We start from the raw sequence: 57671 nt of genomic DNA on the forward strand, positions 1-57671 counted from the left end.
GGCATACCTGGCATTAATAAAACAAATTCTTCACCGCCATAGCGGGCTATAAAATCAGATTTACGAATTGACATTTGCAGCGCTTTGGCAATCACTTGTAACGTTTTATCACCCGCGCTGTGACCGTATTTATCGTTGATAGACTTAAAGTGATCAACATCAATCACCACTAAGGTGACATCGGATTCTTGTACTGCAAACAAATGAAATTCGTGATGAAAGCGTTCGTCAAATGCGGCTCGGTTTGGCAGTTTGGTAAGGCCATCAAGTAAACTTTTAAAACGTTGCTCATGCAGGCGTTTTTTATATTTAGATAATTTAGTTTCAAGGCTGCCAATGCGTTGATTGATCTCTTGAAAACTGTTTAGCAACATATCGCGATCTTGCTGCTCGAGGCGCTCTTTTTCAATTAAGTCTTCACTTAACGATTTTAATTCGTTATCAACTAAGGCTTTTAATGATGAAATTGAAGTGGCATTTTGGGTTTGTGCTGTCAGATTGTTAATTTTATCTTCAATGCGCTTATTTAATGCAGTAAATTCAGCCCCCATCGCTTCTGAATGTTTACTTGTAGAAACAATTGAGTGGTGTAATTCTTCGAGCGTTTGGTTCAATGACACTAAAAAGCTTTGTGCAGATTGACGCTCTTTACTGATATTGCTGGCAATGATGCGAATAATATCGATTGCAGAGGTCAATAAATCATCCACTGAATCGGTTTCAGAGATATTATTTTTGATGGTTTTTACTTGATCTGCAGCTTCATCTTCAAATACTAAATCATTAGCTAAATTGAGTAACTCTTTTGCTAAATTAGGTTGCACAGCAGTTTGCTGGCATTCAGGAATAGTCAGTTTTACTTGTAAGGCTTGATGATAAATCGTCACTAAACGATTTAGGAGTGGAATGAAATCCCGCGTCGATTGCACATTATTCAGTTCATGATCCAGTAAATGACGCAATGTTCTGCGTGCATCATCTGGTAACCCTTTGGTTTTCTGCAGTAACTTGCCAGCATCGAGCACACTGTTATGAAGTTCACGCTGATGTGTGGCCTGTTGTGCTTCTTGATTTTTTAGCAGTGTGAGAATTTCATCGATCTGTGGCGCGAATAATTCAAAATCCACCCCTTTAGCCAGCGCACTACGAAACTTAGCTAAGCGATTATCAAGTTCAATGTCCATCCCTTTACAGCTTAACGATAACTTAGCTGCAAAGTGTGTCAATGTGTCTACTTGATGCTTACGTGCATGTTCAACTACCATGCGAGTATCAATGGCTTGTTTAAGTTTTTTATTTAAAACTTCGAGCTGTTGTGACACTAATAGTTACCGCCATTGATTGAATCTTACATGGTTGTAAGTTTACAACAAAAATTGCACAAATGTAGTCAGTAAGTCAAAAACTTAGCATTTGTTGATGATTTTTATTCATCGAACCTATCTGCACGTGTATTTATCGCTTTTAATTCACATTTTCTATCATCATTGTTAGGCTCAGGCATAATAAAATCACTTGATATATGAATTAAGAGCCTCTATGAAAAAGTTTTTAGCATTATCGGTATTAGCCGCTTTATCTCACTCGGCATGGGCCGATGTTAATTATTCACTTGCTGTTACTCAACCTGAACATCATTTAGGCAACGTCAGCGTAGAATTTCCACAAACGGCACAAGCACATTTAGATGTAAAGTTGCCGGCTTGGCGAACAGGCCGTTACGAAATTTTGAACCTTGCAAACGGTGTGCGTTTTTTTGAAGCAACAGGCGATAATGGTAAAGCATTAGAATGGGAAAAAATTGATGCCAGTACATGGCGGGTACATTTAGATAAACCAACAGAAGTTAAAATTGATTATCAAGTGTATGCTAATGAGTTAGGTAAACGTGCGCGCCATATTGATGATAGCCACGCATTTATAGATGCATCAGGCTTTTTTATGTTTAGTGAATCATTTCGTCAAGAGCCAGTGACGGTTAAGCTAGATGTACCGAAAGCATGGCGCTCAGTATCGGGTATGGATAATGCAGGCTCAAAACATAGCTTTAAAGCCGCAGATTACGATGTATTAGTTGATTCGCCGATTGAAACGGGTATTAATGAACTCCATAAATTTGCCGTAGATGGCCGCGATTATGAATTAGTGATCTGGGGCAAGGGCAACTATGATGTTGAGCAAATGCTTGAAGATCTTAAGAAGCTGGTAGCAACAGGCAATATTATTTGGGATGCTTACCCGTATCAACGTTATGTATTTATGGTACATGCAACCTCAGGGGCAGGTGGTGCCACCGAGCATTTAAACTCAACGATTATTCAGCGTCCGCGTGACCGTTTTGGCTCGCGTGAAGACTATCTTGCTTTTATTAGCACCGCAGCACATGAATTTATCCATACTTGGAACGTAAAAGCATATAGACCTGAAGGTTTAGTTCCTTACGATTACACGCATATTAATTACGATAAACTATTATGGATAGCGGAAGGTTCAACCAGTTATTTTGAAGATCATTTAATGGTGCGCTCAGGGATTGCGACGACTGATGAATTTTTAAACGTGTTAACGAAAACCGTCAACCGTCATTTATCATCCCCTGGGCGTGAAGTACAAAGTGCCACCGAAACCAGTTTTGATAAATGGATAAATCAAGGTGGTGACCATGCGCGTAACTACAGTACTAATATTTACTCAGAAGGTTCATTGATTTCGATGGCCCTTGATATTGATTTACTTGAGAACAGCCAAGGTAAGCAAAGCTACCGTGATGTTCATCGTGCACTTTACAATCAATATAAAATGCCGCATGGCTTTACTGCAACTGACGTGAAAACTATTTTAAAACAGTTAACGGGCCGCGATTATAGCCAGTGGTGGGCAAATAATGTTGATGCACCAGCAGATATTGATTTTGACGCACTGTTTAAAAAAGTAGGCTTAGTGTTAGAGCGTCCAAAAGATGCAAAAGCCGTTGCCAGTGTTGATGCGATGGCAAAAAATACCGGTGAGTTATTAACTTTAACTCATGTGCGTCGCGATGGCGCTGCATGGCAAGCGGGTTTGACCAGCGATGACAAAATTGTGGCGATTAACAAAAAGCATATTGGTAAAGATTTAAAATCAAGCTTAGAAACATTTAAAGCAGGGGACAAAGTAACCATTGATTTTATTCGCCGAGATACATTGCAAAGCACCACGCTAACGCTAGCACAAAGCTTTGATAAAGATAAAAAGCTAGTTGCTGACAAACAGGCAACTGCACAGCAAATGGCATTATTTAAAGCATGGATGGGTGTAGAACACCCAAACCTCGTTAAAAAATAAATACTATTTAATGATGCTAGGTTATGAGTAAAAAGGAGCTGCGGCTCCTTTTTTGCATTTAGGAGTAGTGGGTAAAGCACGCTTAGTTTGGGCAATAAATGCCGCCGTTGCAAAGTGATTGTTTACCGCACTACGGAGTTGCTGACCTTTACGCGCTAAAAACGATTTCTTTTCGCGCGCATTACTACGCGATTTGATATCACTTACCTGCTCACAATCTTGGGAGAATGGATACGGTAGTAATGAATAGCCAGCGACTTGAGTTTCCCAAATATGTTGTAGATCACAATCAACAGGGCGAGCAAACGTTTTAGTGGCAGCTAATAATTGTTTCGCACCTTGATAACTGATTGCAGAAGCACAACATCCTGTCATCAACTTTTTATGGATCACTAATCGTTGCTCAAACTGCAACGGTATCTGATACGCGATTGTACGAGTACGGTTTTGATAAGCTGAGAGTTTTATTAGTTGCCAAGCAAGCGGTAATTGCTCAATATTTTTAATTGCACTATCGATACTTGAATCTAAGATAAAGTCATCTTCGAGCACAATTGCGTAATCAAGTTTTCTATCGACAATGGTTTGCCACGCTTTGCGATGGCTCAAGTAACAGCCAATCTGCCCAGCACTGAGCGGGTAGTGATATTTTTGTGTGTTGAGGCTAGGACTGTAATAAATTTCTTTTTGCGTTTGCGTAAGCATGGCGCCATCAATTGCATCTATACGCTCAAAACTTAGCCCATGTGCAGCTAATTGTCGCTGGCTGTTTGCCAATCGCTCGGTTGAGCGAGCGAGGTTGATCAAAAAAATAGCAGTCATAGTTAGGCCGTGCATTATTGATAGTATTTAAATCCTAACGATTGAAAATGACCAAATGATTGCATTGTTGTGTTGTTTTTATTGCCAATAGAGCTCGAAGAAGTATTTGTTTTCAGTATTTTGTTACACAATAGTGCGGCTATTTTGTCGCAGAAATATTGACCTTGCTAATGCTGCACGCGTAACCTGTTATAGAAACAATAAAAAGGATTAAAAAATGCGTTTAAAACCACTCATAGCATCACTTGCTATTGTAGTATCGGGCACAACATTTGCTGATGAAGGCATGTGGCAACCACACCAACTTCCTGATCTAGAATCAATTCTAAAAGCTAAAGGACTAGAAATTGACGCAAAATCGATTTCTAAATTAACCGAGTTCCCAATGAATGCTGTGATAAGCCTTGGTGGCTGTACCGCGTCATTTGTATCGCCAAAAGGGCTGGTGGTTACTAATCATCACTGTGCTTATGGTTCGATTCAATATAACTCAACACCAGAGAACAATATTTTAGAAAACGGTTTTTTAGCAACAACACCGGCTGAAGACTTACCAGCGGCACCCGGCTCTAGAGTGTATGTAACTGAAACAGTTACCGACGTGACCAAAAAAGTAATAAAAGGCACTGAAAAACTCAGCGCAAAAGCGCGCTACGACGCGCTAGAGAAAAACGAAAAAGCGTTAGTGTCAGCATGTGAAGCTGACGATAATTATCGCTGTAATGTGTATTCATTCCACGGTGGTCTAGAGTTTTACTTAATCAAATCACTAGAAATTAAAGATGTACGCTTAGCATACGCGCCTGCCATGGGCGTAGGTAAGTACGGTGGCGATATTGATAATTGGATGTGGCCGCGCCATACCGGCGACTTTTCATTTTATCGAGCATATGTAGGTAAAGACGGCAAACCGGCTGAATTTAGCGAAGATAATGTACCTTATGTGCCTGATTCATATCTAAGTGTCAGTGCTAAAGGCGTCCAAGATGGCGACTTTGTTATGGTAGCAGGCTATCCTGGGCGCACTAACCGTTACCGCATTGCTGCTGAAGTTGATTATGTATTTAATACCAGCTATCCAAAATCACGCGAGCATAATTCAAAATATGTCGCTTTGATTGAAGAAAATTCAGAAGATGGCAGCAAAGCCCGCATCGCCTACGAAAGTACTATAGCGGGCTACAACAACTATATTAAAAACTACGGTTCAATGATCGAAAGCTTTAATAAAGGCACGATGTATGAACGTAAAAAGCAATTTGAACAAGATCTAACCGCGTGGATAAACAGCGACCGTAAGCGTAAAAAACAATACGGTAAAGTGTTAAATGAATTGTCGGCGTTAGTCGCTCAATCGCAACAGCACAATGAGCGTGATCGTATGCTTGGCTATGTGCACCGCTCACAAATGATCAGTACCGCACGTAGCTTATATCGCTTAGCGTATGAGCAACAAAAACCTGATAGCGAACGTGAATCTGGCTATCAAGAACGTGATTTACCAAGACTTGAAGCCGGTTTAAAGCGCATGAGTCGCCGTTTTGATGCAAACGTTGATAAAGCCATTTTATTACATTTTTTAGAGCTGTATGCCGCGTTGCCAAAACAAGAGCATTTTGCAGAAGTTGATAAAGCCTTTAAGCTAGAAAACGGCTTTGATGCAGTAAAACACAGTGCATTGCTTTCGAAAATGTATGCTAATTCAACACTTAATGATGAAGAGGTGCGCATTGCATTATCTCAGCAATCATTTGCTGAACTTGAACAAAATCAAGACCCATTCATTCAATATGCGAAGGCGATCTTTGCCGTAATGAAAGCTGAAGAAGACAAAGACAAAGCACTTGCAGGTAAACTACAAGCGGCGCGTCCACAGCTAATGAGTGCCATCATAGCGTTTAATGAAGCACAAAATAAACCTGTGTATGCAGATGCGAATAGCACATTACGTGTAACGTATGGCACTGTTGGAGGCTATTCACCGCAAGACGGTTTGATAGCAACACCGTTTACAACACTTGAAGGGCTACTTGCAAAAAACACCAATGTTGATCCATTTAACGCGCCTGAAAAACTGCAACAGCAAATCAAGGCTAAAATATTTGGTGACTACACCGGTGGCATGAATACAGTACCGGTTAACTTTTTATCAAATGTAGACACGACTGGAGGTAACTCAGGTTCACCTACGCTAAACGGCAAAGCTGAACTGGTAGGCTTATTATTTGACGGCGTGTACGAAAGTATTATCGGCGATTGGGATTATAACCCAGCACTTAATCGTTCAATCCACGTTGATTCACGTTACATGCTGTGGGTGATGGATAAAGTAGATAACGCACAAAACCTATTAGACGAAATGAAAATCGTAAAATAAGTAATCAGTAAAATAGTAGGGCGCTTACCTTAACGGTAAGCGCCTTTTTTATTGTGTTTGTATGGTATGACGTTTATGGCTGCTAAGTGTTCTAGCAGACAACCAGCATTTAATTTTAGCTAAATAAAATTGTCGATTAAATAACCAAAGCAGGCAGTCATCATTAAGTTATTATACATTAAAGACGTTTTATACTTATAAACTGAATGATTCATATATCATATTTACTTTATTTATTATCACGGTAAAAGCTTGGTGTCATCCCTGTATTTTCTTTGAACATATGAGTAAACGCTGACGGTGACTCATAGCCAAGATAAAAGGAAATATTTGTTATGGACATTCCTTGTGATAGCTGGCTAATGGCGATTTGAATATTCAATCTTTGTCTCCATGTGGTGTAGCTTAGTCCAGTTTCTTTTTTAAATAGCCTTGATAGAGTCCGACTTGAAGCCCCAATTTTTTGTCCCCATTGCTCTAACTTATAGCTATTTGATGGCTCTTTTTCAATTAAGGATAACATGGTTAATAATCTTGAATCTTTTGGATATGGAAGCTGGAAAATTATGCTCGGAGCTAAAGATAACTTATTTAAGATCAGCCTTAATAAAAGACCATCTGCGCCAGACCAAAGGTAATCATTAGCAATATTATTTGCCTCTAGGATTAACGTTTTCAGAAAATTATTTACTCTTAAAACACAACATTTGTCAGGTAGTTCATTGAGTAAATTATTATCAAAATAAAAACTAGTTAGCTCCACTTTTGAAATGGCTGTGACCTCGTGAGCTACTCCCGGTAATACCCACACGCCTTGTTCTGGAGGAACAATATACCGATCGGTAGCAGTGGCAACGAGTAATACTCCTTTATTAGCATATACAAACTGTCCCCAACTATGACTATGCTTATCAACAACTGAATTAGCTGTTATCGAGCGACTAACAACTGTTATAGGCATACTCAATTGCTGTCTACTTTCTTTTGATGGTTTGATTTTTGAAAAGTTTGGCATTAAATCGATATATAAAGTCTTATTGTCGATATCCTACCACTGGATATTTTGTTTACAATTTATTTTTAATTAATCAGAGAAAGTATATTAATGTTAGCATTTGAATGGATATTATCATTTTTATTATTAGGAGCTTGTGTTGGTTTTGTTGCTGGATTATTAGGCGTAGGTGGCGGCGGAATACTTGTACCAATATTAACATCTATATTCTTGCTGCAAGACGTTCCTGTAGACAAGGTAGTGCACTTGGCTCTTGGAACATCAATGGCTTGTATCATCATCACATCATTTTCAAGCTTGCGAGCTCACAATAAAAAAGGTGCTGTAATTTGGAAAATAGTAAAAACGATGTCTTTTGGGATAATAGTAGGTACATTTATTTCAACTTTTATAGCTTCCTATTTAAATTCATTTTATTTAGCCATATTTTTTTCTTTGTTTATGGGGGTAATGGCTATAAATATGCTCAAACACAAGGAAGAACAAAAGTCTGTATGTAATTTTGAGGATGGAAATGTGTTCGTTTCATCTACCGGTATAGGAGCCATATCAGCGTTAGTTTCTATAGGTGGTGGCTCTTTAACGGTGCCATACCTTGTAAAGCATAATGTAGATATTAAAAAAGCAATAGGCACATCTGCGGCAATAGGTTTACCCATATCATTAGCTGGAACATTAGGTTATTTAGTTAATGGTTGGAATAATGACCTTGCTATTAACTATTCAGTAGGGTTTATTTATTTGCCTGCGGCAGTATTAATATCTATAACTAGTTTTTTTACGGCCCCTTATGGTGTAAAAGCGGCTCATTATTTACCTGTACAGGTACTAAGAAAAATTTTTGCATTCTTACTAATATTACTCAGCGTGAAGATGCTTTTATCTGTGATCTAAACGACCAGCGTAAAGTAAAAAATAAAAAAGGCCTGGCAAATATTTTTAGGCAGGCAGATTTAACTTCAATATAAGAATGTTATTTAAATCCATAAATGAGTAAACTACAGTGTTTTTGATTGACTTAACACGAGAAGATAAGTCAGCAGTAAATGTGAATAAATCTTAGATCTGGCTTACGATAGTTCTAAAAACGACTTAAATAGAAAGAGGATAGTTATGAAGTACCCCTTCTCAATCAGAATATTTCATTGGGTGAGTGCTGCTCTCATCTTAGGTTTACTTATATTGGGTATTTATATGACACCTTATGATGAAAGTAACATGCCTTTCGCAGATGGTCTTTATTTTTGGCACAAATCGTTTGGCGTATTGATGTTCTTAATTGTTATTTTTCGCTTTTATAATAGAAAAAAACATACCTTACCTGAACTGCCGAGTACACTACCAAAACATGAAAAATTCGCAGCCCATGTTGTGCATAAAGGTTTGTATTTATTGATGATAATCATACCGCTCATTGGATATATTCAATCGAGTTCTTATGAATACAGTGGTGGAGTGCCCTTTTTTATCATGTATTTGCCAGAAATTATCACAAAAGATGCGACAGTATTTGCAGTATCAAATTTTTTGCACCGTTGGTTGTCATATCTTTTTATTTTATTGCTTACATGTCATATCCTAGGTGCCTTGAAGCATCGCTTTTTTGATAAAGAAAATGACGTATTAAATAGAATTATTTAATTGAAAATAAAAAAGACCTGACACATATTTTTAGATAAATATTTTTGTTAAATAATGCTGTATTTTACGATGTGTTCGTCGTGCTTTTGTCTGTGCAGAAGTGTCTAAATTTGAGAGACAAGATGAAAAATAGGATAACTTTGCATCTTGCCTGTTATTTTTGTAACTAGTCTTCAATAATTATTGACCGCATTGCAGAGGATCTTCGCCGTATTCGTTATTGCCTCTCGTTTCCTTAGTTGTGCCTAAGTAAAAAACAGAGATAAGCACCCCAACGACAGGAATAAAGTGCAACATGCTGTGCCAAGCGCTTTTGTTGCAGTCGTGCCAACGCTTAATGCTGATGGCCAATACTACCCATGTAATAACTAAAGATATAATTAATAAAAGCGAAATAGCAAAAAAATATATATCGTGAATATTATACCTATACACATTATTTAAGTTTAGCCATGTGTCTGTTAACGAATACAGCATGGGCGTAGTAAGGGCTGAGATAATAAATATCATAAACCAATATTGCATTCTAGAAATTCGCCCTTTGAACGAAAATAAAATATTATTTAGGTTGACATTAAAGGTGCTCTTTATAAAGAAAATAAATAGGAACATTAATAGTGCAAACTTAGCAAATCCATCAAGCATCGGTAGTAAGGTGAAATGAAAAATAGCTTGTAATTCAAAAGACCTAGTTAAATATGTATCACGGAAGAAGGTCATATAACCTTCTTCCGTGATGTCAGAAAGAAAAATGACACAGCAGCAATTAACCAACCTCGTGCAAAAAATGGCTTAAAAAAACATACCACTAAAAAAACAATAACAATGAGCGTTATTTCGCTACAGAGCTTCATTAACAACAAAAAGTTGAAAGGAGTCTGAACATCAATCATATATTAAATACTCTTCTAAATTTAGGAGGTCAAATTAATATAAGCAGTGGTTAAATACCACAAGTTGAAACTATTTATAACTCTCCCTTTACTAAAAAACGTACAGAGTGATCCTTTTCAATTTGATTCTGTACAAAATGAATTAGCACTAAACTACGGTATTCAATGCCAACTTAGGGAACTAAAAAGGTCAAATCCAACTTCAAATATCACTATTACTGGCCGTCCATAATTGGCAAACAGTAAATTTCAGATGTTAAGGGTGTTAGTGTTTTAACGCGCTAAATTAGGTTTAATAGATACATAACAAACACTGGACAAGGCAGGAATGACTTAGAAAAAGCAAACACACCATTATAATGTAGCTAAGCCACTCAAAGGATAATTATTAAGCCATAGCATACGGATATATCGAGTAGGTCACGCCTTTATTTAACAAGTAACACTAAAATAGAAAAATATTATGCACTAGCCATATCTGGTATAATAAAACCCACATTACGCAAGGACTATATATTTTGAAAATTCTTAAGTACGCATTATTGTTTTTATTTACATCATTAATATTACTTATTATTTTTGGAGTAAGTAAATGCAAATATGAAGAAATATCAGAACGGGTAACAACTGGTAGTGGTTATGGTTTTTCAATTGATGACTCTTTTAGTTCGGCTATTGGTGGTTTGAAAAAAATCCCCGAAGAGTATCCTAATTCATTGTTACATGTTATGCATGCACAAGAAAGTTTATCTTCTACTGTTCCATGGGGAGCAATTGATGAATTACATCCAAGTGAAAGGTTATTTATTATTTATGATACCAACTCAAATTATTTAGACTTTTTAGATATTAGCTTTAAAAATAATAAAGTCTTTGAAATAGAACGAGGAAAATTTTGTGCGTTAAACCCTACATTTAAGCAATCTCACCGCTTAATTGCAGATTTACTAGGTATAGATTATTAATATAACATCGATATTTAATACAACAGTAATAGCAAACACAGCGTCACCCAAAGGGCGCTAAAAATTGACCTACACTCTTTCATTGCAGTTGGCAGATCAAATAGTTGAAAGTACTTTAATGCAAAGCGCTTTTTGTATTTGTATTGATTATATTTGCTATGCCTTATTTGTTAGGCATTTCATCTTCAGTTTGAAAAACTGATTCAGCAGTTTTTTCTGCATTGCTTAGCGTTTATTGTGAATACTTAAATCGAATTTAGAGGATTAAAACAACACTCTTTTTCTAGATCTGCGATTCATTCAAATCAGCCTTTATGGAAAGAATAATTTTCTCAACATCTTTGAATATATTTCATGTGCACTTTATAACCAATAAATGCTAGCTTAGTGGCAAATTAATTGAAGGAAATAATTATGAAACTTGAGTCTTTAGCGTTGCACCATGGTTATGAATCTGAAGCCACGACTAAATCGGCAGCAGTTCCGATTTATAACACCTCTTCTTACACGTTTGATAATACCCAGCATGGTGCTGATTTATTCGATTTAAAAGTGCCGGGTAATATTTATACCCGTATTATGAACCCGACCAATGCGGTGCTTGAACAGCGTATTGCGGCGATGGAAGGCGGCATTGGTGCGCTTGCTGTGGCCTCTGGTATGGCGGCCATCACTTACGCAATTCAATGTTTGTGTGAAGTGGGCACTAATATTGTCAGTACCAGCCAAGTGTATGGTGGTACTTATAACTTATTTGCCCATAGTCTACCGCGCCAAGGTATTGAAGCGCGGATGATTAAAGCCGATGATTTTGACGGCTTTGAAAACGCGATTGATGAAAACACCCGTGCGGTTTTTTGTGAGTCGATTGGTAACCCTGCGGGGAATATTGTTGATATCGCTCGATTAGCTAAAATAGCCCATAGCAAAGGCGTGCCGCTGATTGTTGATAACACGGTAGCAACGCCGTATTTATGCCGGCCATTTGAGTTGGGTGCCGATATTGTGGTGCATTCGCTTACTAAATATATTAACGGCCATGGTACCGCGATTGGCGGCATAATTGTTGATTCGGGTAAGTTTGACTGGAAAGCCAATGCCACTCGTTTTGCGATGATGAATGAGCCTGATCCGTCGTATCATAATGTGGTTTATACCGATGCTTTTGCTGAAGCGGCGTTTATTGGTCGCTGCCGTGTTGTTCCACTTAGAAATACCGGTGCGGCACTTGCGCCTAAAAACGCCTCTGACATTTTAATTGGTCTTGAAACTTTAGGGCTAAGAATGCAGCGCCACTGTGAAAACGCGCAACAGCTTGCTGAATACCTAGAGAACCATCCTAAGGTGCTTTGGGTTAATTACGCAGGGTTAGCGTCAAGTCCCTATAACGCAATGAGTAAAACAACCACTAGTGGCAAAGCGTCTGGTATTTTAAGCTTTGGGATAGCGGGTGGCCTTGAAGCTGGCACTCGCTTTATTGATGCACTGAATATGATTTTACGTTTGGTAAATATCGGTGATGCAAAGTCACTGGCTTGCCACCCAGCATCAACCACGCATCGACAATTAAATGATGAAGAATTGGCGAACGCAGGGGTTAGCCGCGATTTAATTCGTTTATCAGTGGGTATTGAAAACATCGACGATATCATTGCTGATGTAAGCCAAGCGCTCGATAAAGCTTAGTAATGTTAGCTACAGGGGTAAAGCGTGATCCACATTAATGTTTAAACATGCATTTTATGTTTTGCTTGTAAGGTAGGTTTTATTTATGACCTACCGCACAAATTTACGTTTATATTCGTATATTGATTTAAATAAAATGGAGTGCCAGTACATGAAACTATTAATTTTTTTAGGTTCAGTTCGAAAAAGTTCGCCACCTAAGCCGGCACGTCTCGGTGAAAGAGTTGCCAAAGCATGCCAACGCTGTTTGCTTGAGCAATACAGTGACCACGATATTGAACTGATAGATCCGCTAGACTACGATCTGGACCCTATATTTAAACCGCACTTTGCTTATTCACAAGCCGAGGTGCCTAAAAAACTCGATGACCTAGCGGAAAAAATTAAAGCCAGCGATGGTTTTATTATGGTCAGCCCTGAGTACAATCATTCAATGAGTCCAGCATTGGCTAATCTATTAAACCATTTTGGTAGCTCTTTATTTGCTTACAAACCCAGCGTTATTGTTACGTATTCTGCGGGGCAGTGGGGTGGCGTTCGTGCCGCTGTTGGGATGCGCAGTTTTTTAAGTGAACTTGGGTGTTTGCCGGTGTCGGCTATGATCCATGTGCCAAAAGCGCAAGATGTATTTATTGAAAGTGGTGAAACAAACAAAGAGGCAGAGCAAGCATCATGGCGCGAATATTTTTCGCGGTCGTTTAATCAGTTACTGTGGTGGGCTGAGGCAGCAAGTAAGCAACGTGAGCAGCTTGACCCTAAGCAATTAATTAAAGACTTTAAACGCGACCCGTCGCAACGCAATGCACCTTAATAATAAGCTATGGGGTATTAGCATCCTCTCTTGGAGTATCTAAAATAGCTTGTTTCTCTTGGTCTGATAAAATGATCCAGTCAAATATTTCGTCGCTAGTTCGGCCGCAGCCGCTGCAATAGCCTTTGAGACGGTGGCATTTCCCAATGCAGTCGGTTTTTAATAGCGATGAACTTTTTTGGGGTGTTGAATTCATAAATCCTTAGCCAAGTAGGTCAACATTTGCTGACCTGTTTTATGGTTTTAATGCTATTTATTTGCTACCGATTTACCTACTTCAAATGAGGTAGACCAAGGCGTTGAGCGAGATAAAGTTTTTCCGGTATGAATTGAAATAGCTGGGTTTTTTTCATCAAGTACAAAGGTAGTGCGTAATGAATCAGCAGATTCTTTTTGTTGTTCGTGCCAGTTATTTTGCGCTAAACAAGCTCGGGTGAAATCAACAGCCTTTTGATGAATGGCCACCGCTTGCGTTTGTTCTTGGTAATTATCTTGGCAACGATAAGTCACTGTATCGGCATCCAAAGCACTGATTTGGCATGCTTCACCAACGAGATTGTATTTAGCTGTCCAGGTTTCTGCGTACTTTGTATTCACGCGGGTACGCTTTAACACCTCAAAACGTGAGTCGTAGGCTGCTAATAAACCATTGATTTTTTCACAAGGCGTGAGGTTATCAATACTTGCTTTTTGCTCTGTTGTTAAGCTGCTACAACCTGATAAAATAAGGCCTGTTAATAATACCGATAAATACTTTTTCATAGTGGACTATCCTTTTGTGATAGCTAATCCTTCGAAGTTGCTTAAAGGATACCTAAGGGCTTGAAAAAATGCCATTAAAGACGTGAAAATAAAATCATTGCATGACTTATATCAAACGTTTTTAGCGTAATATTTCAAAATTATTTGCATCAAAACTAAGTATTACTTTAAGCAAACGCGGCCACTTATAGATTTTGAACAGGTACATTTTTTATTGTTACGCTACCTGAACCATCAGCAAGTAAAGTAAAACTGCCTGCTTTGTTAACATAAATGCCACCAGAGCCATCGGTTACTGTGACTTTACCGACAATGTTTTGCACATCGATATTACCCGACCCATCATGAATAATTACATCACCTTGAGTGTTTGCCAGTTCAATACTGCCCGAGCCGTCATGGATGTTTACACTGTCAGTAATATTGCTCGCAGTGATTGCACCTGAGCCATCTTCAATGGTTAATTGACCCGAAATATTATTGATTATAATTGCGCCAGAACCATCATGAATGCTAGTTTCAGCTGCATTTTCAATCGAGATCTCGCCTGATCCATCGGTAATATCAAGCAAGAATGTTGCTGGTAGCGACACCGTTAGATCTATGCGCGTATGATCTTCACTGTGGTTATCACAATTATTCGCAGTTAATTTTGCTGAGTTGCCACTTTTATCTAAAGTAAGGCAGTAGTTGTCATGCGCTTCATATTGATAAATTTCAGCCTTTACCGTCACAGTGTCGGTATTACTGCCTACGATATGTAAAAAGCCCGAACCGGCTTCAACGTTTAATGCTGATAGTGATTGAGCATCAAGGGTAAGCTTTTTTGTGTCTTGTAGTGTCATCTCGTTATTCCAAGCCAAAGTTTGAGTTGATAGCAGTACAGTGCCAATCAGAGTCAATCGTGTGAATGCGTTAATCATTATTATTCCCTTTCATTTTTGTGGTGTTTTTAGTTTAGTCGTATAGAGCGACTAAAAAGGTTTAAAGGGGATTTGATAATTTTTATTTTAATGCGAAAGTTTGATGCGCTTTGCTTAACTACGGTATATGAATTTACGCCCGAGAAAGTACGAAGTCTTAGGCAACAAAATAATCTTTCCCAACCTGTATTCGCTTGCTATTTTAATGTTAGTGATAACGAGTGAGGAAATGGAACAAGGTGAAAGTAAACCAAGAGGCGCAGCGTTAAAAATGCTCTCACTGCCAGAAAATAAAGCTCTTGCAGCAATAGCGTGATTTAGACTTTAAAAGCTGACTTGGATGCAGTCTAGCCTTTCATATTCCGCAGCTGCATTTTCTGTTTTAACTATTTTATTTTAAAAGACTTTTTGCTTGGTATTCAGCGCGGCGCCTCTTAGCCTTTTTGTAAACAACTTACTTAAAGGTCTTTAAACAAAGCGCTGAGCAAACTCAGCGCTTAATAAACAAGAGCAGATAAACTTACTTATGTCTTCCTTGCAAACATGCAACGACGTCTTGTAGCTCTAGACCTTGGCGCTGTAGCAATACGATTAAGTGATATATCAAATCAGCGGATTCATTGGTTAGCTCTTCGTTATCATGTTTCATTGCAGCTAAAGCGACCTCAACGCCTTCTTCCCCCACTTTTTGACAACTGCGGCTTAAATCTTTAGCAAACAAAGAGGCGGTGTAGCTTTTTTCAGGGTCGTCGTTTTTACGCGATACAATCACTTGCTCAAGCTGCGCTAAGAAGCTTAGGCTTGGTTTTGCAGCATCACCAAAACAACTTTGTGTGCCTAAGTGACAAGTTGGCCCAAGTGGGTTAGCCAGCACTAAAATAGAGTCATAGTCGCAATCAGTATGGACAGACACTACTTCTAAGTAATTCTCAGAGGTTTCGCCTTTGGTCCATAAACGGTTTTTTGAACGCGAGTAAAACGTCACCTTTTGCTTTTCAAAGGTGACTTCCAGCGATTCTTGATTCATAAAGCCTTGCATTAAAATAACACCAGTACGGGCATCTTGCACGATGGCAGGGATCAATTCGCTTTTAGCAAAATCAACTTGGGTAAGGTTTTGTTTGGTTAGTTGCATAGTCGCGCCGCCACTTGGTTATCTATTAAATATTGTTTTAATTCGCCGATGTTGATCACATTTTTGTGAAATACGCTAGCTGCCAGTGCGCCATCAACGTGGCTTTGTTTAAATACATCGACAAAATCTTGCATGGTGCCAGCACCGCCTGAGGCGATAAGTGGAATATCACACAAAGCACGTATTTTAGACAGCTGCTGGTTATCGTAACCATTGCGCACGCCATCTTGGTTCATGCAGTTGAGTACGATTTCGCCTGCGCCTAAGTCTTGCACGCGTTTTACCCATTCTTGCGTTTTATAACGGGTGCGGCTTGACGCATTAGGATCGCCAGTAAGCTGATACACTAAATACTCGCCAGTTACTTCATCGTAAAAGCTATCAATGCCGACAACGACACATTGTTTACCAAACTCATCATGTAGTTCTTTGATAAGCTCAGGACGGGCAATAGCAGGGCTGTTTATACTGATTTTATCAGCGCCGCGTTCTAATACGCGTGCTGCATCAGCCACTGATTTAATACCACCTGCAACACAAAATGGAATATCAATATGACGTGCTATGCTCTCTACCCAGTTTACATCGAGAAGGCGTTTTTCAACACTGGCGCTAATTTCATAAAATACCAGTTCGTCAGCACCGGCTTCGCTATACGCTTTAGCCATTGTTAATATGTCGCCAACCACTTCGTGGCCTTTAAATTTAACGCCTTTGACTACTTGGCCGTCTTTAACGTCTAAACACGGGATTATGCGTTTTGATAACATGCCAACGCCTCCTCTACATTAAATGCGCCATCAAGCAGTGACTTACCTAATATAACACCGCCTACGCCAAGCTCTTTGAGCTTTTTAATGTCATCAAGCGAGCTTACACCCCCAGAGGCTTGTACTTTAATATTGCTATTGTGTTTTATTAAGTCTTCATATAATGCAAATGAAGGACCAGTCATGGTGCCGTCTTTACTGATGTCCGTGCATAGAAAATCAATTACACCCAGTGCTACATAAAAATCGACTAATTCAAATAAGCCGAATTCTGATTCACTTAACCAACCGTGGGTGGCAGGTGCCCAGCCATTGTCGGTTTTATTAACGTCGAGGGCGATAACAAAGTGCTTGGCACCGAATTTTTCAATCCAGCTTTTTACTTCATCACGTTTTTCAACCGCCATAGAGCCAATTACTACTTGGTTAGCACCGGCTTTAAGCCAGTCGCTTACGTCTTGTTCAGTACGAATACCGCCACCAACTTGATACGGTACGTTAAGTACTTTGGTGGCTGCTTGAATGTGTTGCCATTGTTTTTTATTAGGATCGCGTGCGCCTTCTAAATCAACAAGGTGTAATTTACCTGCGCCGCTTTGTGCATACTCTTGTAAGCGCGCACCAAGCTCAAACGGGTAAAACTGTGCAGTATCGTATTTACCTTGATATAAGCGCACAATTTGATTTTGTAATACATCTAATGCTGGAATAATCACTTGAATTCTCTTTATTAATTTGTGTTGATACGCTTTATTTATAGCTGCCAGTCTAAAAAGTTCTGCAATAACTGAGTGCCGACTTTAGCGCTACGTTCAGGGTGAAATTGCATACCCGCGTAGTTATCGTTGGCAACAATCGCTGAGAAGGTTTGCCCGTATTCGCCACTAACCAATGTTGCATCATTCACGGTATGAGCAAAACTATGCACAAAATATACTTGCTTGTTTGCATCAAGGCCTTTGGTTAAAGCATGTTCACGATTAACGGTGAGGTTATTCCAACCCATGTGCGGAGACGTTAAACTACCCACATCAAGTGCTTTAACGTGCCCAGGTATTTTGCCAAGGCATTGCACATTACCTTCTTCAGTGCTTTCGCACAGTAACTGCATGCCTAAACAAATCCCCATCAGAGGGCGTTGGTATTCATTGATTGCCTGTTGCCAACCGCCTTCTACCAAGCGCTTCATAGCAACAGATGCATGGCCAACACCTGGTAAAATGGCGCGTTCAAAGTTTTTAAGTTGCTCTGGCGAGGTGATCACTTCTGGCGTTTGCCCTAAGCGCTCAAAAGCAAAGCGTACAGAGTTTATGTTGGCACAACCGGTGTTAATTATGGCAATCATAAACACCCCTTAGAGCTTGCTGTTTGTTGGCTGGCGTCAGCGGCAATGGCCATACGTAAAGCGCGAGAAAACGCTTTAAATAAACCTTCAACTTGGTGATGACAGTTACCGTCGCTAACCGACAATATTAAGCTGATCGCTGCATTGTCGCTTAAGCTTTTGAAAAAGTGTTCAACCATTTGTACGTCTAAATCACCGGCTTTTTCACGGCTAAAGTTAGCGTTTAATATAAACGAAGCACGACCTGACAAGTCAATTTGTGCCTCTGCTTTGCATTCATCCATCGGTAGGGCAAAACCATAGCGAGCAATTTGTGATTTAGTACCAAGGGCTTGTTTAAGCGCTAAACCAAGGGCAATGCCGATATCTTCAACAAGGTGGTGCTCGTCAATGTGCAAGTCGCCGCTGGCTTGAATATCAAGGCCAATATTGGCGTGGGTGCGAATTTGATCAAGCATGTGATCAAAAAAGCCAAGGCCGGTGCTGATCTCGCCATTTTTACTTTGATCTAAATTGAGTTTTACATCAATTTGCGTTTCTTTAGTGTTGCGAGTCACGCGGCCTTGTCGATCAGCGGTGGTAAGTTTAGTGACAATTGCATTCCAATCACCGTCATACAAAATACCTTCACAACACAAGTTTTGTGCAAGGCCAATATCTGTTTGGCGATCGCCAATCACAAATGAGCGTGCTAAATCGACTTTACCTGAGCGCATTAACTCGGTAAGCAACCCTGTTTTTGGCTTACGACAATCACAATTTTGCTCATTAAAGTGTGGGCAAATTAATACGTCGTCAAATTTAATGCCTTGGCTTGATAAAATAGCCATCATCTTATCTTGGGCAATATCAAAATCAGCCGTTGGAAAGCTGTCAGTGCCTAAGCCATCTTGGTTTGACACCATCACTAAACGATAGCCTGCGCTTTGTAATTGCAAAAGAGCAGGGATCACGTTTGGTAAAAACGCTAGCTTTTCAAGACTGTCTACTTGCTTGTCGGTGATTGGCTCTTCAATAATAGTGCCATCACGGTCGATAAATAAATACGGGTTGCTCATGATACTTCCTGCTCTTTAAAAGTGGCTGATTGGCTTAGGCCATCTAACCATATTTTTACTTGTTCTAGTTCTTGCTCACTGCCGATTGAAATACGTAGCCAATCGTTTTCGCCGTATAAAGTAAAAGCACGCATAACTAAGCCTTGCTCAAGTGCGATATTAAAGCTGTTTTTATCGGCGAGCTTTAGAGTGACAAAGTTTCCTTCGCCACTGAGCACTTGTAATACGGCAGGGGAGGCTTCGAGCCACTGCTTTAGCTTTGCCCTTAGTGCATTTAAAATACTTACTTGGCGACGCATTGAAGTAATGGCATCTGGGCTGAGTGCATTTGCAGCAATGCTTGCCACTACCGTTGATACTGGATACGGTGCAATCACTTTACGGATTGGCGCTAGTACTGACGATTGGGCAAGAGTAAAGCCTGTACGCAGGCCTGCTAACGCAAATGCTTTAGAGAGCGTTCTAAGTACTACTATGTTGGCAAATTCGTTGATGAGTTTGCTTGCACTTTGCTCTGGGCAAAATTCAATATAAGCTTCATCCACAACGACCAGAGCTTTATCGGCAAGTGCTGTTGCAATAGCCTTTATTTTTTTAAGCGGTGTTAAGCTGCCTGTTGGGTTATTTGGATTACAAATAAACACTAATTTGCTATTACCAACAGCGTTGATTATTTGATCAACAGTACCATCGAGTAATAATGCTTGGCTTAAGCCATTTATTGCTACGTTGTGAGTGTCGGCGGTGACTTTGTACATGCCGTACGTAGGTAAAAATAAAGCAACCGAATCTTGCTCTGGTTGGCAATAGGTGCGTACCAGTAGCTCAATACCTTCATCCGCACCACGGGTCATAAGTACTTGTTCAGCATTGAGTCCTGCGTAATCAGCATAGCGGTTAATAACATTCATAGGCTGCGGATCAGGGTAGCGATTTAAATCATTAATGCTGATATCGATACTTTTAACATACGGGCTTTCATTTGCATTAAGCCACGTTGTGCCGGTTAGTTTCTCACTTTTTGCCGAGCTATATGCTGCTAATGCATCAATATTGGCCGGTAATAAAGGATTATTGCTCATTGTTCATCGCCTCTAAACGCACCTTAACGGCATTTGCGTGGGCATCAAGTCCTTCTGCATCAGCCAATGGTAAAATTGCTTTTGATAAGTTTTTTAAACCATTTTGAGTAATGGTTTGTACGGTATAAGTGCGAAAAAAATCAAGTAAGTTTAAGCTTGAATAAGTGGCACTGTAGCCATAAGTTGGTAATACGTGATTAGTACCAGAGGCATAATCACCAGCAGATTCTGGCGTGTAGTCACCCACAAATACAGATCCTGCATTTTTAACTTTGTTTAAATACGGGTTGGCATCAGCCAGTTGCAGTATTAAGTGTTCAGGGCCGTATTGTGCTGATACAGCAAATGCTTGCTCGATTGAATCAACCAAAATAAGCGATGAATTAGCCAATGCTTTTGCGGCAATATCTTGACGCGATAGTTTGGCTAATTGGCGTTCAATGGCTTGCTCGGTGCGGGCAATCATACGTTCACTGTTACACAGTAAAATTACTTGCGAATCAGCGCCGTGCTCAGCTTGAGATAATAAATCAGCGGCAATAAATTCAGGGTTTGCGCGCTCATCGGCAATCACTAACACCTCAGATGGGCCCGCAGGCATATCGATCGCCATGCCTGGTATGGTCTGAGCTACTAGTTGTTTAGCCATAGTCACAAAGCTGTTACCCGGGCCAAAAATTTTATTCACCTTGGGCACTGAGTCTGTACCATAAGCCATTGCGGCGATTGCACCTGCGCCGCCACTTTCTACGATTGTTTTGATACCGCATAGTTTAGCCGCATATAAAATTGCTGGGTTTATCGGTAAATCACCTTGCACCGGTGTTGCTAACACTACGGTTGTCGCACCACTTAGCTGCGCCAGTACACCTTGCATGATCACTGATGAAGGCAATGGCGCACTGCCACCTGGCACATATATTCCAACGGCTTCAATGGCTTGGTATTTTAGTTCACATAACACACCGGGCTGAGTCGACAATTTAATATCTTTGGGTAGCTGTGCTTGGTGAAAACGTTTTACATTAGCGTAGGCTGTGTCTATCGCGTATTTAAGCTCAGCGCTTAACTGCTGCTCAGCGGCATTGATCTCACTTTGCGGCACTAATAAGCGCGGATTTTCGCGGTTATCATATTGCTTAGCCATGTCGAGTAAGGCTGTGTCGCCTTGCTCTTTTACGTTTGCCATAATTGCTTGGCAAATAGCTTCTACTTCCACACTTGCACTAACAGCAGGGCGCATTAGCGCCGCTGCTTGTGCATCTTTGGAAACCTCATTCCAGCGCAACATTGACTTACTCCATCATTTTTTCAATTGGCATAACGAGGATAGAGTTGGCGCCTAGCGCTTTTAATTGCTCCATTGTTTCCCAAAATAATGTTTCACTGCTCACCATGTGCAGGGCTACGTATTCATCAGAGCCAGCAAGCGCTAATACCGTTGGTTGGCCAGAGCCTGGTAAAATATCGCAAATTTCATCCAGTTTATCTTTTGGCGCGTGCAGCATGATGTATTTGCTTTCTTTGGCTTGTCTCACGCCGCGTAAGCGTGGCATAAGTTTGTTGATAAGTGCTAGTTTGTCAGCATCTTGTAAGTCTTTATTTTGGATAAGGCAGGCGTTTGATTCTAAAATAGTATCGCCTTGCATAAGGCCGTTGGCTTCAAGTGTGGCACCGGTAGATACTAAATCACAAATTGCATCAGCAAGTCCTGCACGTGGTGCGACTTCTACAGAGCCAGTCAGCATTACTGTGCTGGCATTTATGCCTTCACGCTTTAAGTATTGAGTTAAGATTTCAGGGTAGGTAGTAGCAATGCGTTTGCCTTCAAACCAGCTTTTATCTTGCTTGCCAAGTTCTGACGGCCATGCAAGTGCAAGGCGACAGTAGCCAAAATCAAGTTTAGACAGTTTAGTTACTTCACTTGGTACGCCTTGGCGCTGGCGCTCAGCTTGTACTTCAACGAGTACGTTTTCGCCTACTATGCCTAAATCACACACGCCGTCCATTACCAGACCTGGGATATCGTCATCGCGCACACGTAGTACGTCAATCGGCATATTGGTCGAGTGGGCAATCAAACGTTGCTCACGCAAGTTAAGTTTAACACCTAGCTGTTTTAGTAAGTCTTGGCAATCTTTAGAAAGGCGGCCACCTTTTTGGATGGCGATACGTAGACGGTTGCTATTACTCATTATTCATTTTTCCTTTAATTTAAAAACTAAAAACCCCGAGGGAACCTCAGGGCGAAAAATGAATCATTGTATGTTGACTCGCCAGAGGTTCCTTTTAGGAATAACCTCTCAGCGAAAGACCTGACAGGTTATTCCGGTGAATGGTGGTGATGATGTACTGTTGTCAGGTTTAAGCGCATTATAATATATCCTAAATAACTTTCGTTTTATCATTGCTTCATGTAAACAAAAGTGTTTAATCTGTTTAAGTAAATTTCACATATAGAAAAACACATTTGTGGGGAAGCTGGCAAGTTTTTTTTGCATAAATTAAAGAATAAGCTATAACGGCCGATGATAAGAGTAACCAAAGGAGGAACGTATGGATATTATGATCCCTTATTTAGGGCAGATCACTCGTTTGCAACTTGAGTCGAAAGGCGCTTTTCATATTGCGGGGCTAAAAGATTCGAACGCGCAGCGAATTGAACGTGAAAAGCGGCAAAAACGTCAGTTAGAGCGCAAAGAACTACTGCCTAAAGAAAAGCTTGAAACAGCTAAGAAAGAGCGCAAAACAGACGAGGAAGACGAAACCCATTTAGACACATGGGCGTAATATTTCTAGGATCTTATGCATAGAAAATGCATAACTAGTTCTAGCACCGTAAGCATTAGCTTGCGGCGCCAGAAGTAAGTTTAAATGTTAGTTTTGTTGTTTGGCACTAATGCTACTGTGAATTAACGGCGAAATAGTGAGCCCTTGCACAATAATCGAAAATATCACCACAACGTAGGTAACAATAACAAGCAGGTTGTGTAAATCAGAGCCGCCCACAAATACTTGATCACGAGGAATTGCCGCAGCCATTGCTAAAGCAAGGCCACCGCGTAGGCCGCCCCAGGTTAAAATTTTAACTGAGTGTTTGTCGTATTTTCTAAATTTCTTAAATACCACAAATGGTGCGCCAACACTGATAAAGCGAGCAAGTAATACAACAGGCACCATTAGTAGTCCTAAACCAATTTCAGCTAGGCTGATGGGCATAGTGACAATTAGCATCCCGATAATCAAAAATAACAATGCATTCAAAAAGCTGTCGGTGGCGTGCCAAAAGTCTTTTACGTAGCGAGTGTCTTCAGGCCCGGTGCGCTCTGTCGCTTTAGTACGGGTTATATTACCTAACAATATACCGCTAGTTACCATCGCCAGTGCGCCAGATATTTCCCATATATTGGCAGCGGCGAATCCTGCTGTCGGTATAGTTAAGGTTAGTAACAAGCGAATATTTACATCACGACTGTTGATGATCAGATAATGACCCACTAACGCAATCACTAAACCAAATGCAATCCCTCCCAGTGCGTCGACAAAGAATAGCTCTGCAATGCCTGCTGCACTGGCTTCAGTGTCGAGAAAAGCCACGGCAAAAATAGTGGTAAAAATAACTAAACCAATACCATCATTAAATAATGATTCACCTTCAACTTGCACAGAAATGCCTTCAGGGGCACGCATTTGTTTAATAATTGCAAGCACTGCAATTGGATCGGTTGGACTTATTAATGCACCAAACAATAAACAATAGATAAAAGGCACCGCAAAGCCTAACGCGGCAAATAAGTAAAAGCTTAAAAAGCCAATGATAAAGGTTGAAGCTAAGGTTGAAAATAACACCAGTACGGTAATTTCGAAACGTTGTTTTTTGAGTGCCGCAAGGTTAATTTCCAATGCGCCTGCAAACAGTAAAAAACCGAGCATGCCTTTGAGTAATAATTGATTAAAATCGATACTTGAGACTATCTGTGTAATCTCCAGTGCGGTTGAATCGCCCAATAATTTTACCGCGAGTATTAATAACAGTGAAATCACTACTGAGCCAGTTGTTATGGCAATAGTGGTTTGCATTTTGAGGATATACTGGTTAGCAAATGCGATAAAAATCGCTAATGCAGATAAAAAACAAATGAGGTACCAAGCATTCATTGTTTGACCTTAAATAATATATTGGAATGAGCAAAAAGGAATGTACTTTCGCGCGGGGTATGTTACTCCTGAGACTTTGAAATGTCACCGCGATAATACTGTTAATTACACTTTTAATAGGCGTTTATGCTACTCACGCAATGACAGCGAAATTAATTGATGGTTTTGTTTGAAATTTTATGGGTATGGACAGCTTCTAAACGTCAACAGCTTCTTTTTCTAGTCGTCAACATTTGCAGTTTGCTATCTATATCGGTAGTCCTATTGCCAATTAATTATAGAGCCGAGTAGCAATGACATTTAATACATTACCAATAATAAAAACAAATGACATGTAACCATATGTTAATTTAATGTAATTATTTATTTACAGTTTTCCGGGGTTTTGTTCGTGATTAATTAACAATATTGGTTTAAGTTGTTGTTTTAAAATGTTTCTGTTTTGGTTTTTTTGTTATTTGATGTTAATTTTTTGTTTCATTTTCAATTTCACTGAAAGCAGTATAGGCTGAACTTGAATCGGGAACGGGTAGTGCCGGTTTAATACAAAAATATTAAATAAATAACAACTTAAATGGAGCGTAAACGTGAATTTATCTAAAATCACATTAGCAACACTTGCTGCTCTTGCGGTAACGCAAGCATCAAGTGCAGTAGCTGCAAATAAACAATATCTCAATGAGCAAGCAGCCCTAACTACAGCTTTGCAAAATAGTGCGTCATCGGTACTTATGGCAAGCCCAATGCAGTTAGTTGGTTTGGATGCAGGTAATGAGTTAGTCGTATTAAAAGAAGTAAAAAGTAACAATGGTGATACGACACGCCGTTATCAACAACAGTATCAAGGATTACCAGTCATTGGTGATACTGTGAGTTTAACGTTTGATAATAACGGCCAATTAAAACGCGCTCATGGTGCTGCTGTATATGATATTAGTAGTGATATAAGCTCAGTGATGCCAAAACTCAGTAAAAAAATGGCTATTACACAGGGGTTAAAAAACTCCCCCGCAGCGGCTAAATCAGTAAGCCTTAAAAAACACAATGAACAATCGCGTTTAGCGATTTGGCTTGATGCGCAACATGTCGCACATTTAGTGTATGAAGTATCGTATGTTACTTATGGTGCTAATCCTTCTCGACCTTATCAGATCATTGATGCGAATTCTGGTGAGGTTTTGCATAGCTTTGATAACCTTCAACATGCCAATGCGACAGGCCCTGGTGGAAATTTAAAAACAGGAAAGTACATTTACGGGACTGATTTTAGTAGTTTAGATGTGTCGCAGTCAGGCAACACTTGCACCATGAATAACGCAAATGTTAAAACCATTAATTTAAATGGTGGCACCAGTGGCTCTTCAGCGTATTCCTTTACTTGCCCCGAAAACACCTTTAAGGAAATAAATGGCGCTTATTCGCCATTAAATGACGCGCACTACTTTGGTAATGTTATTTTTAATATGTATAACGACTGGATTGGTTCTCCTCCGCTGTCTTTTCAATTGCAAATGCGTGTTCATTACGGCAGTAATTATGAAAATGCTTTTTGGGACGGATCAGCAATGACTTTTGGTGATGGTCAAAATACCTTTTATCCATTAGTTAGTTTAGATGTTTCTGCTCATGAAGTTAGCCATGGTTTTACTGAGCAAAATTCAGGGCTGGTATACAGTGGGAAATCGGGCGGCTTGAATGAAGCGTTTTCTGATATGGCTGGTGAAGCTGCCGAGTTTTATATGCTAGGCACTAATGATTGGTTAGTTGGCCAAGAAATTTTCAAAGGCAATGGTGCATTGCGTTACATGAATAACCCGACCCAAGATGGTAGTTCAATTGATAACCAATCGAGTTATTATTCTGGGATGGATGTACATTACAGCTCAGGTGTATTTAATAAAGCATTCTATAACTTAGCAACTAAAGCTGGTTGGGATACTAGAAAAGCTTTTGAGGTTATGGCGCGTGCAAACCAATTATATTGGACCGCTAGTACTAATTGGGACTTGGCTGGTAATGGTGTAATGGATGCGGCATGTGATTTAGATTACAGCCCAGATGATGTACAAAGCGCACTTGCGGCAGTGGGTGTAACGTCAAATTTAAGCCCTGGTAGTAGTTGTGGAGGAGTAGAGCCACCAATTGACGAGCCACTTAGCAATGGCGTGCCACGCACTGGGATCAGTGGTACAGAAAAACAGCAACTGTTCTTTACCTTAGAAGTACCAGCTAATGCCACTAATTTGCAGTTTAACACGGTAGGTGGCAGTGGTGATGCGGACTTGTATGTAAAATTTGCGCAAAGACCAACACTAAATAGTTTTGACTGTAACAGCACGACTTCAACCAGCACTGAAAGCTGTGCTATCAGCAATGTTCAAGCAGGTACTTACTATGTAATGGTTGAAGCCTGGAACCAAATATCGGGCGTTTCACTCACGGGGAGTTTTGATGGCGGTGATACGGGTACTACACCGATAAACCGTACTGAAACCAATGTAAGTGTTAGCTCAGGTGGTTGGACTCGTTTTAGTCAAGAACTAAGCGCAGGTTATTCAACATTGAATGTTGCTATAGCGGGTGGTTCTGGTGATGCAGACTTGTATGTTAATTTTGGCTCGCCATCATCAACATCGTCTTATCAATGTCGACCATATAAAAATGGTAACAACGAAAGTTGCGAAATTACTGCTCCACAAGCGGGCACTTGGTATATTGATTTACAAGGCTACAGCGCGGCAAGTGGCGTAACGTTAACAATAACGGCTAACTAATCCCTCACCTAAGGGAGCATTCGCTCCCTTTTTTACCCTTATATTTTCAGAGTCTGAATTTGGGTAAACACAGAAAAAAAGGAAACTGTTATGAATATCTTTGCACCAAGCGTCCTGCTTGGCACTGTGTCATTATTGGTAAGTCAGCTGGTAATAGCACAAGAGCCTGACAGTATTTGGGTAAGTATTGACCCTGTAGCAGCTAAACATTACAAATTAAACCAAACAGCTCATAAACACAGTACAGAGCTCCTCGCTCCACAAGCATCCAGCTTATCTTCTGTTAATTTTATGCGTATTAAACAGGCTGAAGTGGCTAATTTAAGTGAATTTATGCACGACAATTACCATCGTTGCGGTGGCTTTGTAGCACATGAATCATTGCTTGAGGCGCAGCTTTATACTGAGCAATTAGCTAAAGTACAGAATCAGTCAATCAACAGTTTGGCTATTAACTACACAATAGATAATGCGCAAACGGTACAGACACTGATCAATAACATTAGCCCTAATGATCTAACCAATACCGTTAATTCGTTGAGTGCTTTTAATAATCGCTATTACTCAGTACAAAGTGGAGTTGATGCATCTCAATGGTTAAAAGATTATTGGCAACAGTTAGCGAGCAACCGCGCTGATATTAGTGTTGATTACTTTAGCCATAGTTGGTCGCAATCATCTGTAATTGTGACTATTCAAGGCAGCGAAAAAGCGGATGAAATAGTAATTGTTGGCGGTCATTTAGATTCAATTAATCAATCAAATCCTAGTAATGGCAGAGCGCCCGGTGCGGATGATAATGCCTCCGGTATTGCGGTCTTGTCGGAAGTGCTTCGGGCAATCGTAGATAATAACTATCAACCACAAAGAACAATCCAAATTATGGGTTTTGCAGCTGAAGAAGTAGGGCTGCGAGGTTCAAAAGCGATTGCAACGGCGTATAAATCACAGGGCAAAAATGTGGTAGGTATGGTGCAATTTGATATGACCGGTAATCATGGCAGTAGCGATGATATTGTGATGATGACAGATTATACTAACAGCGGGCAAAATCAGTTTTTGGGACAATTGATCGATACTTATTTACCCACCCTAAGTTATGGTTTTGATCAGTGTGGTTATGGCTGTTCAGATCATGCTTCGTGGTATCAGCAGGGCTTTGCCGCCTCAATGCCATTTGAGTCGCGCATGGCTGATATTAACCCGCTAATCCATACTGCAAACGACAGTAATTTTGATGCTGATCATGCGAGTAAATTTGCCAAGCTTGCGGTGAGCTACTTAGCTGAAATGGCTAAAAATGCCGGCTATGAAGTACCACCCACTGACAATGAACTGGAAAATGGTGTCACAGTGTCTGGAATTAATGCGCTTGCTAAAGAACAAGTTTTTTATACCTTAGCAGTCCCTGCAGGAAGTAGTAATTTAAACTTTACTACAGCAGGTGGCAGTGGCGATGCTGATCTATACGTTAAGTTTGGCGCAGCGCCTACTTTACAAGACTTTGACTGTAACAGTACTAATTCAAACAGTAATGAAGCATGCGCTATTAGTAATATACAATCAGGTACATATCATGTCATGGTTGAAGCATGGAGCGCTATTACTGGTGTTTCCTTAACGGGTAGTTATGATGGTGACAATAATGTACCGACACCGGTTAATCGTACCGAGACGAATGTCAGTGTGGCAACAGGAGGTTGGACTCGCTTTAGTCAAAATATCAGTGCGGGTTACGCGTCGTTAAATATTTCTATTTTAGGTGGTAGCGGGGATGCTGATCTGTATGTGAATTTTGGTTCGCCGTCATCAACGTCAACATATCAATGTCGACCTTATAAAAATGGTAATAATGAAAGCTGTACTATTAGCAATCCCCAAGCTGGTGCTTGGTATATTGATTTACAAGGTTACACTGCGGCAAGTGGTATTACTTTAACGATCAACGCACAATAATAACAATAGCAAAGGAGCATTGCTCCTTTGCTATTTGCTTTGCGTATTCACTTGCCCTTGGGGCTATGCTTACGTAAAATCCCGCTATTATTTTTAGCAAAGCGATCGTTATTATCAAACAGCTTTTTAGTGCAGCAGGCCCGTTAGCGCAATCTCTAGATGGTTATACGCCTCGCCAACCGCAGATCGATATGGCGGTTGCGGTGAGTGATGCATTGAAAAACCGCTCGCAATTAGTGGTTGAAGCGGGCACTGGTACAGGTAAAACCTACGCTTATTTAGCCCCCGCGCTAAAGTCTAAAGGTAAAACAATAATTTCAACCGGCACGAAAGCGCTGCAAGAACAATTATATCACCGTGATTTACCTCAATTAGTCAAAGCGCTTAGTGCGAGTAAAAAAACCGCGCTGCTAAAAGGGCGCAGTAACTATCTATGTACTTATCGGCTTAATCAGCATGTTGCCCATGTCCCGACCGATGATTCTGATGTGATGCATCAATTGGCCATGGTGGCTAAATTTGCCAGTGAAACGCACACCGGTGATCTGGCTGATTGTATTGGTATCGAAGAAGATGCCAAAGTATTACCTTATGTAAGCTCCACTGCGGATAACTGCTTAGGTAAAGAGTGTCCTGATTTTCAAGATTGCTATATTCGCAAAGCCCGCTTAAAAGCGATGGATGCCGATATAGTAGTGGTTAACCATCATTTGTTTTTTGCAGACATGGCGGTAAAAGATACCGGCTTTGCTGAACTCATTCCCACAGCTGATGCCTATATATTTGATGAAGCACACCAATTAAGTGAAATTGCCAGTGATTACTTTGGTGAGAGTATCAGCACTAAAAAGCTGGTGGACTTAATTAATGATTTACGAGCAATTTATCGCTCTGACATTCCGGATATGTTGCAACTTGGTAAAACCTTAAATAAGCTTGAAACCAGTGTTGCAGACTTGCGCTTACAATTTGGCTTAGATGGTAGCCGAGGTGATTGGCGACAAATGCTGGCAAGTAAAGAAATTTGCGCCGCGTTACATAGGGTGATCAGCGATTTAGACTTTTTGTATCAAGTACTCAAACATTGTTTAGACCGTAGCGATAAAATAGAACACCCATTTGAGCGTACCTTAGCTTTTAAAGGGCAATTAGAGCGGGTGTTTGATATAAGCCAAACAGGTAACAGTTATTGGTATGAAACAACACGCCGCTATTTAACCGTACATATAACTCCGCTTAACGTATCAGTTAAATTTGCGCAAATGATGGCAGACACGGGGGCTGGCTTTGTATTCACCTCAGCGACTCTATCTGTCGATAATGCACTTGATCATTTTAACGCAAGCCTAGGCCTTAAGCCTGCCAAAAGTATGATGGTTGATAGTCCGTTTGATTATTATCAGCAAGCCTTATTATGTTTACCCCGTTATTTGCCTGAAACACATGCAGCGAATATGCCTCATGCGATTGTTAAGCTTACCCTCGATTTAATTAAAGCAGCAAAAGGGCGATGCTTTGTATTGTTTACCAGCTATCGGATGATGCATTTAGTCGCCGAAGGGCTAAGTACGCAGATTGATTATCCTATTTATATGCAAGGGCAAATGTCTAAACGTATTATTTTAGAAAAATTTACCCGCCATGGTAATGCCGTATTATTAGGTACTGCGTCGTTTTGGGAAGGAGTTGATGTCAGAGGTAGCACACTCAGTTGTGTTATTATTGATAAGTTACCCTTTGCAGCACCCGATGATCCACTGCTCCAAGCTAAAATGCAAGATGCGCAATTACAAGGACATGATCCTTTTGCTTATATTCAATTGCCACAAGCGGTGATTGCACTAAAACAAGGCGTTGGACGACTGATCCGCGATAGTAAGGATAAAGGGGTGTTGGTGATTTGCGATAACCGTTTAGTGACACGCCAATACGGCCAAGTCTTTTTAAAAAGCTTGCCGCCGATGCGCCGCACACGTAGCCTTCAAGTGGCCAGTGAATTTTTAGAACACATTAACTAGAGAAATAATTACCATGAATAACGCAATCAGTACTAGTGATATTAATCTATTAGCATTTGACGCTTCTACCGAAGCATTGTCTTTAGTGCTCAATTATAATGGTCAGTTATTTCACCATTTTGAAGTATGCCCGCAACAGCATAGTCAAAAAATCTTACCGTTGGTTGATCAGTTGTTAGCTAAGGCAAATTGCCGTTTAACTGATTTAGATGTTATTGGTTTTGGCCAAGGCCCAGGTAGTTTCACTGGCGTGCGTATAAGTGTCGCCATTGCGCAAGGCTTAGCTTATGCATGTAAACTGCCACTAGTTGGTGTGTCAACGCTGCAAATGATGGCGCAGCAAGCTTATCAACAAACCGGTGAAAAAAGTGTATTTAGTGCTATTGATGCGCGTATGGGAGAAATATATTTTGCCCATCATAGACTCAGTGATAATGGTGTGATGACCTTACAAGGTGACGAACAAGTATTAAAACCCGCATTATTATCTCTTGCAGACGAACCAGGGATTGCAGTGGGCACTGGCTGGCAAACATACCCTGAGGCACTGGCAGATAACCCACAAATTGCTATCAATAACGACATCATATTACCTGATGCCGGTTTTATGTTGGCTACAATTAGCGATGATTTCAGTGCGCAACGTACGGTCAGTGCTGCGCAAGCTCAACCTAAATATGTACGTGATACAGTAACCTGGAAAAAATTACCTGGACGCGAATAAACTGATTAATAAAGCAACTTGCAAGGTTATTAAATTTGGCACATAATTTAATAACCTAAGTAACGAGACGCAACTTTGAATCTACCTATTGGCTCAGGGTTTTACTCGGGAGACATACCCGGTAAAATTACCTCAAGACAGATCAACACTAATAAACCTCAGGGTTTATTGGAGCAATCTGCTGCTGATAATAAACAGTCTGCGGAGTTTGTTAAATCAAGCCAAGCAGGTATTGCGCTGGCTGATAAGTTACAAAGTGATACTGCCCAACCTAGTTACCGACAAACGATTTATGACCAACCGACAGCCAAAGTAAGTCGTGCTATTTCAACCTACACCGAGTTTGCTAATTTAGAACGCCGAGCTGAAGTACAAAACTTAATTGGTGTGGACATTTACGCTTAACAATTAGACAGTAATTTAACTCTGTGTTGATGTGCTTGTATTTGGCAAAAGTTTACCTCCAGCTGTGATTAAAAAAGCCCAGATACATTATGACTGGGCTTTTTATAATTAACCTTTAATGTTGCAGTTAGCCTCTCCCCTCAGGAAAAGCAACATGCCAATTAAACATTACTGCTGTTCAATAAAGCCGATCAGTTTATCGGCAATATCAGTATTGTTTTGTGAGCCGATAAATTTATCAGCACCTTTACCATAGGCAAATACTTGTACATCAATAGCAGTGTGACCGCCGGTAGTCCAACCGGTGAAACTGGCTCTACTGATAATATCTTTAATGGCAAGATTAAGTGGTTTATCACCTAATTTTTTTGCTTGTTCAAGCTTGATCTGGTTTTCGGGAGTGTATTCTATATTCGTGTTAGCAGTCCAAATGGCTTTTAAATCATCAGACTCTGACATTAATTTAGTTAATTTAACGGCTGTGGCTTTCACGCCTTTTACTACCTCGGTTTCCCATTTATATTGACCATGCGCACCTAATGTTAAACCACCTGTTGAGTGATCTGCGGTGATCACCAATAAGGTATCCGGGTTTTTATCAACGTATGCTTTTGCTTGCTCGATTGATTTAGCAAAATCATCCATTTCCGCCATTGCACAGGCAATATCATTGGCATGGCCACACCAATCAATTTGGCTGCCTTCGATCATCACGAAAAAGCCATTTTTCTTATTTTCATCAAGTAACTCAAGCGCTTTATTGGTCATTTGTGCTAAGCGTGTTGGGTTATTATCTAACGCAAAGTCAAGCCCAACTGGAGCAAATAATCCCAGCGCAGGAATTTGCTTAATATCTTTTAACGCACTAAAGTCATCACTGTATTGATAGCCCGCTTGCTTAAATTCTGCAACTAAATTACGGTCTTCACGGATGTAATATTTAGTACCGCCACCGAGCATTAAATCAACGGGAAGTTTTCCGGCAATTTTATTATCAATGTAATCATTGGCAATTTCATCGTAGTTACGACGAGATTCATTATGTGCAGCGAAGCTTGCAGGCGTGGCATGATTGATTTGTGAGGTTGCAACTAATGCGGTGATCATGCCTTTTTGTTTGGCAATTTCGAGCATGGTTTTTACCGGTTTTTTATCGGTATCAACTGCAATTGCACCATTATAGCTTTTATGGCCGGAGCTCAAAGCTGTTGCGCCAGCAGCACTGTCAGTTACATAGGTATGGTCGTCAGGGTAAGTATGTGCCATACCTTTAAGAATTGTATCAAACACCGTACCTTCAATTTCTTTGGTCGACGGATCATCTTTAAAGTAGCGATATGCTGTAGTATAAGCGGGGCCCATGCCATCACCAATCATATAAATTATGTTTTTTGGTGCTTGCTCTGCGTATGCACTTGCTGAGCATAATAATGCCAAGAGGCTTATTTGTTTCTTCATCTTTGTACCCTGTTTATTATGTAGTGCCATTGTATACGCAATGTAGTATAAATAAATGTCTTTTACGTTAAACAAACTAAAAACAAAGGGGAATTACGCAGTGCATCCATTTTCAGTTCAAAGTGGCGCATTAACACTTCATGGCCTAACATTTGGGCAAGGAAAAGAGGTTGTCATTGCATTACATGGTTGGCTTGATAATTGTCATAGTTTTTTACCCATGTTAGAACATAACACCTTAACTGCAACTTGGTATTGTGTGGACTTTCCAGGACATGGTTTATCAGATTGGCGTGGTAGTGATGCACACTATTATTTCATTGATTACATTGATGATATTTATAATTTGATCGAAAAACTTGGGGTTAATAAAGTACACTTGGTTGGTCATTCTATGGGCGCAATGGCCGCAGGGCTTTTTGCTAGCTGCTTTCCTGATAAAGTAAATACAGTTACTATGATTGAAGGACTGGGAGTTGTCACAACACCCAGTGAAAAAGTGGTTGAGCAGCTTAGAAATGCAATTTTGAATCGACGTCGTGTAAATAAAAAAGCACCCCGACAGTACGAGTCAAAACAAATAATACACCAAGCACGGGCGACACAAAGTGACTTACCTTTGGATTTAATAGCACTTTTGATGGACAGAAATATACGAGAAACTGAACATGGATGGCTGCTAAGAACTGATCCAAAGCTTAAAAATCACTCAGGTTTTAGATTTGATGAGCAACAATGCATAGCGGTAATAAGCGAAATAAATGTGCCGTGCCAATTAATTGTAGGCAGTAAAGGATATCAATTTATTAGTGATAATTTAAATAAATATGCTAATTATTACAAAAGCTTAACAGTAAATGAAGTTGAAGGTGGCCACCACTGCCATATGCAAAGCCCTGAGCAATGTTTACAGCAGGTTCATGCATTTATGCTGCAAACTGGTGCATGTTAATTGTATATTTGCACAAAATGTGGGAATATTTGCGAATTAGAGTGATTGCTCAATTGTGAAATTACCTTACTTAGTTTAAGGTTTAATAAAAATAAATTATAAATAGAACAGGAGCTAAGAGTGGAAAAAATTTGGCTGAAGCGCTACCCAGAGGGTATGCCTGAAACAATCGATCCTGAGCACTACAACTCGTTGTTAGAAGTGTTTGAAAAAAGCTTCACTGACTACAAAGATTTGCCTGCTTTTACCAATATGGGTAAAACATTAAGTTATGATGAAATAGACCAAGCAACAAAACGTGTTGCCGCTTATATTCAAAATGATTTGGGATTAAAAAAAGGCGATAAAGTGGCTGTAATGATGCCAAATTTATTGCAAACACCTGTTTCAATACTCGGTATTTTACGTGCCGGTTGTGTGGTAGTTAATGTTAACCCGCTTTACACTGTACGTGAGCTTGAACATCAATTAAATGATTCAGAAACATCAGCAATTTTTATACTGGCTAACTTTGCAGACACGCTCGAAAAAGCATTGCCGCATACTAAAGTAAAGCACATCGTTGTTACCCAAGTGGGTGATATGATGGGGGGATTGAAAAAGCATCTGGTTAACTTTGTTGTTAAGCATATTAAAAAAATGGTGCCAAGCTATTCACTGCCTAGCCCTATAAAGTTTGAAGCCTTACTTGCAGCGAACGAAAGCGATTACATTAAACCTGAAGTGTGTTTATCTGATATTGCTTTTTTGCAATATACCGGTGGCACAACGGGTGTCTCTAAAGGTGCAATGCTGACCCATGGCAATATGGTGGGTAACTTAGAGCAGGTTTCTGGTTGCTTAGATCAAGTGTTAGAACGTGGCAAAGAAATTGTTGTCACTGCTTTACCGCTTTATCATATCTTTGCACTAACAGCGAACTGCTTAACGTTTATGAAGTATGGCGGATTAAATTTATTGATCACCAATCCGCGTGATATGAAAGGCTTTGTGAAAGAATTAGGCCAACATAAATTCACCGCGATCACGGGCGTAAATACATTATTTAATGGTTTGTTGAATACACCGGGTTTTGCCGAGCTTGATTTTTCAAGTTTGAAAATGTCTCTTGGTGGCGGTATGGCTGTACAGCGTCCTGTTGCTGAGAAATGGCAAAAGGTCACCAGCAGCAAATTAATGGAAGGGTATGGTTTAACTGAGTGTTCGCCATTAGTTACTGTTAGTCCTTATGATCTAGATTCATACAATGGCTCGATTGGTTTACCTGCACCTAATACTGAAATCAAGTTGATGTTAGATAATGGTGAAGAAGCAGCCAAAGGTGAGCCGGGCGAATTATGGGTTAAAGGTCCACAAGTGATGGTTGGTTATTATAATCGTCCTGATGCAACGGCTGAGTGTTTGCAAGATGGTTGGTTTGCCACTGGGGATATAGCCACTTATGACGATGAAGGATTCTTTTATATTGTTGACCGTAAAAAAGATATGATCATCGTATCTGGCTTTAATGTGTTCCCAAATGAGATCGAAGAAGTGATTGCAATGCATGAAGGTGTTTTAGAAGCAGCAGCAATTGGTATCCCTCATGATGTTAGCGGCGAACAAGTTAAAGTTTTTATTGTTAAAAAAGACCCATCTTTGACTGAAAAAGATATAATAAAACACTGTCGTGATAATTTAACTAATTACAAGGTCCCAAAACTGGTTGAGTTTAGGGATGAATTGCCAAAAACAAACGTTGGCAAAATACTCAGACGAGCCTTGAAAGATTAGCAAGCTAAAAAAGCCGACATTTGTCGGCTTTTTTATTGTAGGAGATTAAGTGCAATATCAATTGATCCAAACCCAAAATCAATTAAATGAGTTTGTAGAGCAGATCCGTAACAAACCCATCTTAGCAATTGATACAGAATTTATGCGTCGTCGTACTTTGTATCCTGAAGTTGCCCTTATTCAAGTTTATGACGGCGAACATTTAGCATTAATCGATCCGCTAGCCGAGCTATCATTGTTTGATTTTTGGCAGATTTTACGTGATCCTGCGGTGTTAAAAGTCTTGCATTCACCGTCGGAAGATATTGAAGTATTTCAAAAATACGCCGGCTTCGTACCTGCTCCCTTATTTGATAGCCAGTTTGCCTTGCAATTATTAGGCAATGGCAACTGCATGGGCTTTGCTCATATGGTAAAAAATTTACTCGATATTGAAATCGACAAAAGCGAATCACGGACCAATTGGCTACAGCGTCCGCTAACAATTAAACAACTCGATTACGCTGCAGCTGATGTATTTCATTTATTACCGTGCTTTAAAATTATTATTGAACAAATCAACGACGCTGGTTTCTTTGATATTGTGATCAATGAAAGTGAGTTGATTGCACAAAAACGGGCTTATCAAACACCGGATGAACATCTGTATCGAGACATTAAAAATGCTTGGCAATTAAAATCTGCGGATCTTGCTGTATTAAGAGAGCTTTCGGCTTGGCGTCGTAACAAAGCGATACGCAAAAATTTAGCGCTTAACTTTGTATTAAAAGAGCATTGCTTGGTTGAATTGGCAAAACGCAAACCAACGAGTTTAACTGCAATGCGTAATGTGCCAGAAGTCGATAGCATCGAAGTTAACCGCTCGGGCGTTGAAATCTTAAAGTGTATTGAAAAAGCTAAAGTGATCCCTGTTGCAGATTTTCCTGAGCCACTAAGACGACTTATTGACTTTCCAAGTTATAAAAAAGTAGCCAAAGAAATTAAACAAAAAATCACTGCAGTTGCTAAAAAACAGGCCATTCCAGAAGATGTATTTGCATCTAAAAAGCAAATCAACCAGTTGATCAGTTGGAATTGGAAGTTAACCAGCGCTGAGCGTGAACAGACTCCAAAGCCCGATTTACTTAACTCATGGCGTTATGAATACTTAAAAGACACACTGAAAGAGTGGGATGTATAATTATTAAGAGTTCATTGGGACTAAGATAGTTAATGTACTATTGTTAGTCCCTACTGTTTGTGTCAGAGGGCGGAGAAAGTTACTTTATTCGCCCATTTTAGCGAGGATCTTATCTAAATTAACTTTAGATTTAGCCACGCTTTGCATTGGTGTTAACCCATTCGGGTATTCTTCTTGCTCTACGACTAGCCACTGAGTGGCGCCATCAACAATCAGTGTCTTTATTATTTTTTGCCATGGATAATCATTTTCACCTAATATAGGACTTAAGCCATCGTTAGGATGGGTGCGAACTTTTAAGTGGGTTGCCAGGGTTCGTCCTGGGTATTTTTTAATGAAATATTCAGGATCTTTTCCTGCATAATGTACCCAACCTATATCAAGCTGCAGTGGCAGGGTATTTGGCGTATTACTGGCAATAGCGTCCCAGTATGTCGCGTTTTGGAATTGATTAAACTCCTTATTATGGTTGTGAAAACCGATGTGCATAGCATAGCGCTGAGCGATTTCATTAACCTGAGTGAGTTGTTCGGTCAGAGAGGTGATTCCTTGTGGCTGCCAAGCTCTTTCATCCCAAGGTACAAATAAAATCGAGACACCAAGGGTTTTATAAAACAATAATGTGTCTGTTAAGGTGTCATCCGTTAAGGAGTCAAAGCCGATATGTGCGCTACTGACGACTAAATTTAGCTTAGCGAGTTTGTCCTGCAGTGCACTTGGATTGTTTTTATAAGGCCCAAAGTCACCTGCAAATTCCACACCTTGAAAGCCCATATCAGCAATAGATGAAAGGGTGCCATCAAAATCCGCTTTTAAGGCATCTTTAACAGACCAAAGCTGAACACTAACAGGGAGTAGTTGTTTGCTTGTTTTTGCATAGATAGACAGCGAGTTTAAAACACAAAAAATAAACAGAATTGAAATAACATAATTAAATAATGATTTGATTTTGAACATAAAAAACACCTAGGAGGAAAAGCAGGGAATTGCTCCCTGCTTAGGGCTGGGCTAGCTAAAAAATAACTTAGCGTTAACTGGCAACTGAATCTTGATAAGCATACTCGGTCAAACCCAGTTCAGCTAAAACGCTATCTAAATGGGCTTTTGCTTCGTCAGTAGGTCCTGGGTAATCGCCTGCAATAGGCACATTGCCTAAATAGCCAATATCTTTACAACCTTGCGGTGTACAAAAGTAGGCACCAAGTACAAGGTTTTTAAAGCGTAAAAAAGCATTACCAATGCGTTGAAACTGCGCAGGGGTTTCATCATCAAAATAAGCAATATCATTTAAGATGGCTGTTTGTTGCTCTTTTTTCAATGCGACAAATGGTGCTTTATAACGCAGCACAGCCTCATCATCGATCCATGCTAAGCCGTGTAAAATAGTAACGCGGTCTTTTTGTTGACCGTTATAAGGTGAGCTTACCCACTCATCAATCACACTCGGTACATTTACCTCAGTTGCACTTGGGTTGTTACCTTCGCTAGGCACGATATAATCGGCTAACACCGCAACTAAATTTAATTGTGCTTGAGTTAATGTCAATGGCCAAGGTGATTGTGGTGGCATAACCAAATTGGGATCAGTGCCATAACCTTTAGCTGTTATAGGTTGTAAATCTAAGTCAGGCCAATGTCCTTTATCACTAATTTTCTCTTCTAACGCTTTACTACACCCTGCTGAAAGTGATACGGCGGAACCTGCGGCTAATAAACCAAGCCACTTTAACGATTCACGACGTGTCATGCCGGAAATATATTTGTATGAGTCAACACGATCTTCATTATGCATGTTACAGCGCTCCTTGTTCTATTTGTTTGGCTATCCAGGTTGAATTACGCATTGCCAATGTCATGATGGTTAATGTGCAATTTTTATGTGGATTAGAGGCAAATACCCCTGCATCCATCACAAATAAGTTGTCGCAATCCCATGTTTGGCCCCATTGATTGGTCACTGAATCCTTTGCTGAGCTACCCATGCGAGTGGTGCCTACTTCATGAATGATCTCGCCACCTTTTGAAATTGCTTTTTCAGCAGCAGGTAATTTGCCCACAGTAGCTCCTAGATTTTCAAGGATCTGTTTCGCTGTTTTTAAGCCGTGCTCAATTTGTTTTAGCTCACGATCTGACCATTTGAAATGAAATTTCGAAACCGGAATGCCCCATTTATCTTTAACATTTTCATCAATTTCCATGTAGGTATCATCGTTGGGGAGCATTTCTCCGCGCAGCGCAAAGCCAACATAAGATCCATAGGCATCACGAACTTGTTGTTTTAGCTCAATACCATAACCACGTTTATCGCCAGAGACTCCAGAGCCAGGTTGATTAAAACCGCTACTGATCTCAAAGTGATAACCACGAGGAAAATCAAGCTCACCTTTGGCATGTGCTTTGTGTCCCCACCAAGGAATAAATAAATGGTTCCCAGTGTGGCCATCTTCGTTATAACGTGGGCGACCTTTTAATGCTGGAACTTGCGCACCAAGCCAAGCACCGGTTGAATCCATTAAGTTACGACCTACTTGGCCACTTGAGTTAGCTAAACCTTTGGGATGCTTGGCGTGTTTTGAATTTAGCAAAATTCGTGCGGATTCGCAGGCACTAGCAGCAAGGATCACGATATCTGCTGTTAGTGTTTTTTCAGCTACGGTTTGCTTATCTATATAAGTTATACCCGTTACTTTACCGTCATCATTAACAGCCACTGATTTAACCATTGCATCAGTAATTATTTCTAAATTCCCAGTTGCTTTTGCCATAGGTAATAATGAGGTTGTAGTTTGAAACGCCGCACCGATTGAGCAACCATGGCCGCAAGGTGTTGCATAAAAGCACGCCATACGATCATCTTTTGGCCGAGTTAATACTGCTCTGTGCATAGGCACGGCAGCGATACCCAGTTTTTTCGCACTGGCAGCAATCAGTAACTCAGGAATTCGCGGCGTTGGTGGTGGCTGTAATACCCCAGGTGCAGATGGCGGCATATCATCAAGGCCGGTATTGGTGCCGCAAATACCCACTAGTTCTTCCGTGATGTCGTACCATGGTGCGATATCATCATAAGTGAAAGGCCAATCTGCGCCGTTGCCATCTTGGCTTTTACCTTTAAAATCATGTTCACTAAAGCGTAATGAGTAACGTCCCCAGTGATTAGTTCTTCCACCTAACATGCGTGCACGCCACCAGTAAAAATCAGTGCCTTTGGCGTTAGTATAAGGCTCATCAGGAACTTGCCAGCCACCATCGACGGTTGCATCGTAAAAGCCAAAGTTTTTGTCTTTATTTCCTGCGCCCATTAAAGGAGCTTCACTGTTACGGCGAAACATTGGGCTTTCTTTTTTTGGATCGTAATCACGTCCCGCTTCCAGTAATAATACTTTATGGCCTAGTTTAGTTAAGGTATAAGCGGCCATTGCGCCACCTGCGCCGGAGCCAACAACCAGTACTTTATGATCAAATGTAGACATGCTTATAGTTCCTTAATTTTTATATTTTTAAACCACACTTTGTCACCATGATCCTGTAAACCTATGCGGCCTTCCTTTGCTGTTGCGAAGTTAGACCAAGTTGCAAATTTACTGTTTTTAACCAAGGTATTCCAAGTACTACTGCCCACAACAATACTGGCTGTGCTGACATCATTTTGCCAAACTTGTAAATGGTCATTAAGCATTCTAATACGCACCGTGTTCCACTCAGTTGCAGGTTTGTGAGCTGAAGTAGGTGGCGTAAATAAATCATAAATAGAGCCAGATAAATGAGAGTCTATTTTCGTATCTGAATGACGTTCGTTATCTATAATTTGGATTTCAGGGGCGTGCGAGTAAATATATTTACCCAACTCATCGGCTAGAACAAAAATGCCACTATTGCCAACTTCACTAATTTTCCAATCTAGTTTTAAGTCAAAATTGCGATAGACTTTTTTAGTAAGTATGTCGCCGCCGCCTTTAGTGAGTAACATTGCGCCATTGTCTATGGTCCATTTTGGGCTGAGTGTCTCACTTTTAAAATTGCGCCAGTGCGACATATCTTTGCCATCGAACAGTAATTGCCAGCCAGCTGATTGTTCTTCTTTAGAAAGTTGGTTATCGGGTGTCTTAGCAAAAGCACTGCTACTAAAAGCCAGTGCAATTGACAACACAGAGATTGATTTAAGCATATAATACCCCTTATTTTTGTGTGTTACTTGTTGCTATTAAACGTATTTTTCAACGTTTTTATTTTTTGTTATAAACAGATGAAGACCAATAAATACAATGATCAGGACAATCGGAAAAACCAGTAGATTTTGTAATACAGCTTGTCCTGCGAGCACTTCAACTTGTTCTACACTGACACTCGTTGTTTGTGCTTGTGTTCGCGCATTATCAATCCAATGGCCTATGACGGGGTTCCAGATGCTCATTGCAAACATGCCAGCTCCACCAATTAACGACATGCCAAGTGCACCTGTTTTTGGGGCATACTCAGCGACACAACCGATCATGGTTGGCCAAAAATAAGTAACGCCAACGGCAAATAGTGCTGCGGCAAGGTAGATGGTATTACCTTGCGCTTGGCTCATTAAAAATATCCCTAGTGTTGAAAAAATGGCTGAGCCCAGTAGGACACCCGATGGACTAAAGCGGTGCACAATCGGGCCCGCAAAAAACCGACCTAATGCCATCAATCCGGTGATCAAAGCTAAAATAACCATAGGCGAAGCGCCTGACGAGCCAAGGATTTGCTCAATCCATTGCTGAGTGCCAAATTCGGTGACTGCTGTCAGTGTCATGCAAATAATGAGAAACAAATACAGTGGTGAGAGTAAGTGTTTTAAGTTGCTGGTGGTTGAATTTTGCTGTGTATCAAACTGTGGAAATTGAGCTTTAAGCATCATCGCACCATAAATAATGGTGGGCACAAGGATCAGAGAAACTTGCCATTGCCAGCTGAAGCTAGCGGATGTCATTGCATTTGAAGCTAATGCACCAATTACAATCCCGCCAGGAAACCAAACATGAAAGCGGTTTAACATAGTGGTGGTGTTTTTAGGATACATTTGGGCGATCAGTGGATTACAACCGGCTTCAACCGATCCATTGGCAAAGCCAATTAAAAAGGTCGAGATCAATAATCCCCAAAAACCATCTGCAGTGATAGTTAAAATAAGTCCGCCTAGGTGGCAAATAAACGCTAATGCAACCAACTTTTTAGCACCAATCGCGTTATAAATGATGCCCCCGAGCATGGTTGCAACCGGAAACCCTAAAAATGCCATGGCATTTACCCAGCCTAGTTGTGTACCAGTGAGGCCGAACTGCTCGCCTAGTTGTCCTAAAACGCCAGCCCTTATTGCGAAAGTCATTGATGTGACAATTAATGCAATACAGCAAAGCCGAAAAATAATACGATTATTGTTGTTATTCATTGTGTGTGACCCTGTTTATTAAATACCTAATATCCGCTTATTTCGCTGATCATTTGTGTCCATTGCGCTAAAGTCATCAAATGCTTTAGCCGTAGGGCGGATCAAATGCTCTTTTATAAATTGTGCGCCTTCTTTCGCCCCATCTTCAGGATGTTTAATGCAACACTCCCACTCTAGAACTGCCCAGCCATCAAAACCATATTGCGTTAATTTGCTGAAGATACTTTTGAAATCAATTTGGCCATCACCTAAGGAGCGAAACCGACCAGGGCGCTCTTGCCAATCTTGATAGCCACCATAAATACCGCTGCGACCATTTGGATTAAACTCTGCATCTTTGACGTGAAATGCTTTAATACGATGGTGATAAATATCAATAAATGCTAAGTAATCAAGTTGTTGTAAAATAAAATGGCTGGGATCATAAAGAATATTTACCCGTGGATGATTATTTGTCGCAGCTAAAAAGCGCTCAAACGTTACGCCATCATGTAAATCTTCCCCTGGGTGAAGTTCATAGCAAACATCCACATCCATTTCATCAAAGTAGTCGAGGATTGGCAGCCAGCGTTTCGCAAGTTCTAGGAATCCTTGCTCTACAAGTCCTTTTGGACGCTGCGGCCAAGGGTAAAAAGTATGCCAAAGTAGCGCTCCTGAAAAAGTCACATGGCTTTTTAAGCCCAAATTTTTACTGGCTTTAGCTGCCATCATTAACTGATTGATGGCCCATTTAGTTCTGGCTATAGGATCACCGCGTAGTGCTTGAGGGGCAAAATTGTCAAACATGTCATCATATGCCGGATGAACTGCTACGAGCTGACCTTGTAAATGAGTTGATAACTCTGAAATTGTAAGCCCCGCCTGCGCAGCAATACTAGTCACTTCATCGCAATAATCTTGGCTTTGGGCTGCTTTTTCTAAATCGAAAATACGAGAATTTGCAGTCGGTAGCTGAATAGCTTTATAGCCTAAATTTGCTGCCCACTGACAAATAGTGGTAAAGCTGTTGAAAGGAGCTTCATCGCTAATGAATTGTGCTAAGAAGATCGCTGGACCTTTAATTTGTTTCATTTTTTATCCAATTTTAAATGGTTGCCACTTAGTGTCTTTGCTCGACGCTGCTACAGCATTTTCTATAAATGCCATTCCGCGAATTGCTTCTTTAATACCAGGCACGTCGAAGTCACTGTTAGATGCTGAGTATCCGGCTTTTTTTGCGTGAATTTGTTTTGCAAAATTGACATAGATATTGGCAAATGCTTCAAGGTATCCTTCTGGATGACCTGCAGGTGTTCGCAGTGAATTTTGTGCCGCAGTACTTTTTAGGCCAACACCTGCACGTAATAGGGTGGTTGGCGCGTTATGGCTTTTGAGCCACAAACTATTTGGTTCCATTTGTGACCACTCAAGACTTGCTTGGTCGCCATAAATACGCAAATTAAGATTGTTTTCTTCTCCTAATGCAACTTGGCTGGCAAGAAGTACTCCCTTCGAGTCGTTGTTAAAACGCAGTAAAACGGTGCCATCGTCATCGAGTGCTCTGCCTGCAACAACATGATTTAAGTCAGCGCATAGTGCCGTTATTTCTAGGCCGCTCACGTATTCAGCTAGATTTGCAGCATGCACTCCTATATCAGCTATACAACAACTAATACCGGCCTTATCAGCATCTAAACGCCATTTGGCTTGTTTGGCATTTTCATCTTCGCTGGTGGCAAGCCAACCTTGGCTGTACTCAACAATAATTTTACGAATAGCGCCCAGCTCGCCATCAGTAATACGTTGGCGCGCTTCTTTGATCATCGGGTAACCAGTGTAGGTATGAGTTAATCCATATAAACAATCACTGGCTTGCAGAGTTTTTTCTAATAACAGCGCTTGTTCTAAATTTAGGGTGGCTGGCTTATCTGATAAAACGTGAAAACCTGCTTCAATCGCACACTTTGCAATTGGGAAATGCAAATGATTTGGCGTCACTATTGCCACAAAATCAATTCGTTGATCGGCAGGTAACTTAGCTTCTTCGCTAAACATTTGTTGGTAGCTGTCATAGCAACGAGTTGGATTTATTCCTAGCATTGCAGCAGTAGCTTGGCTGCGTGTTGGATCTGAACTAAAGGAGCCTGCGACTAACTCAATTAAGCCATCTAAGCGTGCAGCAATGCGATGGATTGCACCAATAAATGCACCTTGTGCACCACCGACCATCCCCATGCGGATTTTGGCATTATTCATGAAAAAAGCTCCATGTCAGTAATCGTCTACTGAGTTTAGTTAATATCATGTTATTGATAATAGAGAATGAACAGCGTAAGGGATAATAAAAATTCGGTTGACAATGCAATAAAATCGGCGTTTTATGTATTATTATAAATTCATATTTATAGAATATATTATTATGGAAGTGCAAGGGATCATAAATAAAGCGGGTGTAAATCAACTTATCGCGGCATTTGATTTATTACCCGATATTTTGTTCTGGGTGAAGGATTCTGAGAGTCGAATTCTGTACGCAAATCAACATTTTATTGAACATCAAGGGTATAAGTCATTAGAGCAAATTTTACTGAAAACTGATTTTGATTTTTCATCCAAGCACTTAGCATTTCAGTACGTCAATGACGATAAACGTGTAATGAATGGCTATGTTGTTACTGATCGTTTGGAGCTAAACCAAACCTCAAATGGTGAATTGGCCTGGTTTTCAACGTCCAAAAAAGCAATTTTAGCTGACGATGGTCAAATACTGGGCACCTATGGCGTTACACGGCATTTACAAAAAACATCAAAGGCTTTGTCGCATGTAAGAGCGATTGAAGGGCCAGTAAATTATATACGTGAACACTATCATCGCAATATCTGTATTGAAGAACTTGCCGAGCTTGCTCATTTATCGGTAAGTGCGTTAGAGCGGCGATTTAAAAAACATTTAGCAAAAACACCTAATCAATTTATTAACGAAATACGTTTAGAAAACGCACGTAAGCTACTTGTTGAAACTCGTTTACCAATTTCACAAATAGCCTATCAATGCGGTTTTTCTGAGCCTAGCTATTTTAGTAAACAATTCAGACGCTTATTTGGTGAGATCCCTTCGCAAATGCGCGACCAAATTGAGCCCTAAGCTAGCCGTTTAGCTAATTGAATAGCGCCTTGCTCGGGTAGGTAATGCGCATCACATAGATAACCTTGTACTTTGGTAGATAACCAAGGAGTAATTTTCTCGGCTGTACCTCCCATTAATGTAATGTTGTGATAGCCGTGGCTAACTAAATGATCGATATAACGGGTAATATAGCGCGCTGCTTGCTCTAAAATAATAATGGCCCAAGGATCATCTTGCATTGCGAAAACTAAAGGCGCAAAACCGGCAAAGTAAGCGGGTCTTGCATTGAGTGCTAATTCTGTCAGCTGGTTACTTGTATCACAATTAAGCTGTGCCAATAAGGTATTTATTAATGGGCTTGAGGGGGATAAGCCATCTAAAACCTCTAATGCATAACGAAATAAAGTTAAACCAATCCAGCCTCCGCTTGCGCCATCACTTAATAATAATCCATGGCCTCCTAATTCAATAACGTTACCGTTTTTTATTGCTCCAGCACAAAAGCCAGTGCCTAAAATAATAATCGCACCACTGTTATCACCATGGGCACCTTGGCAGGCTATGTGTAAGTCAGTTGAAAAGTTAAATTGTGCAAATGGATGCTGCCACTGTGCCATCTTTTTATTTGCACCGGCAATGCCAGCGCCAGCGAGTCCGGCATAGGCATAAATTGCCCCGAGTGTTGATAGCCCTAAACCAGCCTGTTGTAATGCGTGTGTTGTTGCATCAATAATGGATTGCTGCGCCACTTCAATAGAGGTTGCAATATTTGCTGCACCGCTTACTGCCTCAGCAAGTAGGGTGCCTTGTGCGTTTTCAAGCCTGACTCGGCATTTTGTACCGCCGCCATCAATACCTAAATACAGGGGAGGTTGAGAGTGGTTAGTCATTTTTAGCCTGCTCGTTAGTTCGTTGATTTAAAATTGCGTTAATTAATAACGGATCCACCCAGCCATCCTTGTTGTGTACGCCGGAGTAGGCATGTAGTGACACTAAATTATTGTTGGCAAGTTGCCAAAGTGTACTTGCATTATCAGTGGTTACGCCACCACCAATAACAATTTCTATATGATCATTGGCGTGGCTAATGATTGTTTGTAAATGATTAAGACCTTGCATAACGCCTTTATCATCAGTCCATTTAGTGCCATTTGTGAGGATACGGTCAATGCCCAGTTCAGTTAATAGGCCAATTGCCTTTTCGCTGTCTGCTATACAATCAAAAGCGCGATGAAATGTCGTTGCTAAATTATATTTATGTGCGCAGGCAATAAGCGCTGTGGTAGCTGCGATATCAACGTCATTGGCGTTTAGCGCACCAAAAACAACACCGGTAGCACCTGCGTGCGCCGCGTGTGCTATTTGTGTAAGCATTAGCTTCAGTATTGTTGCATCAACAATAAATTGATTCGCAACAGGTCGTATCATGATAAGCAACTCGCCTTCTGAAGGCATTGCATGAGCTGCAATAGTCATTGCTGTTGCACTAGGAGTGAGACCTTCAAGTTGCATTGTGCTGCAAAGTTCAATTCTAGAGGCGCCAGCTGTAAATGCGGTTTTTACATTATCAGCTAACTGAATATGATCATCTGCGTTTAAACAGACTTCTAAATTTTTACGCATTGTTTCGTTCCAAAATACCAGCGATGTTGTTAACAATAAAATATTTAATAATAGTTGATACTATCAGAATAAATAAAACTTAGTTATAAATCAGTTGTTTATTTTTGTTTTTTACTTTTTATGAATATGAAAAGTGTTTTTATATGCCATTAATTTAAGTTGATGACTATAAACTAGCTCAGCACTGATTGGATCTTTTTTTAACCTTAACGCCGATTTTGTCCTAGAGGCAACCGAATTTCTATTATCACTTTCTTCGACAGAACCCTATTCTTGAAAAGCAGTTTAACAAGCTATTAACCCAGTTCTGAAATGCCTTAAGGTTTACCCACAGGGATTATCATGGGTTTTAAAGTGCTTTAACACAACTAACCACACACAATAATACTGGAGATAAACATGACCAATAATAAGAACAGTCGTGAATCGGCGGATCTTGCACGGCGGTTTAAGAAATCTGCATTGCTGCTAGCGTTGATGGCAAACTGTCATGGCGTATACGCACAAGAAGAACAAAAAGCACCAGAAAACGACCTAGAAGTAATTGAAGTTAGGGGCATTCGCGCCTCGGCAGCTGAAAACTTAGCGATTAAGCGGTTGTCTAATGCAACCGTTGACGCCATTACCGCAGAAGATATTGGTAAGTTCCCAGATAAGAATGTGGCGGACTCATTGCAACGTGTGCCTGGGGTCATTATACAACGGGATGGCGGTGAGGGCGCTTCTGTCAGTATTCGTGGTTTATCATCGGACTTAACCTTCACACAATTAAATGGCAACTTTATAGCATCGTCACCTGGGGAACCATCGCGTTCATTTTCATACGCATTATTACCTGCAACTATGATCCAACGCGTTGAAGTATATAAATCTTCAGAAGCTCGCCTTGATGAGGGCGGAATCGGCGGTACGGTCTTGTTGTATAGCCGCAAGCCTCTAGATATGGATAAAAACTCTGGGATCATTAATTTTGAAACCAGTAATTCTGATATTACCGATAAGTATGAACCTCAATTTAGCGGTATTTACTCATGGAAAAATGATGATGAAGACTTTGGGGTTTTAGTGGGTTATACAAAACAAGACCGCACTAATCGCTCACAAAGCTCGCGTATCAATATCATGAATAAAAATTATCTTTATTCTGAAATGAAAGATAATCAAATGGTTGAGGGGGGGGCACAAGGTTATGCTGCACAAAGTATGGTTCAGGAAGTCTTAAACGAAGAGCGAAATCGAACTGGGATCCAGTTTACTACTCAATGGCGACCAACTAGTAACTTAGAGCTTGGCTTTAATTATTTTAATTTTAAATTGGGCCAAGACTCAATTTTAAATCAATTAGAATACCCAGAATGGAACAATAACGATAATTTCTGGACCGATGTCCGTGTTGATGAAGAGTCTCAGTTTGTTACAGGTATAGACTACTCTGTTGGTGTATCTGGCACTCAGGCTGTTTCTCCTATTCCACGTATTAATGGTGAATATACGATTGAAGAATCCAGCTCTGATACATATGATTTTTATGCTAAATACGAAGGTGATAATTACAACGTTAAGCTAGTGCTGGGCCATACCGAAGCTGAAGGTGGCCCTTCACAAAAGTATCGTGCCGCTTATTATGCAAATGAATCCTCGCTTTACTATGGTTACGATTTTTCTGATGGGCGCATGACCACCTATATGGATCCAAGTATGATCAGTAACTTGGCTGCAGGCATTGGTGGCGAACCCGATGTAACAGCCACCGATTCTAGTTTTGTGACCGGTACTCAAGAAGAAGATTACGGACAGATTGATTTTGACTATTTTGTGGATTATGGCGTAATTGAAACGTTGCATTTTGGTGCGAAATATCGCAAAGGTAAAATTCATCGCGATACTCGCAACAGCTTTTATCTCTCCCCAGATTTTGATATAGCAAAAGGTGAAGCTGAAGGCACCATTGATTTAGATGATGATTATTCTAAAAATGGCGGCATACCGGATATTGCAGATTTAATTTATTCAGATTCATTAGGTAACTTGTCTGATGTAATTAATACGAACTTATTCCCAGCTGTAAACTGGCATAAATACCAAGATCATTTAAATGAAAACTTTGTTCATTATACGCGTATAGAACCTAACTATGTTTATAGTGTTGAAGAAGAAATTACAGCGGCTTATATGCAAGCTGATTATCGTTTTTCACAAGTACGGGGTAATTTCGGTGTACGCGTAGTGCGCACCAAAACGACCACCGGATCATCAGATAAAATCACCTACCGATTAGATTGGAAGGACGACAATGGCAATGAATTACCAATCGACCAACAACGTGTAGAAGACTTTGTTTTTATTGAAAAAGAGAGTACAGAAACAAAGGTACTGCCCAGCTTTAATATAGTCTGGGATATCGATGACAACTGGGTACTACGTGGAGCGGCATCACAAACCATGGCTCGTCCTGGTTATGATGATTTAGGCCAGTTTCAGACTTTAACGTACACGTCGAATGAATACTCAACGGATCGCTCATCGGCAGACAATTTTGATGCAATTATTGATGGCGAAGGGTGGACAGGATCCGGTGGTAATAACCAGCTAGCGCCATTTGAGTCAACCCAATTTGATATGTCTTTAGAATACTACTACGGAGCTGGCTCTGGCTTTGGTATTGCGTTATTTAAAAAAGATGTTGATAACTTTGTTGTGCCTTTAATAATTGATGTTACCCGCAGTGCACCGGACATTTCATTTAATTTACCCAACGCAGGTGATGAGCAAGTAAATGTCAGTGGCGACAATTTTGCAGTTAGGGATTTTAGCACTGTAGCTAATGGTACGAATGCTTCTTCTGAAGGTGCTGAATTTTTTATCCAACACTTCTTTGATAATGGCTTTGGTCTTTATGCTAATTATACCCGCAATAACACTAATCAAGCCAATGTAGAGCTTGATGGCGAAAAGGTGGGAGAGTCGCCTTTGATAGGTAGTTCTAAATACCAAATGAATTTATCGGTATTTTATGAAGATGACTTATTCAGTGTTCGCGCCTCATACAATAAGCGCGGTCCAACGGTTCAAGGCTACAACGCCTCATGGGAAATGAACTATTACAATGAAGCCTATGATCAGGTAGACGTCAATGCAAGTTATAACTTGACTGATGCTCTCGTGTTATCTGCTTCCGTTATTAACCTCACTCAATCAGATACTTACATGCATCTAGGTGACGATACTAAAAACCGCTTTATTCAAAATGCATACAGTGGTCGTCGTTTTTACGCAGGTGCAACTTACCGCTTTTAATAGCGCAAGGTGAGACGGAACAAATAACCAAGAATCGTATAGAGGAATAAACATGAATAAGCCCAAACTTAGTAAAATATCTAGCATTATGCTGGTAGCAATGATCGGCCTATCAGGATGTGGTGGTGCTGATGATCCGGATCCGACTGATATCCCAGCAAAAATTGATATTACCTCTGCTGATATTGCCGGTAGTGCAGTGAAAGGGACATTAGGTTTCGCAACGGTCACTGTAAAGCAAATGAATGGCTCAGATATTAAGGTGACATCTAACAGTCAAACCGATGCTGCTGGTATGGTAAATCTGAGCATAGAAAGTCAACAAGGCTTTGGTATTAACGGTATGTTTAAAATGACCGTTAATACGGATGCTAACTCAACGATGATCTGTGATGCGCCCAGCTGTGCTGAACACCTAATCGGTGATCAAATCAGTGGCACTGAGATTGCTGATCTACAGTTAGCGACTTTAACATATGTTGATGTGCCTTTCGCATCCACAAGTGATGGCGTAGCAGACGCTAATTTTCAAGTAAATGCTTTAACTACAACCGCCACTCATTTAGTTGAGCAAGGTATTGCCAATGGTTTAAATGTTGCTGTGCGTGAGTTATATGAATTAGCTTTATCGGATAACTCACGTTTAGTACTAAAAGCACTGGGGATCGACAGTAAAGCCAATGTATTTAAAACCCAATTGATCAGTGCCGAAAGCTACGATAATTTTGTAGTAGGCCAAGATTGCGATAGTGAAGGTAATTGTATTGACCAATTGGCCGACATTAATACTATTAAACTTTCTTTAGCTAACGCAGTATTTGCAAGTATTAGTAAAGATGAAACTGTCGCGGGTGTTATTAACGAACTTATTAGCGCGATTAACTTAGCCAATGACGGGGATGTAGTCGCTTTACAGCCATTGCGTGAGCGAATGTTGAAAACCATTGCTGGTTTTCCTTACCTAGATAAATTAGTGCTATCAGCTGAGGATGTTATTGATGTTGCGCTACCTTTTCTTGAAAGTGCTGCATCTAGTGGCCCTGTTAAAGAAATTACCAATGCTGAAAATCTTGCTACAGCAACCATCACAGCTCGTAATCGCATAAGTGACAACGAAGCTGAAAGTAAAGCATTTGATGGTGATACGAATACCAAGTGGCTTGATCATAATGATTGGTCAGGTGCGCCAAGTGAGCAAGACCCATCTTGGATCCAAGTTGATTTTGCTGAAAAACATGCTGTTAGTAGCGTCTTCATTACGAGTGCTAATGATGCTGAGTCTCGAGATCCTCAAAACTTTAATATTCAAGGTTCAGTCGATGGCGAAAACTGGCTAACCTTGGCTAAATTTATTGGTGAGAACTTTGATGAGCGTTTCCAACGACGTGAGTTTCGTTTTGACAATGGTTTAGAATTTTACTCATATCGTTTAAATATCACTAAAAATAGAGGTGATGATGGTTTAATGCAGTTATCAGAGATTGCTTTTGTGGGACCCATAAATGCAAGTATTGATCATGCAGAACCAATTGGCAGTGCTGTAATATCTGCAAGTGCAGGTGAGAGTTATACACTGGCATTTGATAATAATGACGACACAAGTTGGGTCTCTGATGTGCCTTCAACTGAAGTACCCGTTTCGATAACAGTTACGCTCGCACAAGCCGCTGCCGTTGATAAGTTAGTACTGATCTCAGATGCTCAAAACGCAGATGGTGATCCCGCTACATTTTCACTTGCTGCCAGTAATGATAATGGGCAAACATGGGTTCATTTAGCTGATTATTCAGATGAAAAATTCGAACGTCGTGGTGAAAGGTTATCGTTTGCGACCAATAATACACTGGCATTTTCTAGCTATCGTTTAAGCATAACTAAAACTGCCGCTGACGCTGAGTTAAAAATTGCTGAGATTGCCTTGGTAGGACCTAAAGTGGCAGATTTAAATCATGCTTTATCAGCCGATGCAATAATTACCGTTCGTAACCAGATTGGTGATGGTGAGGCGGGTGTTAAAGCGTTCGATGGTAGTGTTGATAGCAAATGGTTGGACCATAATGATTGGGCTGGCGCGCCAAGCGCTGAAAATCCATCTTGGGCAATGGTTCAGTTCACTACTACGACAGCGGTTAATAAGCTGGCACTAACAAGTGCAAACGATGCTGACTCACGCGATCCGCAAAACTTTAACTTAGCAGCGTCAAATGACGGTGAAAATTGGATCACACTTGGTGCTTGGTTAGGTGAGAACTTTGAGCAGCGTTTTCAACGTCGTGTTTTCACTTTTAGTAACGATTTAGGTTTTAGTTTTTATCGCTTCAATATTACAAAAAACCGTGGCGACGATACGCTGATGCAAATAGCAGAGATTGAGCTAATAGGTCCGCAGAATGCTTCAGTTGATCATTCTGCAACTGCCTCATCAGTCCTTGCAGGTACTGGCGAGCAAGAGGGCGTGGTAGAAAGTAATGCAACGGACGATGATAAAGCGACTATATGGACGGCAGCCACTGAAACTATGCCTGTATGGCTTGATGTTGCATTACCTCAAGCACAGATTGTCACTAATATCGCAATCACGAATGGCAGTGATAGTAACAACAAAGATCCGAAAAACTTCACCTTACAAGGCTCAAATGATGGCGGTAAAACATGGTTAGAAATAGCGAGCTTTAAAGACGAGGAATTTGAACAATTGAATCAACGACGTCTCTTTACAATAGGGAATGGTTTTGCCTTTAGCTTATATCGCTTAAGTATTAGTGCTAACAATGGTGATGCTCAGCAAGTTCACGTTTCTGAACTTGAACTAATAGGCCCACAGCAACCATTTTAGTTTTGATTGTTTGGTAGCTTGTAGGTGCTAAATAGCGCTTCAAGCTGCCTGTTTTTAGGTGAAAAGGTAAATAATATGTTGTTTAAGAACAAACTTTCACGATTAATAAGGTGCCTGGCCATCTTAATAAGCCTTTTATTATGCAGTTTTTATGTGACTGCTGGATCTGCAGCCGGATCACAACAGCGTGGTCTGCATATTTTTTATTACAGTTGGTATGGCAACTTAAAAGTTGATGGTCAATGGGCGCACTGGGATCATCAGGTATTACCTTACGGTGATCAACCTATTGTTGGACGTAAAGGCTACCCTGGCGGCGATGACATTGGTGCTAATTTTTATCCTGAATTAGGTACTTACAGTGCAAACGACGAAGCACTTATGGATACCCATTTAGCGATGATGAAACAAGCAGGAGTTAGCGTAATTATATTAAGCTGGTGGGGCGATAGCGATTTTGGTACCAGTTCAGTACCAGTTTTTATGGATAAAGCCGCTAAAATCGGCCTTAAAGTTAACTTCCATATTGAACCTATCTATCACAGTGCGGCTGAATTTTTACAGGTAGTAAAACAGCTAGATCAGCGCTTTGGGCAACATCCCGCTTTATATCATTACCAAGGCAAGCCATTATATTATGTTTATGACTCATACAAAATGCCAATCAGTGAATGGCAGAAAGTGTTGCTACCAAAAGGCGAATTAACAGTCAGAGGTAAAACGTATGATGCTAACTTTATAGGGCTGTGGGTTGATGAAGGTGAGGAGTCATTCTTTTTAAACAGTGGTATGGATGGCTTTTATACCTACTTTGCTGTTGATGGGTTTGTTTATGGCAGTACCACTAAAAACTGGCCATACCTAGCTAAATGGGCAAAGCAACACAATAAACTATTTATTCCAAGTGTCGGTCCTGGGTATGCCGACGATAGAATTCGTCCGTGGAACAAAAAAAACTTCAGGGCACGCGAATTTGGAAAATACTACGACACGATGTTTAAAAAAGCAATTGCAGTGGCTCCAACCTTTATCGGAGTAACCTCATTTAATGAATGGCACGAAGGGACTCAGATTGAGCCTGCGATTGAGAAGCAAGTGGGTGACTATAAGTACCTTGATTACAGCCCTTTAGCTGCTGATTACTATTTAAAACGAACTCATTATTGGAGTGAGCGTTTTCAACAGTCTTTAAATATACGCTCCGTTAAAGATTAAACAGATATACCAACCCTGTATGCAAGTCGTGGTTAAATTAAATCGCTTGCTTTTGATTTACAGCCGATATTCGCAAATTTAATGAGGAACAATAATGATCACTAACAGACGTGACTTTTTAAAGTTATCAGCTATTTCAAGTGCTGTTGCATTAATACCGTTTAAGACAGTAGCTAAAAGTAAAGTTAATAAGCCTATCGTCGTCTCAACGTGGCAACATGGTATAGCGGCTAATAAAGCCGCGTGGCAGGTACTTGCTGAGCATGGTAAAGCCATTGATGCTGTGGAAGCCGGTGTGCGAATTCCTGAAGCAGACCCGAATGTGATGACAGTAGGATATGGTGGTTATCCAGACAGAGAAGGGAACGTTACCCTCGATGCCTGCATTATGGATGAAAATCAAAACTGCGGCTCTGTTGCATGTTTACAACATATTAAGCATCCCATCTCGGTTGCCCGGTTAGTGATGGATAACACCCCGCATGTGATGTTAGTAGGTGAAGGGGCGCTGCAATTTGCTAAATCACAAGGGTTTATAGAAGAAAACTTATTAACCCCGCAAGCTAAAAAGGCCTGGCAAGATTGGCTGGTGGAATCAAAATATGCGCCCGTGATCAATATTGAAAACCACGACACAATCGGCATGTTAGCGCTTGATAGTAGTGGCGATTTATCTGGGGCGTGTACCACTAGTGGCGCGGCCTTTAAAATGTCAGGCAGAGTAGGTGATTCGCCCATTATAGGTGCAGGTTTGTACGTTGATAATGAAGTCGGTGCTGCAACGGCAACGGGCATGGGCGAGTTGATGATAAAAACGGTAGGCTGCCATTTAGTAGTTGAAATGATGCGCCAAGGTATGACACCTACTCAAGCGTGTAAGGCTGCAGTTGAGCGAATTGCTCATAAGCTGGGGGATTATAAACAGTTTCAAGTCGGTTTTTTAGCCTTGAGTAAATCTGGTGAATATGGCTCTTATTGTATTCAACCTGGTTTTAATTATGCAGTAACCTCTAAGACAGGAAGTAAATTACTAGATGCGGCGAGTATTTTGTGAATTATTAAGGAAGCAACGGAATTTTTAATTATGATTTTTATTGAATAATTTTATATAAAGTAAAGGGTGAATATTTACCGTTTAAATTGTTTTTTTTATTGTGGTTTACGCCGATTTTATACTAATTCACACCGAAAATATATTATCACTTTATATACAGTAACCTTATCCTAACTGTGACCTTTACAATTTATTAACCGCATGAGTTAGTGGCTGTAAAGATATAATAAATCACTCGACGTAACTAGAAATTTGCTGAGTGAAATATAACACACACAATGATGGAGATTGGTATGGCTGATTATAGTAACATTAATAAATCAACTGAACTTTCACGAAAATTTAATAGATCAGTATTATTTTTAGCATTAATGGCTGCTTGCAATGTCGCGTATGCAGATCAAAAAGATAATCAAAATAACGATGACTTTGAAGTGATTGAAGTGAGAGGTATTCGTTCTTCAACTGCTGAAAATTTAGCTATAAAACGACTCTCTAATGCAACTGTTGATGCGATAACAGCTGAAGATATCGGTAAATTTCCAGATAAAAATGTTGCTGATTCATTGCAACGAGTTTCAGGTGTATTGATTGACCGTGACGGTGGTGAAGGCAGTCGAGTGAGTATTCGTGGCACATCACCAGATTGGACCCTCACACAGTTAAATGGCAATTATATTGCTTCTTCTGGGGCTGGTGTGCCCACTCGAAGTTTTAATTATACGTTGTTGCCATCCAGTATGATTAGTAGTGTGGAAGTATTTAAAAGTGCAGAAGCGCGTATAGATGAAGGGGGGATTGGTGGGACTGTTATATTGCACACCCGCAAGCCATTAGATATGGAGGCTAACTCAGGCGCACTTAGCCTAGAGGCAACCTATGATGATGTGTCTGAAGACACCAAGCCACAAGTGAATGTGCTGTATTCATGGAAAAATGATGAATCAAATTTTGGTGTACTTGCCGGGTTTACTCGCCAAGATAAAACGGTAACAACCATTACTAATAATGCTTCGCACTGGCGCTTTCATTCTGACACAGTCGAAGGGGCAGAGCGTCCTGCCATTGTTGACCAAGCAACAGGCGAAGTTTACAACAATGTATGGGCACCTCG

The 57671-nt window shown here is 40.4% G+C and carries 48 protein-coding genes (2 of these 48 cut by a window edge); 22 read left to right on the forward strand and 26 right to left on the reverse strand.

What is annotated here, in order from left to right:
• Positions 1-1322, reverse strand: partial view of a GGDEF domain-containing protein gene (locus PSR9079_RS01640; RefSeq protein ID WP_342799423.1) — the 5' portion only. 214 nt of this gene lie to the left of the window's left edge; 1322 of the gene's 1536 nt are visible here — the first part of the coding sequence; it begins with the start codon at positions 1320-1322; its stop codon lies beyond the left edge, outside the window.
• A 217-nt stretch (positions 1323-1539) separates the two neighbouring features.
• On the opposite strand from PSR9079_RS01640, the gene PSR9079_RS01645 reads away from it, so the two are divergent.
• Positions 1540-3324, forward strand: coding sequence for a M61 family metallopeptidase (locus PSR9079_RS01645; protein ID WP_149980188.1), 1785 nt, complete (start codon positions 1540-1542; stop codon positions 3322-3324).
• Positions 3325-3345: 21 nt separating this feature from the next.
• Here the strand turns inward: PSR9079_RS01645 and PSR9079_RS01650 are convergent, their stop codons facing one another.
• Entirely contained in the window at positions 3346-4146 is an 801-nt protein-coding gene (locus PSR9079_RS01650) for a glycosyltransferase family 25 protein (protein WP_149980189.1), read from the reverse strand.
• 217 nt (positions 4147-4363) lie between these two features.
• Here PSR9079_RS01650 and PSR9079_RS01655 point away from each other — a divergent pair, with 217 nt between their 5' ends.
• Positions 4364-6523, forward strand: coding sequence for a S46 family peptidase (locus PSR9079_RS01655; protein WP_149980190.1), 2160 nt, complete (start codon positions 4364-4366; stop codon positions 6521-6523).
• Positions 6524-6752: 229 nt separating this feature from the next.
• Here the strand turns inward: PSR9079_RS01655 and PSR9079_RS01660 are convergent, their stop codons facing one another.
• Positions 6753-7538 (reverse strand): AraC family transcriptional regulator, encoded by a 786-nt coding sequence (locus PSR9079_RS01660; protein WP_149980191.1) that lies wholly within the window; start codon positions 7536-7538, stop codon positions 6753-6755.
• Between the two features lie 90 nt (positions 7539-7628).
• Here PSR9079_RS01660 and PSR9079_RS01665 point away from each other — a divergent pair, with 90 nt between their 5' ends.
• Together PSR9079_RS01665 and PSR9079_RS01670 are read left to right on the forward strand one after the other, a co-directional pair.
• The gene (locus PSR9079_RS01665) at positions 7629-8432 is read left to right on the forward strand and encodes a sulfite exporter TauE/SafE family protein (RefSeq protein WP_149980192.1); all 804 of its coding nucleotides are present in this window, start codon (positions 7629-7631) and stop codon (positions 8430-8432) included.
• A gap of 219 nt (positions 8433-8651) precedes the next feature.
• Entirely contained in the window at positions 8652-9179 is a 528-nt protein-coding gene (locus tag PSR9079_RS01670; protein ID WP_149980193.1) for a cytochrome b, read from the forward strand.
• A gap of 180 nt (positions 9180-9359) precedes the next feature.
• On the opposite strand, the gene PSR9079_RS01675 is transcribed toward PSR9079_RS01670, so the two are convergent.
• Positions 9360-9899 carry a DUF805 domain-containing protein gene (locus tag PSR9079_RS01675; protein WP_149980194.1) on the reverse strand — a complete coding sequence of 180 codons (540 nt, stop codon included), beginning with the start codon at positions 9897-9899 and terminating at the stop codon, positions 9360-9362.
• A gap of 691 nt (positions 9900-10590) precedes the next feature.
• On the opposite strand from PSR9079_RS01675, the gene PSR9079_RS01680 reads away from it, so the two are divergent.
• From PSR9079_RS01680 to PSR9079_RS01690, 3 genes are all read left to right on the forward strand, one after another.
• Positions 10591-11037 (forward strand): hypothetical protein, encoded by a 447-nt coding sequence (locus PSR9079_RS01680; protein ID WP_149980195.1) that lies wholly within the window; start codon positions 10591-10593, stop codon positions 11035-11037.
• Between the two features lie 414 nt (positions 11038-11451).
• Positions 11452-12723, forward strand: a complete 1272-nt coding sequence (locus tag PSR9079_RS01685) for an O-acetylhomoserine aminocarboxypropyltransferase/cysteine synthase family protein (protein ID WP_149980196.1) — start codon at positions 11452-11454, stop codon at positions 12721-12723.
• 151 nt (positions 12724-12874) lie between these two features.
• Complete coding sequence (locus tag PSR9079_RS01690) at positions 12875-13534, forward strand: NADPH-dependent FMN reductase (RefSeq protein WP_149980197.1); 660 nt, start codon at positions 12875-12877, stop codon at positions 13532-13534.
• Between the two features lie 7 nt (positions 13535-13541).
• Here the strand turns inward: PSR9079_RS01690 and PSR9079_RS01695 are convergent, their stop codons facing one another.
• From PSR9079_RS01695 to hisG, 11 genes are all read right to left on the reverse strand, one after another.
• Positions 13542-13730 (reverse strand): DUF1289 domain-containing protein, encoded by a 189-nt coding sequence (locus PSR9079_RS01695; RefSeq protein WP_149980198.1) that lies wholly within the window; start codon positions 13728-13730, stop codon positions 13542-13544.
• 53 nt (positions 13731-13783) lie between these two features.
• Positions 13784-14296 carry a hypothetical protein gene (locus PSR9079_RS01700; RefSeq protein WP_145235753.1) on the reverse strand — a complete coding sequence of 171 codons (513 nt, stop codon included), beginning with the start codon at positions 14294-14296 and terminating at the stop codon, positions 13784-13786.
• 185 nt (positions 14297-14481) lie between these two features.
• The gene (locus tag PSR9079_RS01705; protein ID WP_149980199.1) at positions 14482-15219 is read right to left on the reverse strand and encodes a DUF4097 family beta strand repeat-containing protein; all 738 of its coding nucleotides are present in this window, start codon (positions 15217-15219) and stop codon (positions 14482-14484) included.
• 520 nt (positions 15220-15739) lie between these two features.
• Positions 15740-16354 (reverse strand): bifunctional phosphoribosyl-AMP cyclohydrolase/phosphoribosyl-ATP diphosphatase HisIE, encoded by a 615-nt coding sequence (gene hisIE / locus PSR9079_RS01715; protein WP_149980200.1) that lies wholly within the window; start codon positions 16352-16354, stop codon positions 15740-15742.
• The gene (hisF, locus tag PSR9079_RS01720) at positions 16345-17124 is read right to left on the reverse strand and encodes an imidazole glycerol phosphate synthase subunit HisF (RefSeq protein WP_149980201.1); all 780 of its coding nucleotides are present in this window, start codon (positions 17122-17124) and stop codon (positions 16345-16347) included. The genes hisIE and hisF overlap by 10 nt, the downstream gene beginning before the upstream one ends.
• Entirely contained in the window at positions 17106-17840 is a 735-nt protein-coding gene (locus tag PSR9079_RS01725; protein ID WP_149980202.1) for a 1-(5-phosphoribosyl)-5-[(5-phosphoribosylamino)methylideneamino] imidazole-4-carboxamide isomerase, read from the reverse strand. Before PSR9079_RS01725 ends, hisF begins: the two co-directional genes overlap by 19 nt.
• A gap of 38 nt (positions 17841-17878) precedes the next feature.
• Entirely contained in the window at positions 17879-18469 is a 591-nt protein-coding gene (gene hisH, locus PSR9079_RS01730) for an imidazole glycerol phosphate synthase subunit HisH (protein WP_149980203.1), read from the reverse strand.
• Complete coding sequence (gene hisB, locus PSR9079_RS01735) at positions 18466-19527, reverse strand: bifunctional histidinol-phosphatase/imidazoleglycerol-phosphate dehydratase HisB (protein WP_149980204.1); 1062 nt, start codon at positions 19525-19527, stop codon at positions 18466-18468. The genes hisH and hisB overlap by 4 nt, the downstream gene beginning before the upstream one ends.
• Complete coding sequence (hisC, locus tag PSR9079_RS01740) at positions 19524-20609, reverse strand: histidinol-phosphate transaminase (RefSeq protein WP_149980205.1); 1086 nt, start codon at positions 20607-20609, stop codon at positions 19524-19526. Before hisC ends, hisB begins: the two co-directional genes overlap by 4 nt.
• Positions 20599-21900 (reverse strand): histidinol dehydrogenase, encoded by a 1302-nt coding sequence (hisD, locus tag PSR9079_RS01745; RefSeq protein WP_149980206.1) that lies wholly within the window; start codon positions 21898-21900, stop codon positions 20599-20601. Before hisD ends, hisC begins: the two co-directional genes overlap by 11 nt.
• A 4-nt stretch (positions 21901-21904) precedes the next feature.
• Positions 21905-22804 (reverse strand): ATP phosphoribosyltransferase, encoded by a 900-nt coding sequence (hisG, locus tag PSR9079_RS01750; RefSeq protein WP_145235723.1) that lies wholly within the window; start codon positions 22802-22804, stop codon positions 21905-21907.
• A gap of 361 nt (positions 22805-23165) precedes the next feature.
• Here hisG and PSR9079_RS01755 point away from each other — a divergent pair, with 361 nt between their 5' ends.
• On the forward strand, positions 23166-23399 hold the full coding sequence (locus PSR9079_RS01755) for a hypothetical protein (protein ID WP_149980207.1): 234 nt from the start codon (positions 23166-23168) through the stop codon (positions 23397-23399).
• A gap of 87 nt (positions 23400-23486) precedes the next feature.
• Here the strand turns inward: PSR9079_RS01755 and PSR9079_RS01760 are convergent, their stop codons facing one another.
• Positions 23487-24767 (reverse strand): cation:proton antiporter, encoded by a 1281-nt coding sequence (locus PSR9079_RS01760; protein WP_145235717.1) that lies wholly within the window; start codon positions 24765-24767, stop codon positions 23487-23489.
• A gap of 587 nt (positions 24768-25354) precedes the next feature.
• On the opposite strand from PSR9079_RS01760, the gene PSR9079_RS01765 reads away from it, so the two are divergent.
• The 5 genes from PSR9079_RS01765 (at position 25355) to PSR9079_RS01785 (ending at position 32644) form a co-directional block, all read left to right on the forward strand.
• Positions 25355-27541, forward strand: a complete 2187-nt coding sequence (locus PSR9079_RS01765) for a M4 family metallopeptidase (RefSeq protein ID WP_149980208.1) — start codon at positions 25355-25357, stop codon at positions 27539-27541.
• A 90-nt stretch (positions 27542-27631) separates the two neighbouring features.
• Positions 27632-29497 carry a M28 family metallopeptidase gene (locus PSR9079_RS01770; protein ID WP_149980209.1) on the forward strand — a complete coding sequence of 622 codons (1866 nt, stop codon included), beginning with the start codon at positions 27632-27634 and terminating at the stop codon, positions 29495-29497.
• Between the two features lie 104 nt (positions 29498-29601).
• Positions 29602-31515 (forward strand): DNA repair helicase YoaA, encoded by a 1914-nt coding sequence (gene yoaA, locus PSR9079_RS01775; protein WP_149980210.1) that lies wholly within the window; start codon positions 29602-29604, stop codon positions 31513-31515.
• 13 nt (positions 31516-31528) lie between these two features.
• Positions 31529-32239, forward strand: coding sequence for a tRNA (adenosine(37)-N6)-threonylcarbamoyltransferase complex dimerization subunit type 1 TsaB (gene tsaB / locus PSR9079_RS01780; RefSeq protein WP_149980211.1), 711 nt, complete (start codon positions 31529-31531; stop codon positions 32237-32239).
• Positions 32240-32314: 75 nt separating this feature from the next.
• Positions 32315-32644, forward strand: a complete 330-nt coding sequence (locus tag PSR9079_RS01785; protein WP_149980212.1) for a hypothetical protein — start codon at positions 32315-32317, stop codon at positions 32642-32644.
• Between the two features lie 168 nt (positions 32645-32812).
• On the opposite strand, the gene PSR9079_RS01790 is transcribed toward PSR9079_RS01785, so the two are convergent.
• Positions 32813-34102 carry an alkaline phosphatase gene (locus PSR9079_RS01790; RefSeq protein ID WP_149980213.1) on the reverse strand — a complete coding sequence of 430 codons (1290 nt, stop codon included), beginning with the start codon at positions 34100-34102 and terminating at the stop codon, positions 32813-32815.
• A 100-nt stretch (positions 34103-34202) separates the two neighbouring features.
• Here PSR9079_RS01790 and PSR9079_RS01795 point away from each other — a divergent pair, with 100 nt between their 5' ends.
• The 3 genes from PSR9079_RS01795 (at position 34203) to rnd (ending at position 38007) form a co-directional block, all read left to right on the forward strand.
• Entirely contained in the window at positions 34203-35054 is an 852-nt protein-coding gene (locus tag PSR9079_RS01795; RefSeq protein WP_149980389.1) for an alpha/beta fold hydrolase, read from the forward strand.
• A gap of 120 nt (positions 35055-35174) precedes the next feature.
• Complete coding sequence (fadD, locus tag PSR9079_RS01800) at positions 35175-36827, forward strand: long-chain-fatty-acid--CoA ligase FadD (RefSeq protein WP_149980214.1); 1653 nt, start codon at positions 35175-35177, stop codon at positions 36825-36827.
• Between the two features lie 49 nt (positions 36828-36876).
• Positions 36877-38007, forward strand: a complete 1131-nt coding sequence (gene rnd, locus PSR9079_RS01805) for a ribonuclease D (RefSeq protein WP_149980215.1) — start codon at positions 36877-36879, stop codon at positions 38005-38007.
• Between the two features lie 84 nt (positions 38008-38091).
• Here the strand turns inward: rnd and PSR9079_RS01810 are convergent, their stop codons facing one another.
• The 7 genes from PSR9079_RS01810 to PSR9079_RS01840 form a co-directional block, all read right to left on the reverse strand.
• Complete coding sequence (locus PSR9079_RS01810) at positions 38092-38964, reverse strand: sugar phosphate isomerase/epimerase family protein (protein ID WP_149980216.1); 873 nt, start codon at positions 38962-38964, stop codon at positions 38092-38094.
• 73 nt (positions 38965-39037) lie between these two features.
• Positions 39038-39799, reverse strand: coding sequence for a gluconate 2-dehydrogenase subunit 3 family protein (locus PSR9079_RS01815; RefSeq protein ID WP_149980217.1), 762 nt, complete (start codon positions 39797-39799; stop codon positions 39038-39040).
• Position 39800: 1 nt separating this feature from the next.
• Positions 39801-41480, reverse strand: a complete 1680-nt coding sequence (locus PSR9079_RS01820; RefSeq protein WP_149980218.1) for a GMC family oxidoreductase — start codon at positions 41478-41480, stop codon at positions 39801-39803.
• Positions 41481-41482: 2 nt separating this feature from the next.
• Complete coding sequence (locus PSR9079_RS01825; protein WP_149980219.1) at positions 41483-42175, reverse strand: 3-keto-disaccharide hydrolase; 693 nt, start codon at positions 42173-42175, stop codon at positions 41483-41485.
• A 36-nt stretch (positions 42176-42211) separates the two neighbouring features.
• Complete coding sequence (locus tag PSR9079_RS01830; RefSeq protein WP_149980220.1) at positions 42212-43426, reverse strand: MFS transporter; 1215 nt, start codon at positions 43424-43426, stop codon at positions 42212-42214.
• Positions 43427-43444: 18 nt separating this feature from the next.
• The gene (locus tag PSR9079_RS01835; protein ID WP_149980221.1) at positions 43445-44497 is read right to left on the reverse strand and encodes a sugar phosphate isomerase/epimerase family protein; all 1053 of its coding nucleotides are present in this window, start codon (positions 44495-44497) and stop codon (positions 43445-43447) included.
• A gap of 3 nt (positions 44498-44500) precedes the next feature.
• The gene (locus PSR9079_RS01840; RefSeq protein WP_149980222.1) at positions 44501-45661 is read right to left on the reverse strand and encodes a Gfo/Idh/MocA family protein; all 1161 of its coding nucleotides are present in this window, start codon (positions 45659-45661) and stop codon (positions 44501-44503) included.
• A gap of 163 nt (positions 45662-45824) precedes the next feature.
• Between PSR9079_RS01840 and PSR9079_RS01845 the strand changes: the two genes are divergently transcribed.
• A complete protein-coding gene (locus PSR9079_RS01845; RefSeq protein ID WP_149980390.1) occupies positions 45825-46550 on the forward strand; it encodes an AraC family transcriptional regulator in 726 nt (241 codons plus the stop codon).
• Here PSR9079_RS01845 and PSR9079_RS01850 read toward each other — a convergent pair.
• Positions 46547-47422, reverse strand: a complete 876-nt coding sequence (locus tag PSR9079_RS01850) for a glucosamine kinase nucleotide-binding domain-containing protein (RefSeq protein WP_149980223.1) — start codon at positions 47420-47422, stop codon at positions 46547-46549. The two genes, PSR9079_RS01845 and PSR9079_RS01850, sit on opposite strands and share 4 nt — an antisense overlap.
• The gene (locus PSR9079_RS01855; RefSeq protein ID WP_149980224.1) at positions 47415-48155 is read right to left on the reverse strand and encodes a copper homeostasis protein CutC; all 741 of its coding nucleotides are present in this window, start codon (positions 48153-48155) and stop codon (positions 47415-47417) included. The genes PSR9079_RS01850 and PSR9079_RS01855 overlap by 8 nt, the downstream gene beginning before the upstream one ends.
• 399 nt (positions 48156-48554) lie before the next feature.
• Here PSR9079_RS01855 and PSR9079_RS01860 point away from each other — a divergent pair, with 399 nt between their 5' ends.
• From PSR9079_RS01860 to PSR9079_RS01880, 5 genes are all read left to right on the forward strand, one after another.
• Positions 48555-51452: a TonB-dependent receptor gene (locus tag PSR9079_RS01860; protein ID WP_149980225.1), complete on the forward strand. Its 2898-nt coding sequence runs from the start codon at positions 48555-48557 to the stop codon at positions 51450-51452.
• Between the two features lie 52 nt (positions 51453-51504).
• Positions 51505-54288, forward strand: a complete 2784-nt coding sequence (locus PSR9079_RS01865) for a discoidin domain-containing protein (protein WP_149980226.1) — start codon at positions 51505-51507, stop codon at positions 54286-54288.
• 153 nt (positions 54289-54441) lie between these two features.
• Positions 54442-55503: a glycoside hydrolase family 71/99 protein gene (locus PSR9079_RS01870; RefSeq protein WP_246175470.1), complete on the forward strand. Its 1062-nt coding sequence runs from the start codon at positions 54442-54444 to the stop codon at positions 55501-55503.
• Positions 55504-55597: 94 nt separating this feature from the next.
• The gene (locus PSR9079_RS01875) at positions 55598-56557 is read left to right on the forward strand and encodes an isoaspartyl peptidase/L-asparaginase family protein (protein ID WP_149980228.1); all 960 of its coding nucleotides are present in this window, start codon (positions 55598-55600) and stop codon (positions 56555-56557) included.
• Between the two features lie 293 nt (positions 56558-56850).
• Positions 56851-57671, forward strand: partial view of a TonB-dependent receptor gene (locus tag PSR9079_RS01880; RefSeq protein WP_179959134.1) — the beginning only. Its footprint extends 1981 nt past the window's final position; only the first 821 of its 2802 coding nucleotides appear in the window; it begins with the start codon at positions 56851-56853; its stop codon lies beyond the right edge, outside the window.

Source organism: Pseudoalteromonas rhizosphaerae (genome assembly GCF_902498845.1).
GTDB lineage: Bacteria > Pseudomonadota > Gammaproteobacteria > Enterobacterales > Alteromonadaceae > Pseudoalteromonas > Pseudoalteromonas rhizosphaerae.

Excerpts from the sequence above, each read along its gene's own strand:
- PSR9079_RS01770 (WP_149980209.1), top strand. The coding sequence starts at position 27,632 with ATGAATATCTTTGCACCAAGCGTCCTGCTTGGCACTGTGTCATTATTG.
- PSR9079_RS01755 (WP_149980207.1), top strand. The coding sequence starts at position 23,166 with ATGGATATTATGATCCCTTATTTAGGGCAGATCACTCGTTTGCAACTT.
- PSR9079_RS01875 (WP_149980228.1), top strand. The coding sequence starts at position 55,598 with ATGATCACTAACAGACGTGACTTTTTAAAGTTATCAGCTATTTCAAGT.
- PSR9079_RS01645 (WP_149980188.1), top strand. The coding sequence starts at position 1,540 with ATGAAAAAGTTTTTAGCATTATCGGTATTAGCCGCTTTATCTCACTCG.
- PSR9079_RS01700 (WP_145235753.1), bottom strand. The coding sequence starts at position 14,296 with ATGAAAAAGTATTTATCGGTATTATTAACAGGCCTTATTTTATCAGGT.
- PSR9079_RS01825 (WP_149980219.1), bottom strand. The coding sequence starts at position 42,175 with ATGCTTAAATCAATCTCTGTGTTGTCAATTGCACTGGCTTTTAGTAGC.
- PSR9079_RS01835 (WP_149980221.1), bottom strand. The coding sequence starts at position 44,497 with ATGAAACAAATTAAAGGTCCAGCGATCTTCTTAGCACAATTCATTAGC.
- PSR9079_RS01650 (WP_149980189.1), bottom strand. The coding sequence starts at position 4,146 with ATGACTGCTATTTTTTTGATCAACCTCGCTCGCTCAACCGAGCGATTG.
- tsaB (WP_149980211.1), top strand. The coding sequence starts at position 31,529 with ATGAATAACGCAATCAGTACTAGTGATATTAATCTATTAGCATTTGAC.
- hisB (WP_149980204.1), bottom strand. The coding sequence starts at position 19,527 with ATGAGCAACCCGTATTTATTTATCGACCGTGATGGCACTATTATTGAA.
- PSR9079_RS01670 (WP_149980193.1), top strand. The coding sequence starts at position 8,652 with ATGAAGTACCCCTTCTCAATCAGAATATTTCATTGGGTGAGTGCTGCT.
- PSR9079_RS01830 (WP_149980220.1), bottom strand. The coding sequence starts at position 43,426 with ATGAATAACAACAATAATCGTATTATTTTTCGGCTTTGCTGTATTGCA.
- PSR9079_RS01760 (WP_145235717.1), bottom strand. The coding sequence starts at position 24,767 with ATGAATGCTTGGTACCTCATTTGTTTTTTATCTGCATTAGCGATTTTT.
- PSR9079_RS01820 (WP_149980218.1), bottom strand. The coding sequence starts at position 41,480 with ATGTCTACATTTGATCATAAAGTACTGGTTGTTGGCTCCGGCGCAGGT.
- hisF (WP_149980201.1), bottom strand. The coding sequence starts at position 17,124 with ATGTTATCAAAACGCATAATCCCGTGTTTAGACGTTAAAGACGGCCAA.
- hisH (WP_149980203.1), bottom strand. The coding sequence starts at position 18,469 with ATGATTGCCATAATTAACACCGGTTGTGCCAACATAAACTCTGTACGC.
- PSR9079_RS01845 (WP_149980390.1), top strand. The coding sequence starts at position 45,825 with ATGGAAGTGCAAGGGATCATAAATAAAGCGGGTGTAAATCAACTTATC.
- hisIE (WP_149980200.1), bottom strand. The coding sequence starts at position 16,354 with ATGCAACTAACCAAACAAAACCTTACCCAAGTTGATTTTGCTAAAAGC.
- hisG (WP_145235723.1), bottom strand. The coding sequence starts at position 22,804 with ATGAGTAATAGCAACCGTCTACGTATCGCCATCCAAAAAGGTGGCCGC.
- PSR9079_RS01850 (WP_149980223.1), bottom strand. The coding sequence starts at position 47,422 with ATGACTAACCACTCTCAACCTCCCCTGTATTTAGGTATTGATGGCGGC.
- PSR9079_RS01865 (WP_149980226.1), top strand. The coding sequence starts at position 51,505 with ATGAATAAGCCCAAACTTAGTAAAATATCTAGCATTATGCTGGTAGCA.
- PSR9079_RS01665 (WP_149980192.1), top strand. The coding sequence starts at position 7,629 with ATGTTAGCATTTGAATGGATATTATCATTTTTATTATTAGGAGCTTGT.
- hisC (WP_149980205.1), bottom strand. The coding sequence starts at position 20,609 with ATGAGCAATAATCCTTTATTACCGGCCAATATTGATGCATTAGCAGCA.
- hisD (WP_149980206.1), bottom strand. The coding sequence starts at position 21,900 with ATGTTGCGCTGGAATGAGGTTTCCAAAGATGCACAAGCAGCGGCGCTA.
- PSR9079_RS01660 (WP_149980191.1), bottom strand. The coding sequence starts at position 7,538 with ATGCCAAACTTTTCAAAAATCAAACCATCAAAAGAAAGTAGACAGCAA.
- PSR9079_RS01790 (WP_149980213.1), bottom strand. The coding sequence starts at position 34,102 with ATGAAGAAACAAATAAGCCTCTTGGCATTATTATGCTCAGCAAGTGCA.
- PSR9079_RS01655 (WP_149980190.1), top strand. The coding sequence starts at position 4,364 with ATGCGTTTAAAACCACTCATAGCATCACTTGCTATTGTAGTATCGGGC.
- PSR9079_RS01695 (WP_149980198.1), bottom strand. The coding sequence starts at position 13,730 with ATGAATTCAACACCCCAAAAAAGTTCATCGCTATTAAAAACCGACTGC.
- PSR9079_RS01810 (WP_149980216.1), bottom strand. The coding sequence starts at position 38,964 with ATGTTCAAAATCAAATCATTATTTAATTATGTTATTTCAATTCTGTTT.
- PSR9079_RS01860 (WP_149980225.1), top strand. The coding sequence starts at position 48,555 with ATGACCAATAATAAGAACAGTCGTGAATCGGCGGATCTTGCACGGCGG.
- PSR9079_RS01675 (WP_149980194.1), bottom strand. The coding sequence starts at position 9,899 with ATGACCTTCTTCCGTGATACATATTTAACTAGGTCTTTTGAATTACAA.
- PSR9079_RS01705 (WP_149980199.1), bottom strand. The coding sequence starts at position 15,219 with ATGATTAACGCATTCACACGATTGACTCTGATTGGCACTGTACTGCTA.
- PSR9079_RS01685 (WP_149980196.1), top strand. The coding sequence starts at position 11,452 with ATGAAACTTGAGTCTTTAGCGTTGCACCATGGTTATGAATCTGAAGCC.
- PSR9079_RS01855 (WP_149980224.1), bottom strand. The coding sequence starts at position 48,155 with ATGCGTAAAAATTTAGAAGTCTGTTTAAACGCAGATGATCATATTCAG.
- PSR9079_RS01690 (WP_149980197.1), top strand. The coding sequence starts at position 12,875 with ATGAAACTATTAATTTTTTTAGGTTCAGTTCGAAAAAGTTCGCCACCT.
- PSR9079_RS01840 (WP_149980222.1), bottom strand. The coding sequence starts at position 45,661 with ATGAATAATGCCAAAATCCGCATGGGGATGGTCGGTGGTGCACAAGGT.
- PSR9079_RS01815 (WP_149980217.1), bottom strand. The coding sequence starts at position 39,799 with ATGCATAATGAAGATCGTGTTGACTCATACAAATATATTTCCGGCATG.